At 71.4% G+C, this 56,124-nt stretch carries 53 protein-coding genes, 3 tRNA genes and 1 CRISPR repeat array (2 of these 57 cut by a window edge); of the genes, 33 read left to right on the top strand and 23 right to left on the bottom strand.

The genetic code is table 11. From position 1 onward, the window contains the following. Together ACGFRG_RS08840 and ACGFRG_RS08835 are read right to left on the bottom strand one after the other, a co-directional pair. Positions 1–225, bottom strand: the 5' portion of a protein-coding gene (locus ACGFRG_RS08840; RefSeq protein ID WP_361434087.1) for an antibiotic biosynthesis monooxygenase. It extends 147 nt beyond the left edge of the window; only the first 225 of its 372 coding nucleotides appear in the window; its start codon is at positions 223–225; its stop codon lies beyond the left edge, outside the window. 132 nt (positions 226–357) lie between these two features. Beyond that, positions 358–1,362: a DUF2797 domain-containing protein gene (locus ACGFRG_RS08835; RefSeq protein ID WP_393262626.1), complete on the bottom strand. Its 1,005-nt coding sequence runs from the start codon at positions 1,360–1,362 to the stop codon at positions 358–360. Positions 1,363–1,513: 151 nt separating this feature from the next. Here ACGFRG_RS08835 and ACGFRG_RS08830 point away from each other — a divergent pair, with 151 nt between their 5' ends. Beyond that, entirely contained in the window at positions 1,514–2,725 is a 1,212-nt protein-coding gene (locus ACGFRG_RS08830) for a right-handed parallel beta-helix repeat-containing protein (protein WP_393262623.1), read from the top strand. A gap of 25 nt (positions 2,726–2,750) precedes the next feature. Here the strand turns inward: ACGFRG_RS08830 and ACGFRG_RS08825 are convergent, their stop codons facing one another. The 3 genes from ACGFRG_RS08825 to ACGFRG_RS08815 form a co-directional block, all read right to left on the bottom strand. Beyond that, a complete protein-coding gene (locus ACGFRG_RS08825; RefSeq protein ID WP_361434083.1) occupies positions 2,751–3,476 on the bottom strand; it encodes a DUF6082 family protein in 726 nt (241 codons plus the stop codon). Between the two features lie 566 nt (positions 3,477–4,042). After that, positions 4,043–4,115 (bottom strand) — tRNA-Arg (locus ACGFRG_RS08820). 423 nt (positions 4,116–4,538) lie between these two features. Continuing rightward, a tRNA-Ser gene (locus tag ACGFRG_RS08815) sits at positions 4,539–4,632 on the bottom strand. 217 nt (positions 4,633–4,849) lie between these two features. On the opposite strand from ACGFRG_RS08815, the gene ACGFRG_RS08810 reads away from it, so the two are divergent. Together ACGFRG_RS08810 and ACGFRG_RS08805 are read left to right on the top strand one after the other, a co-directional pair. Then, positions 4,850–5,305 carry an SSI family serine proteinase inhibitor gene (locus ACGFRG_RS08810; protein ID WP_393262621.1) on the top strand — a complete coding sequence of 152 codons (456 nt, stop codon included), beginning with the start codon at positions 4,850–4,852 and terminating at the stop codon, positions 5,303–5,305. 397 nt (positions 5,306–5,702) lie between these two features. Next, positions 5,703–9,551 carry a PAS domain-containing protein gene (locus ACGFRG_RS08805; protein ID WP_393262618.1) on the top strand — a complete coding sequence of 1,283 codons (3,849 nt, stop codon included), beginning with the start codon at positions 5,703–5,705 and terminating at the stop codon, positions 9,549–9,551. A 110-nt stretch (positions 9,552–9,661) separates the two neighbouring features. On the opposite strand, the gene ACGFRG_RS08800 is transcribed toward ACGFRG_RS08805, so the two are convergent. From ACGFRG_RS08800 to ACGFRG_RS08760, 9 genes are all read right to left on the bottom strand, one after another. Further along, positions 9,662–11,317: a long-chain fatty acid--CoA ligase gene (locus ACGFRG_RS08800; protein ID WP_393262615.1), complete on the bottom strand. Its 1,656-nt coding sequence runs from the start codon at positions 11,315–11,317 to the stop codon at positions 9,662–9,664. 228 nt (positions 11,318–11,545) lie between these two features. Further along, positions 11,546–12,082, bottom strand: coding sequence for a SigE family RNA polymerase sigma factor (locus ACGFRG_RS08795; RefSeq protein ID WP_361422876.1), 537 nt, complete (start codon positions 12,080–12,082; stop codon positions 11,546–11,548). Positions 12,083–12,382: 300 nt separating this feature from the next. Further along, positions 12,383–13,426 (bottom strand): DUF1906 domain-containing protein, encoded by a 1,044-nt coding sequence (locus ACGFRG_RS08790; protein ID WP_393262612.1) that lies wholly within the window; start codon positions 13,424–13,426, stop codon positions 12,383–12,385. A 273-nt stretch (positions 13,427–13,699) separates the two neighbouring features. Further along, positions 13,700–14,866, bottom strand: a complete 1,167-nt coding sequence (locus ACGFRG_RS08785) for a lipid-transfer protein (protein ID WP_393262610.1) — start codon at positions 14,864–14,866, stop codon at positions 13,700–13,702. Next, complete coding sequence (locus tag ACGFRG_RS08780; protein WP_361422885.1) at positions 14,863–15,366, bottom strand: acyl dehydratase; 504 nt, start codon at positions 15,364–15,366, stop codon at positions 14,863–14,865. The genes ACGFRG_RS08785 and ACGFRG_RS08780 overlap by 4 nt, the downstream gene beginning before the upstream one ends. Then, complete coding sequence (locus tag ACGFRG_RS08775; protein ID WP_393262607.1) at positions 15,363–16,454, bottom strand: acyl-CoA dehydrogenase family protein; 1,092 nt, start codon at positions 16,452–16,454, stop codon at positions 15,363–15,365. The genes ACGFRG_RS08780 and ACGFRG_RS08775 overlap by 4 nt, the downstream gene beginning before the upstream one ends. Next, positions 16,454–17,410 (bottom strand): bifunctional MaoC family dehydratase N-terminal/OB-fold nucleic acid binding domain-containing protein, encoded by a 957-nt coding sequence (locus ACGFRG_RS08770; RefSeq protein ID WP_393262738.1) that lies wholly within the window; start codon positions 17,408–17,410, stop codon positions 16,454–16,456. Before ACGFRG_RS08770 ends, ACGFRG_RS08775 begins: the two co-directional genes overlap by 1 nt. 48 nt (positions 17,411–17,458) lie before the next feature. Continuing rightward, the gene (locus ACGFRG_RS08765) at positions 17,459–18,661 is read right to left on the bottom strand and encodes an acyl-CoA dehydrogenase family protein (protein ID WP_393262605.1); all 1,203 of its coding nucleotides are present in this window, start codon (positions 18,659–18,661) and stop codon (positions 17,459–17,461) included. A 360-nt stretch (positions 18,662–19,021) separates the two neighbouring features. Beyond that, a complete protein-coding gene (locus ACGFRG_RS08760) occupies positions 19,022–19,327 on the bottom strand; it encodes a hypothetical protein (RefSeq protein WP_361422894.1) in 306 nt (101 codons plus the stop codon). Positions 19,328–19,716: 389 nt separating this feature from the next. Here ACGFRG_RS08760 and ACGFRG_RS08755 point away from each other — a divergent pair, with 389 nt between their 5' ends. Beyond that, complete coding sequence (locus ACGFRG_RS08755; RefSeq protein WP_393262601.1) at positions 19,717–20,730, top strand: bifunctional DNA primase/polymerase; 1,014 nt, start codon at positions 19,717–19,719, stop codon at positions 20,728–20,730. A 248-nt stretch (positions 20,731–20,978) separates the two neighbouring features. Further along, positions 20,979–22,142 carry a hypothetical protein gene (locus tag ACGFRG_RS08750; protein ID WP_393262599.1) on the top strand — a complete coding sequence of 388 codons (1,164 nt, stop codon included), beginning with the start codon at positions 20,979–20,981 and terminating at the stop codon, positions 22,140–22,142. 775 nt (positions 22,143–22,917) lie between these two features. After that, a CRISPR array of direct repeats spans positions 22,918–24,961; the repeat unit is 29 nt; unit sequence GTGGTCCCCGCGCATGCGGGGGTGGTCCC. A 74-nt stretch (positions 24,962–25,035) separates the two neighbouring features. Here ACGFRG_RS08750 and ACGFRG_RS08745 read toward each other — a convergent pair. From ACGFRG_RS08745 to ACGFRG_RS08735, 3 genes are read right to left on the bottom strand one after another with little or no spacing between them, the layout of a single operon-like run. Continuing rightward, the gene (locus ACGFRG_RS08745; protein WP_393262596.1) at positions 25,036–25,821 is read right to left on the bottom strand and encodes an inositol monophosphatase family protein; all 786 of its coding nucleotides are present in this window, start codon (positions 25,819–25,821) and stop codon (positions 25,036–25,038) included. Beyond that, positions 25,814–26,674, bottom strand: coding sequence for a DUF5919 domain-containing protein (locus ACGFRG_RS08740; protein ID WP_393262594.1), 861 nt, complete (start codon positions 26,672–26,674; stop codon positions 25,814–25,816). Before ACGFRG_RS08740 ends, ACGFRG_RS08745 begins: the two co-directional genes overlap by 8 nt. Positions 26,675–26,694: 20 nt before the next feature. After that, positions 26,695–27,192 carry a GntR family transcriptional regulator gene (locus ACGFRG_RS08735; protein WP_393262592.1) on the bottom strand — a complete coding sequence of 166 codons (498 nt, stop codon included), beginning with the start codon at positions 27,190–27,192 and terminating at the stop codon, positions 26,695–26,697. Positions 27,193–27,467: 275 nt separating this feature from the next. Between ACGFRG_RS08735 and ACGFRG_RS08730 the strand changes: the two genes are divergently transcribed. The 17 genes from ACGFRG_RS08730 (at position 27,468) to ACGFRG_RS08650 (ending at position 39,122) form a co-directional block, all read left to right on the top strand. Then, complete coding sequence (locus tag ACGFRG_RS08730; protein WP_393262590.1) at positions 27,468–27,851, top strand: hypothetical protein; 384 nt, start codon at positions 27,468–27,470, stop codon at positions 27,849–27,851. A 169-nt stretch (positions 27,852–28,020) separates the two neighbouring features. After that, positions 28,021–28,347: a WhiB family transcriptional regulator gene (locus ACGFRG_RS08725; RefSeq protein WP_393262587.1), complete on the top strand. Its 327-nt coding sequence runs from the start codon at positions 28,021–28,023 to the stop codon at positions 28,345–28,347. Continuing rightward, complete coding sequence (locus ACGFRG_RS08720) at positions 28,344–28,703, top strand: hypothetical protein (protein ID WP_393262584.1); 360 nt, start codon at positions 28,344–28,346, stop codon at positions 28,701–28,703. The genes ACGFRG_RS08725 and ACGFRG_RS08720 overlap by 4 nt, the downstream gene beginning before the upstream one ends. Positions 28,704–28,804: 101 nt before the next feature. Beyond that, positions 28,805–29,110 carry a hypothetical protein gene (locus ACGFRG_RS08715; protein WP_393262582.1) on the top strand — a complete coding sequence of 102 codons (306 nt, stop codon included), beginning with the start codon at positions 28,805–28,807 and terminating at the stop codon, positions 29,108–29,110. Continuing rightward, the gene (locus ACGFRG_RS08710; RefSeq protein WP_393262580.1) at positions 29,107–29,238 is read left to right on the top strand and encodes a hypothetical protein; all 132 of its coding nucleotides are present in this window, start codon (positions 29,107–29,109) and stop codon (positions 29,236–29,238) included. The genes ACGFRG_RS08715 and ACGFRG_RS08710 overlap by 4 nt, the downstream gene beginning before the upstream one ends. Next, complete coding sequence (locus ACGFRG_RS08705; protein ID WP_393262578.1) at positions 29,235–29,786, top strand: hypothetical protein; 552 nt, start codon at positions 29,235–29,237, stop codon at positions 29,784–29,786. The genes ACGFRG_RS08710 and ACGFRG_RS08705 overlap by 4 nt, the downstream gene beginning before the upstream one ends. Then, entirely contained in the window at positions 29,786–30,001 is a 216-nt protein-coding gene (locus ACGFRG_RS08700; RefSeq protein WP_393262576.1) for a hypothetical protein, read from the top strand. The genes ACGFRG_RS08705 and ACGFRG_RS08700 overlap by 1 nt, the downstream gene beginning before the upstream one ends. A gap of 104 nt (positions 30,002–30,105) precedes the next feature. Beyond that, the gene (locus ACGFRG_RS08695) at positions 30,106–30,348 is read left to right on the top strand and encodes a hypothetical protein (RefSeq protein ID WP_393262573.1); all 243 of its coding nucleotides are present in this window, start codon (positions 30,106–30,108) and stop codon (positions 30,346–30,348) included. Between the two features lie 6 nt (positions 30,349–30,354). Then, entirely contained in the window at positions 30,355–31,185 is an 831-nt protein-coding gene (locus ACGFRG_RS08690; RefSeq protein ID WP_393262571.1) for a DUF2637 domain-containing protein, read from the top strand. Continuing rightward, the gene (locus ACGFRG_RS08685; protein WP_393262568.1) at positions 31,182–31,388 is read left to right on the top strand and encodes a hypothetical protein; all 207 of its coding nucleotides are present in this window, start codon (positions 31,182–31,184) and stop codon (positions 31,386–31,388) included. Before ACGFRG_RS08690 ends, ACGFRG_RS08685 begins: the two co-directional genes overlap by 4 nt. Further along, on the top strand, positions 31,385–31,921 hold the full coding sequence (locus tag ACGFRG_RS08680; protein ID WP_393262565.1) for a hypothetical protein: 537 nt from the start codon (positions 31,385–31,387) through the stop codon (positions 31,919–31,921). The genes ACGFRG_RS08685 and ACGFRG_RS08680 overlap by 4 nt, the downstream gene beginning before the upstream one ends. After that, positions 31,921–32,541 (top strand): plasmid transfer protein TraA, encoded by a 621-nt coding sequence (traA, locus tag ACGFRG_RS08675; protein ID WP_393262563.1) that lies wholly within the window; start codon positions 31,921–31,923, stop codon positions 32,539–32,541. Before ACGFRG_RS08680 ends, traA begins: the two co-directional genes overlap by 1 nt. A 24-nt stretch (positions 32,542–32,565) precedes the next feature. Then, the gene (traB, locus tag ACGFRG_RS08670) at positions 32,566–34,641 is read left to right on the top strand and encodes a plasmid transfer protein TraB (protein ID WP_393262560.1); all 2,076 of its coding nucleotides are present in this window, start codon (positions 32,566–32,568) and stop codon (positions 34,639–34,641) included. 155 nt (positions 34,642–34,796) lie between these two features. Further along, positions 34,797–35,651 carry a bifunctional DNA primase/polymerase gene (locus ACGFRG_RS08665; RefSeq protein ID WP_393262558.1) on the top strand — a complete coding sequence of 285 codons (855 nt, stop codon included), beginning with the start codon at positions 34,797–34,799 and terminating at the stop codon, positions 35,649–35,651. Beyond that, on the top strand, positions 35,648–37,522 hold the full coding sequence (locus tag ACGFRG_RS08660) for an ATP-binding protein (RefSeq protein WP_393262556.1): 1,875 nt from the start codon (positions 35,648–35,650) through the stop codon (positions 37,520–37,522). Before ACGFRG_RS08665 ends, ACGFRG_RS08660 begins: the two co-directional genes overlap by 4 nt. 5 nt (positions 37,523–37,527) lie before the next feature. After that, the gene (locus ACGFRG_RS08655) at positions 37,528–37,719 is read left to right on the top strand and encodes a helix-turn-helix transcriptional regulator (protein ID WP_393262553.1); all 192 of its coding nucleotides are present in this window, start codon (positions 37,528–37,530) and stop codon (positions 37,717–37,719) included. Next, positions 37,716–39,122: a tyrosine-type recombinase/integrase gene (locus ACGFRG_RS08650; RefSeq protein ID WP_393262550.1), complete on the top strand. Its 1,407-nt coding sequence runs from the start codon at positions 37,716–37,718 to the stop codon at positions 39,120–39,122. Before ACGFRG_RS08655 ends, ACGFRG_RS08650 begins: the two co-directional genes overlap by 4 nt. A 133-nt stretch (positions 39,123–39,255) precedes the next feature. Here ACGFRG_RS08650 and ACGFRG_RS08645 read toward each other — a convergent pair. Next, positions 39,256–39,343 (bottom strand) — tRNA-Ser (locus tag ACGFRG_RS08645). A 68-nt stretch (positions 39,344–39,411) separates the two neighbouring features. Then, on the bottom strand, positions 39,412–39,543 hold the full coding sequence (locus tag ACGFRG_RS08640) for a hypothetical protein (protein ID WP_393262547.1): 132 nt from the start codon (positions 39,541–39,543) through the stop codon (positions 39,412–39,414). 287 nt (positions 39,544–39,830) lie between these two features. Between ACGFRG_RS08640 and ACGFRG_RS08635 the strand changes: the two genes are divergently transcribed. Then, positions 39,831–40,688 carry a helix-turn-helix domain-containing protein gene (locus ACGFRG_RS08635; protein WP_361423416.1) on the top strand — a complete coding sequence of 286 codons (858 nt, stop codon included), beginning with the start codon at positions 39,831–39,833 and terminating at the stop codon, positions 40,686–40,688. A 130-nt stretch (positions 40,689–40,818) separates the two neighbouring features. Here the strand turns inward: ACGFRG_RS08635 and ACGFRG_RS08630 are convergent, their stop codons facing one another. Further along, complete coding sequence (locus tag ACGFRG_RS08630; RefSeq protein ID WP_393262545.1) at positions 40,819–42,417, bottom strand: trypsin-like peptidase domain-containing protein; 1,599 nt, start codon at positions 42,415–42,417, stop codon at positions 40,819–40,821. A 330-nt stretch (positions 42,418–42,747) separates the two neighbouring features. On the opposite strand from ACGFRG_RS08630, the gene ACGFRG_RS08625 reads away from it, so the two are divergent. From ACGFRG_RS08625 to ACGFRG_RS08615, 3 genes are all read left to right on the top strand, one after another. Next, entirely contained in the window at positions 42,748–43,560 is an 813-nt protein-coding gene (locus tag ACGFRG_RS08625) for a glycerophosphodiester phosphodiesterase (RefSeq protein ID WP_393262542.1), read from the top strand. A gap of 109 nt (positions 43,561–43,669) precedes the next feature. Then, positions 43,670–44,305: an ATP-binding protein gene (locus ACGFRG_RS08620; RefSeq protein ID WP_361422911.1), complete on the top strand. Its 636-nt coding sequence runs from the start codon at positions 43,670–43,672 to the stop codon at positions 44,303–44,305. 243 nt (positions 44,306–44,548) lie between these two features. Beyond that, on the top strand, positions 44,549–45,538 hold the full coding sequence (locus ACGFRG_RS08615) for a DUF5926 family protein (RefSeq protein ID WP_393262540.1): 990 nt from the start codon (positions 44,549–44,551) through the stop codon (positions 45,536–45,538). Between the two features lie 217 nt (positions 45,539–45,755). Here ACGFRG_RS08615 and ACGFRG_RS08610 read toward each other — a convergent pair whose 3' ends face one another. Beyond that, the gene (locus ACGFRG_RS08610; protein WP_393262537.1) at positions 45,756–46,397 is read right to left on the bottom strand and encodes a hypothetical protein; all 642 of its coding nucleotides are present in this window, start codon (positions 46,395–46,397) and stop codon (positions 45,756–45,758) included. 229 nt (positions 46,398–46,626) lie between these two features. Beyond that, entirely contained in the window at positions 46,627–47,349 is a 723-nt protein-coding gene (locus tag ACGFRG_RS08605; RefSeq protein WP_361422920.1) for a bifunctional DNA primase/polymerase, read from the bottom strand. A gap of 413 nt (positions 47,350–47,762) precedes the next feature. Here ACGFRG_RS08605 and ACGFRG_RS08600 point away from each other — a divergent pair, with 413 nt between their 5' ends. Both ACGFRG_RS08600 and ACGFRG_RS08595 read left to right on the top strand, forming a co-directional pair. Next, complete coding sequence (locus ACGFRG_RS08600; protein WP_361423419.1) at positions 47,763–49,265, top strand: PP2C family protein-serine/threonine phosphatase; 1,503 nt, start codon at positions 47,763–47,765, stop codon at positions 49,263–49,265. 124 nt (positions 49,266–49,389) lie between these two features. Then, the gene (locus ACGFRG_RS08595; RefSeq protein ID WP_361422923.1) at positions 49,390–50,856 is read left to right on the top strand and encodes an aminopeptidase P family protein; all 1,467 of its coding nucleotides are present in this window, start codon (positions 49,390–49,392) and stop codon (positions 50,854–50,856) included. Between the two features lie 41 nt (positions 50,857–50,897). On the opposite strand, the gene ACGFRG_RS08590 is transcribed toward ACGFRG_RS08595, so the two are convergent. Then, positions 50,898–51,362 carry an ATP-binding protein gene (locus ACGFRG_RS08590; RefSeq protein WP_361422926.1) on the bottom strand — a complete coding sequence of 155 codons (465 nt, stop codon included), beginning with the start codon at positions 51,360–51,362 and terminating at the stop codon, positions 50,898–50,900. A gap of 283 nt (positions 51,363–51,645) precedes the next feature. Here ACGFRG_RS08590 and ACGFRG_RS08585 point away from each other — a divergent pair, with 283 nt between their 5' ends. From ACGFRG_RS08585 to ACGFRG_RS08565, 5 genes are all read left to right on the top strand, one after another. After that, a complete protein-coding gene (locus tag ACGFRG_RS08585; RefSeq protein ID WP_393262533.1) occupies positions 51,646–52,494 on the top strand; it encodes a hypothetical protein in 849 nt (282 codons plus the stop codon). Positions 52,495–52,638: 144 nt separating this feature from the next. Beyond that, positions 52,639–53,370: a YcnI family protein gene (locus ACGFRG_RS08580; protein ID WP_361422932.1), complete on the top strand. Its 732-nt coding sequence runs from the start codon at positions 52,639–52,641 to the stop codon at positions 53,368–53,370. A gap of 39 nt (positions 53,371–53,409) precedes the next feature. Next, positions 53,410–54,066: an SCO family protein gene (locus ACGFRG_RS08575; RefSeq protein WP_393262530.1), complete on the top strand. Its 657-nt coding sequence runs from the start codon at positions 53,410–53,412 to the stop codon at positions 54,064–54,066. After that, on the top strand, positions 54,063–54,521 hold the full coding sequence (locus tag ACGFRG_RS08570) for a copper chaperone PCu(A)C (RefSeq protein ID WP_393262528.1): 459 nt from the start codon (positions 54,063–54,065) through the stop codon (positions 54,519–54,521). Before ACGFRG_RS08575 ends, ACGFRG_RS08570 begins: the two co-directional genes overlap by 4 nt. A gap of 21 nt (positions 54,522–54,542) precedes the next feature. Beyond that, positions 54,543–56,124 carry the 5' portion of a copper resistance protein CopC gene (locus ACGFRG_RS08565; protein ID WP_361422940.1) on the top strand. The gene runs 332 nt beyond the window's last position, so the window shows 1,582 of its 1,914 coding nt (coding positions 1–1,582); it begins with the start codon at positions 54,543–54,545; its stop codon lies off the right edge, out of view.

Raw genomic sequence — 56,124 nt, 5'->3', positions numbered from 1 at the left:
GATGGCGTCCTCGTCGCGGAAGTACCCGACGGTGATGCCGAGCCCGCCCGGCGTACGCGCGGACTCGTATCCGAGGTACCCGGGTATCTCCTCCACCAGCTCCTTCATGAGTGCGGCGGTCTCGCCGTATCCCCGGTCCCCTTCCGTGCGCAGGGAGGTGAAGACGACGGCGTAGTAAGGCGGTTCGATACCGGCGACAAGGCCGGCCACAAGGTGATCGCTCATGCGGCAACCTTCAGCTGTCAGTGGTCAACGTGTCCATACCCCTTACCGGAAGGGATCCAAAGGGGATCCAAGTCTTGACCGAAGGGGGACGGGAGGGTGCCCGGCCTGCGGCCCCGCCTCTTGGCGAGCGGTTCAGAAGAGCTGGTCCTGCGGGTCGACCCGCCGCCCCCGAAGCGCCCGCACGGGCACGGTCAGCCCACCGGTGCCGTGCGAGCCGTCAGCGCCGGGCGAACCACCGGCCCCGGGCGAACCGCCGACGCCGGACGAACCACCCGCACCGGAACCGGCACCGGCACCGGCCACCCCTCCCGACCCGGCCGCGGCCGCGGCCGCCCCCACCAGCCCCCACCCGCTCATGAGCCGCGTGTCCAGGACGACCACGCGCCCGTCCCCCGTCCCGAGGTGCAGATCGGGACCGGCGGCGGCGAGGACGCGCCCGGCGACGACCCCGTCGGGCACCAGCTCCGCGACGACCCCGTCGGCGGGCCGGAGCCCGGCCAGCCCGAACACCACCGCGTGGTCGACGACATCGCAGCCCAGCGCCTCCAGCGACTCCGGCCACCCGGAAAGCGCGACGGCCCGCGCGTGCAGCCCCGCCACCTCACCGGCCCGCTCACCCGGTCCGGGCAGAGCGGCCCGTATCGCCCGCTTCTGCTCGTACGAGATCCGGTCCGGCACCCCCAACGCGGCCCGCAGCAGCTCCTCGCAGCGCCGCGCGGCCATCAGCGGCCCGCGCCCGAGCCACGAGAAGGCCACGGCGCCCTGCTCCCGCAGCCGGGCACCCCCGCGCTCCTCGGCGGTGATCCCGACCTTGACGAGCCCGGGCCCGAACCAGGCCAGATAGACCCGGTAGACCCGGGGATCGTCGGGCACCCCGTCGGCGGCGACGGAATGCACCCGGTCGAGCCGCCCGCACTCCGCACACCGGGCCTGCCCACTGCCCCGCGCCACAAGCACGCGCCCCGGACACGCGTTCCCCCGCGCCCCCACACACGTACGCTCCCCCACCACCCGAAAGCCGATCTCACCCCCGTACGCGATAGCACTGATCCGCCGCTCCCCACCGGCCCGCTCCCACACGAGCCCCGGCCCGTCCTCCCCCCAGCGAACTCCACCACTGCGCCACACCCCAGCCATGTCTTCGACGGTAGCGGGGACCACTGACAACGGCGCTCCGGAGATCTCGAACGCGTCGCTACAGCCCCTTTTAATCCCATATGGATACATTCACAAAGTCCACCGGCGTTACGGGATGAGCCGGGTTGAGCTGGGATGAGAGGGGAGCGCCATGAAGGGCGCTTGGAGGAGCACCGCACGGCCGAGGGGCGGACACCGTCGGCGCCGCAGCGTGCTCGCCTGCCTGTCCGTCCTGGTGGCACTGGGCGCCATGGTGGGCATCGCGCCCGCCGCCCGCGCGGCCGCGACGCTCGTCGTGCCGCGCGACTACCCGACGATCCAGGCCGCGGTGAACGCGGCCGCTTCGGGCGACACCGTGGTGGTCCGCGGCGGCACCTATACGGAACAGGTAGTGGTCAGCGGCAAGAACCTACGCCTCAGGGGCGTCGACGAGGACTCGGTGATCATCAAGTCACCGACGGCGCTGACCCCGTACGCCGTGAACGCGCACAACAACCAGCCGGTGACGTCCATCGTCCGGATCGCGCACGGTGCCCGCGTCAGGATGTCCGGGTTCACGGTGACCGGGCCGGTCCCGTGCGGCCCGCTGGTCAGCGGCGTAGTCGCGCTACAGGCGGCAACCCTCGATCTCACCGACTCGCGCATCACCGACATGCGACCCGCCCCGTCCTGCCCGGCCGATCAGGCCGACGGCCGGGGCGTGGCCTTCGGGCTGCCGCCGTTCATCAGGGCGGACGGCGTGGCCGGCAGCACGGCCTTCGGAAGCGTCTCCGACGTCAGGGTCGTCCGCTACCAGAGCGACGGCATCAACGTGAACGGCCCGCCGAGCCCGCCCCAGGGCAAGCCGACCCGGGTGACCGTGACGGACAACGTCGTGGTCGGCGGCACACAGATCCCGGGCCAGCAGTTCGGCGTCTCCGTCGGCAGCGCGGTGGCGACGGTGACGGACAACACGATCTCCCGTTCCGTGTGCACGATCCCGGGATGCGGCCCCGACCCGATCAACGACATCCAGTCCGGCGGCATCCTGGCCGCCTTCACCCCGCCGGGCAGCACGTTCTCCGGCAACCACGTGTCGCACACCGACATCGGCATCTACCAGTTCGCCGGCCCGAACTGCTGCCGCGTCACCCGCAATGAACTGCGGAACAACCGGTTCTTCGGCATCGTCATCCAGGACGGCGACGGCCTCGCCGGCCACAACGAGATCACCGGCGGCCGAGTCGGAATCGGCGTCGTAGCGGACGCGGTCGACACGAAGGCCATCCTGCGCGACAACCGCATCACCAGGACAACCATGGCCCCCGTCCGCGAACTCCAATGCTGCGGCTTCAAGGCGACGGCCGTGGTGGAACGCGACTAGCCGATGCGCCCCGTAGTCCTGTTCATCATCCGGGCTCCGGGGCGAAATACGCGGAGGCGGCTATCGCCGGTCCCGCGGCCACGGCGTTCTTGTACGCCTCGTCCATCAGGTCGACAAAGCGAATCTGCCGCACCTCCCCCGACGCCTCCGCGAACTCGCGCCAGCCGACGGCACGGTCGATCCAGTGATCTCGCGCTCGCTCACCCCGGAAGTGCAACTCAAGCTGAACGCGGGCCGCGTCGTCGTTCATCCGCTTGAGCAGGTAGTCGGAGTAGAACTGCGTAACGATCAGGTGCGTGAAGTGCAGTTGCCTCGCCAGCGCCAGGGGGAGCGGGCTCTGTGGCGGATGCCAGCAGGCGAGGAGCTCAGGATCGTTGATCGACATGACCACCAGCTCGCGGTGCGCGGCCCGCCGCTCTTCCTCGTTGGATATGTTGGTCTGGTGGGCTTGATAGGCGAGGGATATCGCCACCCCGATCAGCGCCGCGCCCGAGAAGATCACGGAGAGAAATCCGTAGGCCTGCCCGACGTTGCTGAGCGACTGCCAGTCCTCTCCGAGAAACGACAGCCCCTTGAGGATTACGGGCGTCAGCGCGATGGCGCCGATCGTGGCGACAGTGACGCCCCATGGGAAGTGCTTGTGTCGCCAGAATTTCACGTTCAGCCCCGTTCGTCCGCTCTGCCGGAATCCGCCGCGAAGCCGCTCTTCCATGGCCCGCTTGAGGTGGATGATCCCAGCTCCGCGCAGCACAACACGAGCATTCACCGGCACCGGTGACGCCAACTGCCCCTTCCGAAGCCCTGGTTCCAGCCCGCGCCCGCCAGGCCTGCCGTCAACCACCCACCTGACGGCCCGGCTCCGGTTCCCTGCCATCTGCATCGGGGAGCTCGGCTCCAGCCCGCCAGCGCATCGGGGAGCTCGGCTCCAGGGCCTGTCCGGTGGATCCGGCCCTAGCCCGCCAGACGGTTGCGGGGCCCCTCGGGACCTGGATAGTCAGGGTCGTCCTCACCCCTGGGCAACGGGCGATGCCCCTCGGACCAGTCATTGGTCCACCCACAGACACCACACGCGTACCGGCCGTCGAGCCCCGCCACGCGGGTACCGCACTTCCGACAGTCCGCTTCCGTGATCTCCGGGGTGAACACGGGCTCGGGGTCGGGTAGCGGTTCGAGTTCCGGCGGCCATTGCCCCATGCCCCGGAGCGTACCCGCCAGGCAGCGGGCCGTCCCGCGCCCCGGAAGTCCGCCTGCCCGGCCACCGCCGCCCCCGGAAACGCCAGAGGCCCCGGACTTTCGTCCGGGGCCTCTGGCCTGCTGTGCACTCGGCAGGATTCGAACCTGCAACCTTCTGATCCGTAGTCAGATGCTCTATCCGTTAAGCTACGAGTGCTTGTTGCGTTTGCTTCCCGGTTTTTTTCTTCCCGGTCGGCGTTGCGGGAACAACATTACATGAACCGCGCCGTGACGCGAAATCCATTCCCCACACCCCATCTGACCTGCGAAAACGCCTCTGAGTGAGCCAGGGCCGGGAGAGTGCGCGCCGGGCGGGGATGTGCCCGTAACGGGGGAAATGTGACCGGGGTCACCGATCCAGGAGCCGTGTGCGGGCGTGACCGGCCTCGTCGGGGGCAGGCGTACCCCCTTCGGCGCCCCAGCGGCGGGCGGACTCGGTCCGCACCCGGAGCCTCAGCGAACCCGATCCGCGCCCGGAGCCCGCGCCCGCAGCCCCAGGCGGTGCCCCGGCCGACCCACTCGGAGCACACCCGGAAACGGCCGAAGCCCCGGCCGTGAGGGCCGGGGCTTCGGGTCTTGCTGGCGGAGGCGGAGGGATTTGAACCCTCGATGGGCTTTAAGACCCAAACCGCATTAGCAGTGCGGCGCCATAGACCGGACTAGGCGACGCCTCCAGCACACCGTCTCGCGTGCGCGAAGTGGTGCGTGCAGATGATGACACAGCCTTGCTCCGTGTCACCAATCGCACCCCACGGTACTAGGCATGCGGCCGCCAGGGCAAAGCGTTACGCGGGCGCGAAACGCGAGGGCTCGTGGCGCGTTAGTCAGGACGGAAACCAAGACCTCCCGGCCCCCTGCCGAGACCTCCCGGCCCCTTGGAGTCACGAGCCCATGTTGCGCCGCATCGTCCTCACCGCCCTCACCACCGCGTCCCTCACCGCCGCCCTGTCCGCGCCCGGCTCCGCCGTCGCTTTAGCCGCCGCGCCGCTCCCGCTGCCCACTCTCCCCCTCCTCGACGGCGGCGGCCCCGACCACCTCACGCTCACCGTCACGCACAACGGGGAGACCGACGGGACGTACGAGCTGACCTGTCACCCGGCGGGCGGGAACCATCCGCAGATCAATCAGGCGTGCGACCGGCTCGACCACATCACCACCTGGGGCCGGGACCCGTTCACGCCCGTCGCCCCGAGGGCGGAGTGCACGATGATCTACGGCGGGCGCGCCACCGCCCACATCACCGGCAGCTGGGCCGGACGGCCCGTGGACGCCACGTACCGCAGGACCGACGGATGCGAGATCGCGCGATGGGACGCGCTCGTGCCGGTGCTGCCCGGCGCCCGGTGAGCGCGGGGACCCCGACGCGTACACCGACACGTAGACCCGTGTGTAGCGAAGCGCGTACACCGGCACGTACACGGATGTGTACGGAAACGCGGACACCGACACGGACACCCGCGCGAGCGACGCGCACGGTGAACCGGACGCCGATGTGTGCCCCGACGCGTGCGGCGAACCGGTGAGCACGCCCGCGCGGTACCCGAGACACGCCGCCCCCGCCGGGGCGGCGGGCGGGCAGGTGGGGGCGGTCCGAGCCGTCGGTCCGATCTCCCGGCATACGCCATGGTCACAGAACCTTGGTGAGAGCTCCCCCGCATCCGCCGTCGCGCGGACATCCCCTGCCTTTAGACTCCCTCCCAGTGACAGGCCGCAAGGTGCAGTGGTTCAGGGAGGAAGCGTCGTCGTGAGCAGCAGGCCATCCCGAGGCGCTGCTCGCCTCGCAGCCATACTTGACGCCCTTCCGGACGGGCTCGTGCTCGTCAACTGCAACGGCACGGTCGTCAACGCCAACACCATCGCCCTGGAGATGTTCGAGTCCCCGGGCACGGGGCTGGTGGGGCGGGGCGTGCTCGACCTGCTGCCCTCCTTCGACTCCAAGCTCATCCCCGGATCGATGCGCCGCCCCGACTCCGAGGACGAGCAGGGACGCACCAAGCCCACCCGGATGGTGGCCCGGCGCACCGACGGCAGCGAGTTCCCCGTCGAGGTGACCAGCGCCAACCTGGAGGACGGGCGCGACGCGTACGCCTCGCCGGCCTCCTCGTACGCCGGCCCGAGCGGGCACTTCTCCGGCGACGAGCTCCTGATGATCGTCGTACGCGACCTCTCCGGCACCGTCGACACCGAGGCCGAACTGGCCCGTTCGCAGCGGCAGACCGAGATGATCCTGCGCGCGGCGGCGGAGGGTGTGGTCGGCACCGACACCGAGGGCCGGGTCGTTCTCGTCAACCCCGCCGCCGCCCAGATCCTCGGCTACCGCGCCAGCGACCTCGGCGGCCAGGAGCTGCACCCGCTGGTGCTGCACTCGCGCGCCGACGGCGAGCCCTTCCCGTACGAGGAGAGCCCGCTCGCCGACACGCTGAAGTCCGGCCGCAAGCACCGCGTACGCGGTCAGGTGCTGTGGGCGAAGAGCGGCGCGAGCGTGCCGGTCGACCTGACGACCGCGCCGGTACGGGACGGGGACCTGCTGGTCGGCGCGGTGATGACGTTCACCGACCGCCGTCCGTACGAGGACCAGGCCGCCAAGCACGCGGAGGTCCTGGAGCGCGAGACGGCGCGGTACGACGCGCTCTCCGCCCGGCATCAGCAGCTGCTCTCCGTGCTCGGCGGTTCGCTGCGCGGGCCGCTGGACGAGCTGCGGCGCGAACTGTCCACGCTGGCGGCCGACGACGCGGGCCAGCTGTGGCCCGAGGCCAACCAGGTCCTGCACCATCTGGCCGCCGGATACGCCCGGATGACCACGCTCGTCGACAACGTCCTGGCCTACCAGCGGCTCGACTCCGGCACGGAGCGGCTGAAGAAGGTGAAGGTGCTGGTCGGGACGGTCGTGACGGCGGGCGTCGAGGGCGCGATCGAGCTGATCGGCCCCGGGCGCGCCCAGTTCGCCGTCCACGCGCCGCCGATCGAGGCCGAGATCGACCCGGCGCGCCTCGCGACCGCGCTGGCGCACTTGGTGGCGGACGTCGCGGGCGTCGACGCCACGGGCAACGCCCCGGTCGCCGCGGGCGGCTACATGGACTCGACGGTCGTGGTCGCGGCGGCGGTACGCGGCGAGGTCGTACGGATCGAGGTGCGCGGGCCGTACGCCGGGGGCGACCCGGTGCACGAGCCCATCGTCCGGGGCATCGTGGCCGCGCACGACGGCGTGCTCCAGACGGTCGAGGTGCCGGGCATGAGCGGCAGCGCATACGTGCTCGAAGTACCGCTGGGGGAGGGCGCCGGGTCGGTGCCGGAGTCCTCGATCGGGACCGAGATCGCGCTGGTCGGCGCCCCGGAGGGCGTCCAGCCGAGCCCTCAACTCGCTGCCCCACTCCCCGCCCAACTTCCGGCTCAGCAGGGCGCCCCGGCGGGCAGCGGCCGTCGGCGCGCGCGGCGGGCCTCCACGGACGCGTTCCTGGAGAGCCCCGTCGAGGAGGAGAAGACCCCGACGGGCCGACGGCGGGCCCGCGCCCAGGCCGAGGCACAGGGCGAGGGGGAGCAGGGTGGGGGCGGCCCCGTGGCGCCTGCCGCCGGCTCCGCCCCTGCCTCCGCCGCTGAGCACATCCCCTCGCAGCAGGCGGGCGGCGGCCCGGTACCCGCCGAGGACGCCTCCGGTCCCGGCCTGCCCTCGGACGGCGGCTCCTCCGGTACCGGGCGGCGGCGCGGGCGGCCCAGCCCCGCCGAGGGCGCCTCCACGCCCGCCGAGGGCTCGGTCGTCACCGCCGCCGAGAGCGAGCGCCGACACGGCGCCGGGCGCCCGGCCGCGCTGAGCGAGACCGTTCCGCCACAGGGCATGGCGGCGGACCCGGACAACACCCCCTCCGGCCGCCGCGCCCGACGCGTCCTGCCCGCCGGACCCGGCACGGGCTCCGGACCCGGCACGGGCTCCGGCACGGGCACGAGCCACGGCTCCGGGGACCAGGAACCGGGCAGCCGCCGGGCCCGACGCGCCCTCTCCGCCGCCCCCGCCCAGCCCGAGAACGAGGGCGCGGTACGTACGGCGTTCGCCCTGCCCCCCGCCGAGGCCGACCGCACGCCCCAGCCGACGGCCCCGCTCCCGGCCGCCCCCATCGCCCCCGACGGCCGCGTCCCGGCGACCGCGCCCGCTCCTTCGGAAGCCCACCGCCCCCTGGGCACCGGCCCCGTCCCGGCCACCGGCGTCCCCGCCAGCGCCCCGGCCCACCGCCCCCTGGCGAACGGCCCCGCCGCACCCGTGACCCCTGACGCCGAGCACGCCCCGGGCGGACAGCCGCTCCCCGCGGCGGCCGCTCCCGGACGCCACGACTCCGTACGCCCCGAGCCCGACGAGCACACCCCGCCGCAGCCGCACCCCGTCGAGCAGCAGCCCATGTGGGCCGTGGGCGGCGCGGTTCCGGCCAGCGGTCCGGCGGCGCCGGGCAGCACCGGCGCCGTGACGCCGCAGCCCGCGCCCGTACGCCGTCCGCTGCCCGCCGAGGCGGCGCCCACGCCCGCCCCCGCGCCCGACGACTCGCAGGGCCGCTCCATCAGCGTGCGCACGCTCGGCCAGGGCGTGCCGTTCGCCCAGCAGGGCACCGGCTCCGGCACCAGCACCGGCTCCGGGCGGCGCCGCAAGCTCGGCACGCCCCCCGAGGGCGAGCGTGCGGCGCAGCCCGCCGACGGCGCCGAGCGCCCGCAGGCCACCGCCACGCCCCCGGCGTCGCTTCTCTCGCCCCCGTCCGAGGGCCAGGGACGCGCGTACGCCATAGGGGCGCCCGACGAGGGCGCCGAGGGGCCGGAGCCGCTGGACGGGCCCGGTGGCGCCGTCGAGGTCGCCAACCGGCCGCATCCGCAGCCCGTGGACGACGAGTTGCCGCCCGAGCCGCTCGACAACCCGCGTCGGCTGCTCGTCTGGCCCGCGCCCGACGTCTCCACCCAGCAGGCGCTCAGCGACCGCGGCTACCGGCCCGTGGTCGTGCACTCCCGCGAGGAGGTCGACGCCCAGATCGCGGCGTTCCCCGCCGCGCTCTTCGTCGACCCGCTGACCGGGCCGATCACCCGCACCGCGCTCCAGTCACTGCGCCAGGCGGCCGTCGCGGCCGAGGTGCCCGTGCTGGTGACGGCCGGGCTCGGCCAGGCGACGCGTGAGGCGGCGTACGGCGCCGACCCCGCCGTACTGCTCAAGGCCCTCGCCCCCCGCGACAGCGAACAGCACCCGCCGCGCGTGCTGTTGATCGAGGAGCACGAGGAGATCGCGGTCGCTCTGACGGCGACCCTGGAGCGGCGCGGCATGCAGGTCGCGCGCGCCGCCACCGACAGCGAGGCGGTCACGCTCGCGGGCCAGATGCGGCCGAACCTCGTCGTCATGGACCTGATGCAGGTACGCCGCCGCCGTGCCGGAATCGTCGACTGGCTGCGCGCGAACGGGCAGTTGAACCACACCCCGCTCGTCGTCTACACCTCGGCCGGCCTGCACCAGCCGGAACTCCCGAAGCTGTCGGCGGGCGAGACGGTCCTGTTCCTGGCCGAGCGCTCCACCAGCGCCGAAGTCCAGGGCCGGATCGTGGATCTGCTGGCGAAGATCGGCACCAACTAGCGGCGGGCGGTGGGTGTTTCACGTGAAACGGCGGATGTTTCACGTGAAACACCCACCGCCCGCGCTCAGTTACGCCGTGGAACGGTCACCCTGTCACTGCGGTCACCTCGTCACCGCAGCTCCGTGACGTCCAGCTCCCCGTCCGCGAACTGCTTCCGGATCACCTTCTTGTCGAACTTCCCCACACTCGTCTTCGGCACCGCCGTCACGATCGTCCACCGCTCCGGCAGCTGCCACTTCGCGATCGACTCGCCGAGGAAGGCCTTCAGCGCGGCGTAGTCCACGGTCGCGCCCGGCTTCAGTACGACGGTGGCGAGCGGCCGTTCGCCCCACTTCTCGTCGGGGACGGCGACGACCGCTGCCTCGGCGACGTCCGGGTGCGCCATCAGCGCGTTCTCCAGCTCGACCGAGGAGATCCACTCGCCGCCGGACTTGATGACGTCCTTCGCGCGGTCGGTGAGCGTCAGAAAGCCGTCGGGGCTGATGACGCCGACGTCGCCGGTCTTCAGCCAGCCGTCCGCGCTGAACTTGTCGGCCGGGCGGAAGTCCTCGCCGCCCGCACCGCCGTAGTACGCGCCCGCGATCCAGGCGCCCCGGACCTCCAGTTCACCGGCCGACTCGTTGTCCCAGGGCAGGAGTTCCCCGCCGGGACCGGTGAGCCGCGCCTCGACGCCCGCCGGGAAGCGGCCCTGGGTGATCCGGTACGGCCACTCCTGCTCGGCGGTGAGCCCGGCCGGCGGGTTGGCCATCGTGCCCAGCGGCGACGTCTCCGTCATGCCCCAGGCGTGACAGAGCCGTACCCCCAGCTTGTCGTACGCCTCCATCAGCGACGGCGGACAGGCCGCGCCGCCGATGGTGACCCGCGCCATCGACGAGAGGTCGCGCGGGCGCGCGGTGACCTCGGCGAGCAGGCCCTGCCAGATGGTGGGAACGGCGGCGGCGTGCGTGGGCCTCTCGCGCTCGATCATCTCGGCGAGCGGCGCGGGCTGCAGGAACCGGTCCGGCATCAGCAGGCTCACGCCGCTCATGAAGGTCGCGTGCGGCAGACCCCAGGCGTTCACGTGGAACTGCGGCACCACGACCAGACTGGTGTCCTTGTCCGTGAGCGCCATCGACTCGGACATGTTGACCTGCATCGAGTGCAGATAGACCGACCGGTGGGAGTAGACGACACCCTTGGGGTCGCCGGTCGTGCCGGAGGTGTAGCACATGGCGGCGGCGGTGCGTTCGTCCAGCTGCGGCCAGTCGTACGAGGTCGGCTGCCCGGCGATGAGCTCCTCGTACTCGTGCACCTGCGGACCGGCGCCGTCGATGTCGTCGAGCAGCGCGCGGTCGCCGGGCCCGGAGACCACGATGTGCTCGACGGTCGGCAGATGCGGCAGCAGCGGGGCGAGCAGCGGCAGCAGCGAGCCGTTGGCGATGATCACGCGATCCGCCGCGTGGTTGACGATCCAGATCAACTGGTCGGCGGGGAGCCGCAGATTGAGCGTGTGCAGCACGGCGCCCATGGAGGGGATCGCGAGATACGCCTCGACGTGCTCCGCGTTGTTCCACATCAAGGTAGCCGTCGCCTGGCCGTCCTCGACACCGAGTCCGCGCAGGGCGTGTGCCAGCTGCGCGGCGCGGCCACCGATCTCGGCGAAGCTGCGGCGCTGTGGCTCCGCCTCCCCGGTCCAGGTCGTGACCTGCGACTTTCCGTGGATCGTCGACCCGTGGGTCAGGATCCGCGAGATCAGCAGCGGAACGTCCTGCATGGTGCTCAGCACGGCGGCCTCCCGGTGGGCGCTACGGTGCGCCACGTGGCAGTAGGGGTCCCCCGATTCTGCTCACGTACCGTGCGGTATGTCACTACCCGGAGGTAATGAATCACCCACGAAACCAAGGTCACGCCGGGAACATGGCCGAAAGCGGAGGCTACTGGCGGTAGCCGGATCCGGGCGCGACGAGGTGCGCACGGCGCTCGTGGCGTCAGCGGGCCGGGACCACCATGGCCGTCAGCGGACCGGGGCGAGCTCCGGGTCCTCGCGGAGCTTGCCGAGCGCGCGCGAGACCGCGCTCTTGACCGTGCCGACCGAGACCCCGAGCACCTCGGCGGTCTGCGCCTCGCTCAGGTCCTCGTAGTAGCGCAGCACGACCATGGCCCGCTGCCGGTCCGGCAGCTTCATCACGGCGCGCCACATCGCGTCGTGCAGAACCTGCTGGTCGGCCGGGTCGGGCTCCGGCACCGTCTCCGGCTCGGGCAGCTCGTCGCAGGCGAACTCGTCCACCTTGCGCTTGCGCCACTGCGACGTCCTGGTGTTGAGGAGCGCGCGGCGCACATAACCGTCGAGGGCCCGGTGGTCCTCGATCCGCTCCCAGGCGACATACGTCTTGGTGAGGGCCGTCTGCAGCAGGTCCTCGGCGTCGGTCGGGTTGGCGGTCAGCGAGCGCGCGGTGCGCAGCAGCACGGGCCCTCTGGCCCGCATGTACGAGGCGAACGACGGGTACGGCGTCGCTACCCGGGAGACGCTGTTGCAGACAGGCGTGGTCATACCTCCACGCTAGGAGCGCCCACTACGCAACGGATCGGCCCCAGGTCGCGAAGCTGGGTCCGCCTCTGGTTGTACGGGTGGGGGTGCCCCCACCTCCTGAAGGTGGAGGACGCCTCCGTGCCCGTCAGGGTTCACCCGCCCGACCGGCACGTACGCCGGGCCCCGCACGGCACGACCGGCACGCCGGTCGAGGGGTGCGCCGGTCGAGGGGTGCGGCGGTCAAGGTTCGCGCCGGTCGAGGCTCGCACCCCCGGCCGACGCGCGCCCCTCAATGCCCGCATCGCACGACCGCCGCACCCGTCAGGGCTCGAACCGCGCCACCGGCGCGTCCACCGTGTTGCGGTCGACCACCATCCGACGCCCGCCGTGGGTCTCGGTCACATTGCCCGCGTACTGGTGCACGCGCCGGTGCGGCCGCCAGGCGTCCGCGTGCAGCGACGGCTCCCCGTACACGGACGACGACGATCCCCACCGCGCGAACCACATCACCGACGGCAGATCGCTCTGCCCGGCCCGCCGCGCCCGCTCCATGTGCAGTACGCCCGAGCCCGCGCTGCTGTAGAACCCGGGCAGATAGCCCTGCCCGCGCACCTCGCGGTTCCACGCGCGCACGAAGTCGAGCGTGGTGCGGGCACACCCCGCGTCGTCCGCGTCATACGCCTCCATGTCCAGGTAGAGCGCGCTGCCCGGCCGGATGCCGAGCAACTGGGCCTGACCCGCCGCCTGCTTCCCCTCCGCCCGGCCCTGCGTCGCCGAGTGGCTGCTCATCCGCACCTTCCGCTTGGCCTCGGACCAGACGCACGGCGACTGCGACCCTACGAAGATCGGCAGCACCCGCCAGCCCATCCCGTCCACGTTCGCCAGCCAGCTCCGGCTGAGGTTCTGCTGGTGGGGACAGGCCCGCCCGCGCCCCCCGAAGTACACCCCGACACCCCGGTACGACGAGGACCGCCAGGCCTTCATCGTCGCCAGTGCCGGCGCCTGGCAGGTGTCGAACGCGGCCCCCTTGAACCGCACGACCCGCGCCAGCACGTCGGGGCTGTCCAGCCCGTCGACCGGCGCGTCGACGAACCCGTCGACCGCCTCGTCTTCGACGGTACGGGCCGCGAGACGGGCCGGTGCGACGGCGGCGGCGCCGAGCGCCATGGATGCGACGGACGCCGGTGCGGCGACGGTTCCGAGTGCGGCGGCGGTTCCGAGTGCGGCGGCGGGTGCGGGCCGGGGTGGTGCGGCCGCCGAGGCGGGTGGGCCGGAGATGAGCAGGGCGGTGACGGTGGTGGCCACGGCGAGCGGTGGCGTGACGATGCCCAGATAGCGGGCCCTGATCGATGTGAGGCTGCGCATAAGGCGAGTGAAAGGCCGTCAGCTCATGTCGGCCAGCGCTCAGCCCTCCGCCTCAGCCGTTCGCGCGCAAGATCATCCGTACGCGCGCTCCGACCCGGCCACCTGCCCGGTTACACGCCCCGGGTACGAGGCCGCGATCCCCAGGCCCAGAGACAGGACCCTGACCCCCGGCACAGGAGCCCTCGGGCCCCCGCACAGGAGCCCTCGGGCCCCGGGCCCAGCCGGAACCCTGACCCCACATCAGTCACGCCCGGCCGGAACCCTGACCCCGCATCAGTCATCCGCGCCCAGGATCAGCCCGGAGGTCGGAACTCCCGTCCCCGCCGTCACCAGGACCCGTCCCGCGCCGGGTATCTGATTGACCGCCAGGCCCCGCACCTGCCGCACCCCCTCCGCGATCCCGTTCATCCCGTGGAGATACGCCTCCCCGAGCTGTCCGCCATGGGTGTTCAGCGGCAACGCGTCCGCCGCCACGAAGTCCGCCGCCTCACCCCGTCCGCAGAAGCCGAACTCCTCCAGCTGCATCAGCACGAACGGTGTGAAGTGGTCGTACAGAATCGCCACGTCCGTCTCCGCCGGTGTGAGCCCGGACGTCCGCCACAGCTGCCGCGCGACCACTCCCATCTCGGGCAGCCCGGTCAGGTCGTCCCGGTAGAAACTCGTCATCCCCTCCTGTCTGCGGCCCGCCCCCTGCGCAGCCGCCGTGATCACTGCGGGCGGCCGACGCAGATCGCGTGCCCGCTCGGTCCTAGTGACGACGATCGCCTGACCGCCGTCCGTCTCCTGGCAGCAGTCGAGCAGCCGCAGCGGCTCCACGATCCACCGCGACGCGGCATGGTCGTCGAGCGTGATCGGCCTGCCGTAGAAGTACGCCGCCGGGTTGGTCGCCGCATGGCGCCGGTCGACGACGGCCACGTGCCCGAACGCCTCGGGCGTCAGTCCGTACGCGTGGAGGTAGCGCTGAGCGGCCATGGCGACCCAGGAGGCCGGGGTGAGCAGCCCGAACGGCAGTGACCAGCCGAGCGCCGCGCCCTCCGCCGACGGCTCCCGCCGCTGCACTCCCGACCCGAACCTACGGCCCGACCGCTCGTTGAACGCCCGGTAGCAGACGACCACTTCGGCCACCCCGGACGCCACCGCGAGCGCCGCCTGCTGCACGGTGGCGCACGCCGCGCCGCCGCCGTAGTGGACCCGCGAGAAGAACGACAGCTCGCCGATCCCGACCGCCTGCGCCACCGTGATCTCAGGGCTGGTGTCCATGGTGAACGTGACCATGCCGTCGACGTCGTCGGGGGTGAGCCCGGCGTCGTCGAGCGCGGCCCGCACCGCCTCCACGGCCAGCTTGAGCTCACTGCGCCCCGAGTCCTTGGAGAACTCGGTCGCCCCGATGCCGACGATGGCCGCCCTCCCGCCGAGCGAGTCCGCCCGCCGCACGCTCATGCGTCCCCCTCTCCAGCGCCAAGGTCGGCGACGGCTCCGGCTCCGGCTCCGGCTCCGGCTCCGGCTCCGGCCAGCGTGAGGGTCACGGTCCCGGTGACGTGGTGGCCGAGGCCGTTGGCCCCGACGACCCGCACCTCCACGGTGTCCACGCCCGCTCCTGCGTCCCCGCCCATGTCCGAGTCCCCACCCGCGTCCGGGGCGGAGGTCACCGCAGTGACCGTCCCGGTCAACGTCATGGTGTCGCCGGGATAGTTGGGCGCCCCGAGCCGTATCCGTACCGTCCGCAGTCGCGCGCCGGGACCGAAGTAATCGGTGATGTAGCGACCGACCAGCCCATTGGTGGTCAGGATGTTCATGAAGATGTCCGGCGCGCCCTTCTCCCTGGCCAGCACCGCGTCGTGATGCACGTCCTGGTAGTCGCGGGAGGCCACGGCCCCGGCGACGATCAACGTCCGGGTGACCGGAATCTCCAGCGGCGGCAACTCGTCACCGACTCTCATGCCACGCCCTCCTCGTCGTACCGCTCGTCGTGCTGCTCGAAAGCGATCAACTCGCCCAGTTCCTCCAGCAGTTCGGCGCCGCATCCCAGATACGCGTCGAGCTGCCGTCCCCACAGGAAGTGCCGGTGCACCGGGTGCTCCAGGTCCGCGCCCAGCCCGCCGTGCAGATGCTGGCCCGTGTGGACGACCCGTCGGCCCGCCTCGGACGCCCACCACGCCGCCGTCAGCGCGTGCGTGCGAAAGGCCAGACCCTCGTCCCGCCGCCAGGCCGCCTCGTACGAGGTGACCCGTATCGCCTCGATGTCCATGTACGCGTCGGCCGCCCGCAGCAGTACGCCCTGGTTGGTGGAGAGCGGCCGCCCGAACTGCTCCCGGGTCGTCGTGTGCTCCACCGCGCGCGCCAGCGACCCCGCGCACACGCCCGTCTGCAACCCGGCGAACGCGGTACGGGCGGTGGCCAGCACGTCCTCGTACGCATCAGCGTCAGCGTCGGTACCGGGCCCCGACCCGTCCCCGCCGACCCGTTCGCCCCGCGCCCCCGCGAGCGTGAGCCGCCCGGCCGACCAGGGTGCGGTGGTCTCGACCGGCGCCACCTCGGCCCCGGGCGCTCCGAGCCGTATCAGCCAGAGCGCGCGGTCCACGTCCGGGACCAGGACATGGGTGGCGTCGCGCAGCCAGGGCACCACGGGGACGACGCCGCTCAACTGACCGTCCGCCGTGGCCCGTACGCCGCCCCGGTCGGGGAACGCGCCGGCCACGACCGCCGTGCCGTCCCGCAGGGCGGGGAGCAGCCGCTCGCGCTGTTCGGCCGAGCCATGGGCCGAGAGCGCCAGCACCCCGTAGACACAGCTCACCGCGAACGGCACCTGGGCTGTCGTCCGGCCCTGCTCCTCCAGGGCGAGCACGAGACCGAGCAGACCGGTCTCCTCGACGGCCGCAGGCAGCCCGGCCGCGCAGATCGCCTTCCACAGGCCGGGGTCCGTGCGCGTCCCGGCGGCGCTCAGCCGTTCATGGGTCGACAGGTCCCCGAAGATCTCCCCGGCCAGCTCACGGAGGGCCGACTGCTCCTCGGTGGGGGTGAAGTCCATCAGTCACCGTCACCTCCCCGGAACACGGGCAGCTCCAACTCGTCGTCCACCCGCAGGAATTCGAGCCGGACCGGCATCCCGATCCGCACCTTGTCGTACGGCACGCCCACCACGTTGCTGATCATCCGCACGCCCTCGGTCAGCTCGATCAGCCCCACCGCGTACGGCCCCGGTCCGAAGGCGGGGAAGGGCGGGTGATGCATCACGACGTACGAGAAGACGGTCCCCGCGCCGCTCGCCTCGACGGGGTGCCACTCGGGCGCGCCGCACCCGTTGCACCCCGGCAGCCAGGGGAAGCGCAGCTCCCCGCAGCCGTCGCACTTCTGGATCAGCAGCTTGTGCTCGGCGACCCCGTCCCAGAACCCCGCGTTGTCCCGGTTGACGACGGGTCTGGGCCGTTCGATGCGCGTGTCGCGCCCCGGGCTCCGTTCCTCCGAAGTCCGTTTCGCCGGTGCGTACTTGAGCATCCGGAAGCGGTGAGTGCCCGCGAGCCGTCCGTTCGCGTGGATGTCCATCCGGGTGGTGACGAAGTGCCCGGTGCCCAGCTTTGTCGTCTTGCGGTCGGAGACCGTCTCGATCACCGCGTCGTAGGTGATCCGGTCGCCCGGGCGCAGCTCACGTACGTACTCCTGCTCGCAGTCGGTCGCGACCACGGAGGTGAACCCGGCCCCGTCGAGCAGCGCGAACAGCTCGTCGAACGCCCCCGAGCGGTCCACGCGGTCCGACTGCCCGGACAGGCCGCCCATCGTCCAGGCCTGGAGCATGGTGGGGGGCGCGATCGCGTCCGGCCCCCGGTACGCCGGGTTGGTGTCGCCCATCGCCTCGCACCAGTGCCTGATCATCGGCTCGTTGACCAGGTCCTTGCCGATGCCGACGCTCCCGGTCGCCTTGCCCTCGTACGCCTTCAGCCGCCCGTACAGCCCCTCGCCCGGCCGTCCGCCCAGCCCCGCACCCAGCCCCTCGCCCGGCCGTCCGCCCAGCCCCGCACCCAGTCCCTCGTCCACCTACCTCCGCCCCCTCTTCATCCCGAGCCGCATCGTCGCGACGATCTCCCGCTGCACCTCGCTCACCCCGCCCCCGAACGTGTTGATCTGCGCCGCCCTGTTCATCCGCTCCAGCTCGCCGTCCCCGAACGCCCCCGGCGAACCCCCGCGCACCAGCGCCTCGTCCCCCGCGATCTCCTGGCACATGCGATACGACTCGACCGCGGATTCCGTTCCCATGAACTTCACCCCGCTGGCGTCTCCCGGGGCCAGCGAACCGGCTCCCACATCCCCCACCAAACGCCAGTTGAGCAGGCGATTCGCCGCCAGCCGGGCATGCGTTTCGGCGATCCGGAAACGGACCCAAGTCGAGTCAACGCGGCGCCGTCCGGTCACTGGATCGGGTGTACGGGCCCGGGTCAGCGCGGCCGCGAAGAAATCCTCGGCCTGCATGCCGATCGCGGCGAGCGCGACCCGTTCGTGGTTCAGCTGGTTGGTGATGAGCCCCCAGCCGGCGTTCTCCTCGCCGACCAGGTTCCTGGCCGGGACACGGATCCCGTCGTAGTACGTGGCGGTCGTGGTCAGCCCACCCACCGTGCGGATCGGCGTCCACGAGAAGCCGGGCGCGTCCGTCGGGACCAGGATGATCGAGATGCCCCGGTGCTTGGGCGCCGCCGGATCAGTACGGCAGGCGAGCCAGATCCAGTCGGCGTTCTGGGCGTTGGAGGTGAAGATCTTCTGCCCGTCGATCAGCCAGTCGTCGCCGTCCCGCACGGCTCTCGTACGCAGCGAGGCGAGGTCGGTTCCGGCCTCCGGCTCGCTGTAGCCGATCGCGAAGACGAGCTCGCCGCCGAGGATCCGGGGCAGGAAGTACGCCTTCTGCTTCTCGGTCCCGTACTTCATCAGGGTCGGACCGACCGTGTTCAGCGTGACCATCGAGACGGGCGCGCCCGCGCGGTACGCCTCGTCGAAGAAGACGAACTGCTCGTCGGGACCGCGCCCCTGACCGCCGTACTCGACGGGCCAGCCGAGGCCGAGCATGCCGTCTGCGCCGATACGACGAAGGAGGGCGCGCTGGGCGGCGGGGTCGGCCGGGGCGGCGCCACTGCCGAAGTCGCCGTCGGAGACTTCGGGCTTGTTCCCCCCGTCCGACATCAGCGCGCGGAAGTACGCGCGCAGTTCGGCGCGCAGGCGCTGTTGGCGTTCGGTGGGGGCGAGGTGCACGGCGACGGCCTCCGAGGTCCGGGGTCGGGGTCGGGGTCGGGGTCGGGGTCGGATCAGAGTCGGGCGGCGAATTCGAGATTTCTGACTGTCCGTCAGATTTGCTGCCCATGTCAATGCCCCCGGCATCCGAACCGGCCCTCACACGCGCGTGCCGCCCGTCCGAGCCGTATCCCCGAGCCGCCTTCCCGCTACGCGCGCGTAGCGGTCGGCAGGGGCGCGATGACCGACGCCCTTCCTCACGCCCCCGCCACGCGCGCGTACGCGGTCGCATCGCACACGAAACCGCCCGGGCAGCGGCGCCGAAGCGCTGCCACCCGGGCGGATTTCACCCCACTGACCCCGGCCCCGACGGGCCCCGGCTCACCAGAGGTTCGTGAAGGTCACCGACACATTGTCCTGGCGGATCGCCGTGAAGCCGGAGCCGTTCACCTGAGCGGTGTTCGCCTGGTTCGAAGCACCGGAGCCGACCGCCTGCTGCTGGGTGGTCGACGAGTTCCCGTTGTTGTCGTGCCCGACACCACTTCCACTGACGGTCGCCACCGCAGCGTTCGATCCATGGTCCGCGAAGGAACCGTTGTCCGCTGCTGCCACCCCCGAGAAGAGCGCCGCCGCGATGGGCAGGGCGGCGACGGCGGCGATGACGCGGGCGGTACGGATACGTGCCATGTCTATTCCTCCAGGAACCAGAAGTACGGCTTGTTCCAAGGCAGTTGGCCGACCGCCCCGGACGCTGTGACGACGTCGCGAGATCAGAATTGCCCACCGAACGCCCGACGAACCAGTCAATGCGGAGCGTTTCGCTCGCAAGCGTGATGACATGTCGATAAACCCGCCACACGTCCCCAAAACCCCAGGCGACTCCCACTCACCCACGAGCATGCGGGCGCACCCTGAGCCCCATAAGGGGAGAAACGTTTCAGCGCATTTTCGGCCAATCTTTCACGCCTCCTCCCCGTCCACCCCCGGCCATCGGGCCGCCCGCCTGCGACCACCTCCGCGCTCGTACCCCCGCGCCCCGACTTCCCTTTTTCGAACACTCGTACGAACATGGATCCATGGCCACCATCGACCGGCATGCCTCCACGCTGGCCCTCGCGCACGCTCTCTCCGTCGCCGAGCGGGGGCTCCCCGTCATTCCGCTGTCCCGCTCGAAGCTCCCCGCGCTGCGTTCGCCGCACCGGGACGAGCCGCAGCCGGCCCTGTGCCGGGGCGAGTGCGGGCTGCCCGGGCACGGGGTGCACGACGCGACCACGGACCCCAGGGCCGTACGCGCGCTGTTCGCGGCCGCGCCGTGGGCCACCGGGTACGGCATCGCCTGTGGTCGGCCGCCGCATCATCTGATCGGGATCGACCTGGACACGATGAAGCCGGGAGCGGCGGGGGAGCCGGGGGCTTCGGCGGAGCCGAGGTCTTCGGGGGAGCCGAGGTCTTCGGGGGAGCCGGACCTGCCGCCACCGACTTCCGTACGGCCGCCGTCCCCGTCCCCGTCCTCATCCAGCGTGCCGCTCGCCGCCGACCCGCCGCCGGAGTCCGTGGCGGCCCTGCAACACCTGGCGCTGCGGCACCTGTTCACGATCCCCGAGACCGTCGTCGTGATCACGCCCAGCGGGGGCCGCCACATCTGGCTGACCGGGCCGCCCGACCGGGTCGTACCCAACTCCGCGAGCCGACTCGCGCCCGGGATCGACGTCCGGGGCGCGGGCGGCTATCTGGTCGGTCCCGGCTCGCTGACCAGCAACGGCGTCTACCGGCTCGCCCCCGGCACCGCCCATCTGGCCCCGGCGCCGTGCCCCCGCGCGCTCCTCGATCTGCTCACGCCCCCGGCGCGCGCCCAGCATCCCCACGCGTACGGCACCGACCGGGGAAACGGGCTCGTGCAGTTCGTGCTCGCCGCCCACGAAGGGCAGCGCAACACCCGCCTGTTCTGGGCCGCGTGCCGTGCGTACGAGAACGGTATCGGCGACGTCCTGGCCGACCGGCTCACCGCGGCCGCCGTCCGCACCGGACTCACCGAACGGGAGGCGCGCGCCACGATCGCCTCGGCTGCGCGGTTGACGACGGCGCATTGAGGGAAGGGGGCGTCCTGCTGGCGCGCCCGGCGACATCGGCGCTGGTCAGCGGCTTGAGCGACCTTGATCGCCTGTCACACGCTCGTGACATGGAGCGGACGCTTCGCGTACAGCCACTCCATAGATTTCTTTCTGCAGCCACCGCCCAGCCTCAGCGGCCCCACCCGACAGAGGAGGCGGCATTGCGACTCTCCACCTCCTCACTCATCGCCGGCCCAGATGGCCGCCCCAGCTTCACGGAGTCGTTCATGTCGACCTACACCGCCCGCCGCCGCGTCGCCGTCCGTGCCGCGATCGCCACCGCCGCCCTCGCCGGTACGTTCCTCACCCCGTCGGCCGCCCTGGCCGCCACCCAGGCGGGCGCCTCCTCCGCCACCACTCCCGACAAGTGCACGGCCGTCGCGACCGTCCCGTCCGTCCACGCGGGCATGACCGTCACGCTGACGAACAGCCTCAAGCAGGGCCCGAAGGCGGCGCTGAAGGACGGCAAGGGCAAGGTCGTCGCGACCGTCGACAAGGTGCACCCGAAGGACATGGAGGCCGGTATCGCGATCACCGGCACGGGCCTCGCGGTGCCGACGTTCAACCAGTGGCTCAAGGGCGGCGAGCACGCGACCAAGAACACCCCGTTCCCCAAGATGTCGGACGACTGCGGCAAGGACCTGGGCGGCGACACCACGTACAAGCTGGTCAACGGCGAGACCGTCACCGTGCACAAGTCCTCGCGCGGGCACTACCGCGCCGAGTTCCTGACCAACGGGCACGTGGTCCTGATCCTCTCGACGGAGGGCGAGGGCGAGGAGGGGGTCGACGGTTACGTACACGGGATGCACGTGGCCCTCAGCGCCACCACCGGCAAGCTCCGTTCGGAGTTCATCCACACCCGCTCCGGCTGCGACGTGACCGAGGTCGCCCACAGCGTGTTCGGCTGGGGCTTCTCGGTGAAGCTGACCAACGGCCCGGCCGGTTGGAAGGCCGAGCAGCGGGACAGCAACTTCAAGGTGCTGGCCTCCGCCGACCGCGCCCACCCGAACGCCGGCCTCGGCATGGGCCTCAAGATCACGGGCGGCGACACCGCGACGCCGAAGCTCGGCCAGCGCACGCAGGGCGGCGACACCCCGTACCAGTGGAGCTCGTTCCCGGCCATGCCGAAGGGCTGCACCACCACCGCGAAGCCGACCACCTCGACGGACAAGACCACCACGACCGCCAAGACCCCCACCTCGGCCCTCTCCGCCGACAGCGCGGGTCAGACCACGATCGTCCCCAAGGGCGCGGTGGCGGCGGGCGCCGAGATCAAGGACCAGGGCGGCGACGACAAGACCGCCCCGTACGCGGGCGGCACAGCCGCAACCGCCCTCGGCGCCGCGGGCTTCACCCTGCTGCGCCGCCGCCGGATGAACCGCGTCTGATCGGGCGGGAGACACGCGAGAGCGCGTGACACACGAAGAGAGGCGCCCCGGATTCCGGGGCGCCTGTCTTCGTTCAAGGTGCTCGTCCGGCCTCACAGGCCGCACAACGCGGTGGGTGTGGGATTTGAACCCACGGTGACTCGCGCCACGACGGTTTTCAAGAGGGTCACGCGAGCAGCAGCGGCAACGGGCTGACCTGGCACTATGTCCTTATTGATTGCGCTCAGAGCCAGGCTGGCCCGTCCATGGCCCACAGCTACCCGGCGGGGCCATGGGACTCCCCGCTGCGCATGGCAATCACGGCTGGGCACGTTCCCAAGAGAGCGGGTTCGCGACGTGATATCGCTCGTGCTCCCTCGACTGCGGCTGCTAGCCCGGACCCTCCCCATGACAGCCGCCGTCTCGTTGACCGCCACCAGCCGCTCCGGGGGCAGGCGCCTCCCCGCATGTCGCCGAGCCGCTTTGCAGCATTGATCCACCGGTTGAGCGACAGCCCCGCCAACGTCACGTAACGGGCGACCTGTCCACTCCCCACCGCTCGTCAGCGGGTGCCTCTCGTCCCGGATCCACCCCGCACCGCTTGGTCGAAATGCCACCCTGGACTCGCATGCAGCTGCAAGGCTTGTCCTGTAAGACCAGGGCAGGCACCCACTAGGGCCAAACACCCGAATAATTATCTGGTTCCCGGAGATATGGGGAAATGCGTTGAATGCCTGTTTCTCAAGAAGTGAGTAAAAAACGGGGCTGCCACGCCTAACGCGCCTGGTCAACTCCGGTGGTCCCCGCGCATGCGGGGGTGGTCCCCGGCTCCCCGAGGCGGTGGCCCGGTGAACACGGTGGTCCCCGCGCATGCGGGGGTGGTCCCGAGCCGGCGGCCGCGTCGGGCTCGGCGTCCAGGTGGTCCCCGCGCATGCGGGGGTGGTCCCGCCTTCGTCGCGCACGGCCGCGATTCAGAACCGTGGTCCCCGCGCATGCGGGGGTGGTCCCGCCTTCGTCGCGCACGGCCGCGATTCAGAACCGTGGTCCCCGCGCATGCGGGGGTGGTCCCACGTCCGTGACATCGCACTGATCACGCTGGAGGTGGTCCCCGCGCATGCGGGGGTGGTCCCCGGCTCCAGCTCGGCACCATGTACGTCAAAGAGTGGTCCCCGCGCATGCGGGGGTGGTCCTCGTTCGACTGTTCAGGGCTGACCCAGTGGGCGGTGGTCCCCGCGCATGCGGGGGTGGTCCCAGGCCGATGGTCTTGGCGCGTTCGAGGACGGTGTGGTCCCCGCGCATGCGGGGGTGGTCCCCGGGCCGTCGGCTTCAAGGTCGATGACGGACAGTGGTCCCCGCGCATGCGGGGGTGGTCCCCAGGTGCTGGTCCCGGAAATCGTGGAGACATTGTGGTCCCCGCGCATGCGGGGGTGGTCCCCTCACGGCCTGGACCCGCCAGGCACTCGGCCAGTGGTCCCCGCGCATGCGGGGGTGGTCCCATGGCCGTCAAGCAGCCCAACGGCCAGACCATGTGGTCCCCGCGCATGCGGGGGTGGTCCCTGGGCCGATCCCGTACAGATCGTGCTGGACGAGTGGTCCCCGCGCATGCGGGGGTGGTCCCGCACAGGTGTCGCGATGCAGGTCGTGGACCTCGTGGTCCCCGCGCATGCGGGGGTGGTCCCGACGCCCGGTCCGGCCCGCGTTCCCGCCCCAGGTGGTCCCCGCGCATGCGGGGGTGGTCCCGCTGCGCCGCTCGATCACCCACAGCCCGATCGGTGGTCCCCGCGCATGCGGGGGTGGTCCCTACCCCATTGAGCCACTGACGAGATGCACCAGGTGGTCCCCGCGCATGCGGGGGTGGTCCCGTCCATTTTCGGAGAGGGCGTGGCCGCCTTCTGTGGTCCCCGCGCATGCGGGGGTGGTCCCTCGCCGTGCCACCCGGCCCGTCGCGCACTCAGGTGGTCCCCGCGCATGCGGGGGTGGTCCCGCCTCGGCCCGCGCCAAGCTCCTGGACATCCAGTGGTCCCCGCGCATGCGGGGGTGGTCCCATCTTCACCACCATGGCCGTCAAGCAACCCAAGTGGTCCCCGCGCATGCGGGGGTGGTCCCTGGCAGAAACGCCTCACCGACGACCAGCTCGCCGTGGTCCCCGCGCATGCGGGGGTGGTCCCGGCACGTTGGTGGCGACCTTGTACTCCGTGACGTGGTCCCCGCGCATGCGGGGGTGGTCCCGCGCCTGCTGAAGAAAAATCCGGGCTTCTTTTGTGGTCCCCGCGCATGCGGGGGTGGTCCCTCTGACCCGGTGCGGCTGTGCGGACGCGACCTGTGGTCCCCGCGCATGCGGGGGTGGTCCTTTACCGATGGCCGTCCCGAGCGTGCTCTTTCCGTGGTCCCCGCGCATGCGGGGGTGGTCCCGAGCAGGTGCCGCCGGGTGTTGCGCTCCAGGTGTGGTCCCCGCGCATGCGGGGGTGGTCCCGGGGAGGGGTTTGTCGATGATGACCGAGGTTGTGTGGTCCCCGCGCATGCGGGGGTGGTCCCGGAGTAGTCCGCAGATGCAATGGTCTCGGTGGGTGGTCCCCGCGCATGCGGGGGTGGTCCCGTCGGCACGATCAATCCGGCCACCGGCTACGTGTGGTCCCCGCGCATGCGGGGGTGGTCCCATCAGCAGCTGGTACTGGCCGCCCTGTCGGCGGTGGTCCCCGCGCATGCGGGGGTGGTCCCTGCTGCCAGGTCATGGAGTAGCCGAGCGCCTGGTGGTCCCCGCGCATGCGGGGGTGGTCCCTTCCGCTTCGTCACCTTGATCAGCCTGTTCACGTGGTCCCCGCGCATGCGGGGGTGGTCCCACGTGGGCCGTGGCAGCCGTCAACCCGGCTGCGCTGACTGGCAGATATCTGAGCGCGGCCGACATTCACACTGATCAGAGCCTCGCGAGGAGCCCAAGAATCGAGTCCCTCAGCGCCGGCACTACAGCGACCGTGGCGGCCGACCGCAGATCGTGCGGAGTCCCATCGCTGTCCATCACGATGGCTCCCGCCTCCCGCGCAATCGCGACCCCGGCAGCCATGTCCCAGGGGTGGTTGCTGAGCGCGATACTCACGTCGAGCTTTCCGGAAGCCACCCAGACCAGATCAAGCGCAGCAGAGCCGAGCATGCGCACGCGCAGCACGCTCTCAGCAAGCCGGCCCGTCAGCGCAAGTCGGCGCACGTTCCGCTCGCGGGAACGCTCGCCGACCGCGTAGTCACCCACGCCGACGATGGCGTCGCTCAGAACCTTCGTCCGGCTCACACCGATTCGACTTCCATCGGCGTACGCGCCATGCCCTTCGGCAGCCTTGAAGCGCTGGCCGAGGAACGGCAGGTCGATGACCCCCAGCACCGCTCGGTCGTTCTCGATCAGCCCCAGGGACACCCCGCAGAGCGGGATCCCGTTGACCAGGTTCGCCGTGCCGTCGACCGGGTCGAGCGCCCACGTCAGCGATCCACCGAGCCCCGTGGCGCCGTGCTCCTCCCCCAAGAACCCGATCTCCGGGGTCTCCTTCCGAAGGAACTCGCGCACGCGCTCCTCGACCGCGAAGTCGATCTCGGAGACCATGTCGCGGTCTCCCTTGGCCTGCACCGCCCCGACTGCCATCTCGGTCACCAGCCCAGACGTCTGGTCCAGCGCCGCACAGGCAATGTCGAGCAGCGGCCGCAGGTCAGTCATTTACTTCCCGCCTCTCCCACAGCGTGGTGAAGATCTGGTCGAAGGTCGGATAGAGCCCGCCGGCGACCCTGCGCTTGCGTACGAGGAAGGTCGGCGAGTCCACACCACGAGTCTGGGGCAGATACGGCTGCGCCACGCACAACTGACCGTCGATCAAGGTGATGTTGAACCGTATCGGCTCGTCGTACACCCCGAACGCGATCCTCTGCGCCGCCTCCGGACTCAAGCGCTCCACGACACGCTCTTGCAGGATGGTCAAGTTCATCGCCGTCAGCGCGGAGAGACGCCCTTCCGGGTACCCCTCTTCGTGTTCACGCTCCGCGATGAAGTGGCCGTAGGGCTTGAGGAAGAGCGCCTGCAACGTCGCTCCGTCCTCGACGATCTGGCGTAACCGTGCCTCGGAGTACGACTGGCACAGCAGGTTGAGCGACAGCCCGGCCATCCTGATGTCCTTGGCGTCGTCCAGGAGGTCGGCTGCGGAGACCTTGGCCTGGAACTCGGAACGGCTCGCGTAGACACCAGCGAGGTCGGCGAACTGATCTCCGACGATCTGAGTCAGGGCATCCCGCGGCTCCCCCTCGGTGAGGCCGGGCGCGGACTGCCGCACCATCAGCTCTGCGGCGACCAGGACGTCGCCGGGCGGGGTCGCCGTCGTCTCCCACGACTCCAGAGCCTCCGGGCTCACATTCCAGTCGAGCATCGTCGACAGGAGTTCCGCGAATTCCGCGTGGGACAGGCCCTTGGTGGTCCGGGCGGCGGTCAGCTGGTTCCGTGCCAACTCTGCGAGATCGGGGCGGTAGGACGCCCTGCCGTGCAGCGATACGACTGTGCCGGACTTCCTCGGGCTCTCCATGTCCCCCTCCGAATTGCGGCTCAGCCGCTGACAGCCCTTCGTGACCCCTCTGGCCCCTCGGTCTTCATGGGGGCCTTGTCGCGCGGGTACGGCTGCCCCACGCGCCCGTACAGCTCGATCAACTGTGCCTGAAGGACGGCGACCGAGCGGCGAAGTTCACCCATCTCCTCGCGCAGTTCCTCGACGGCAGAAGCATCCGTCGGCACCACCAACTCGCCGACTCGCTCCTGGAGTTGCAGGAACCCGTCACTCAGCTCATCCAGCGAGTGCCGCTTCGCCTTCGACTCGTCCGGCGTCGCGAGCACATAGACCGCTTTGCCAGGCTGCCCGTAGATCAGCCCTTCGTCACGAAGGATCTTGAGTGCGTCCCGCACCACGGTGGTGGACACCTCGTGCGTCTTCATCAAGTTCGATGCAGACGGAATCGGCTCACCGACCGGCAGGACGCCGCGTGCGATTTCTGATCGCAGCTCATCCGCCAGCCGCTTGTAAGCGGGCCCTTCCTGCGCCTTGGCCACTCCGTCTTCCTTCCACCCGCACCTGCTGCACCAGCCACAGATAGTGCAACACATGGCGAAAGCTGCGAGCCAGACGGCAGGACCGAGCGCGAGACCCCTTGACAACCTCATGCACTAGGTGGAACCTACTGCATGAGGTTGAACCCGGGTGAGACATCCCGAGCCACCTCGCGCATGGAAACGGCCCCGGCAGATCTGGGCTACGGAGGCGCGCCAACGCCTACCGAGCTCCTGCCGAGGCCAACGCATCGCTCTCTGTCTGAAGGAGCTTCACGATGCTCAACCAGCGTACTTCCGCAGCCTTATCGGCTGCGGCCACTTCCCCCGAGCCCAGCGAGAGGGCCGCCTTCGTGGCCGGCCTTCGCCGACTGGCGGACCGGCTGGAGCGGACGGACCTTCCGGTCCCGCACGACCAGCGGTTCCTGCTCCCGCTGCACACCAACCTCGCCGTCGAGACGTTCGCCCAGGCGCACGGCCTGGACGTCGGGTACGACCGCGAGGGCAACGCCAGCGCGGACCTGGACTTCGGGCCGATCGTCTTCCGCGCCTACGGCTACGTCGACTTCACGCGGCACTGCGCCCGCGAGGACGAGCGGCGGGCCCGGAGGTGGGCGGCGGAGAACGGCATGGAGATTCGCCTGTCGGGCCGGGAGGCGTGATGGGCGCGGCTCCCTTCTATGACCGGCGGCCGGTCGCGCGGTGCGTGTCCTGCCCGCGCTGTCACGGGCGGGTACAGGTCTCGCGCTGCGGCACCGCTCGTGCGGTCTGCGGCCGCTGTGGCCACGAGTGGACGCCCATCGCGCGTATCGAGCGGGCGGAGGTGCGCTGATGGGCACCATCTACCGCTGCGGCTCGCGCGGCGCCCTCGGTGGCGTTCGTCGCCCGCACCTGCACCCCGTTCCCTCCGTGGCCGACCGGCTCAACGCCGAGCGGCACGAGCTGGCAGGCGCGGCCTGCACGCAAGCGGACCCCGAGATGTTCTTCGACGGGACGCCGGGTGCGGTCGACATGGCCAAGCAGATCTGCGGGAGCTGCCCGGTCCGGGCACGGTGCCTGCGGCTGGCTCTGGAGCGCGGCGAAGCGTTCGGCATCTTCGGCGGACTTACCGCCGAGGAGCGCCGCGACGTACAGCGCAAGGGGGTGCCGGCGGCATGAACGAGCCGAACTTCCCCCAGGTGCAAGCCGGTACACGGTACGTCCTGACGGATGCGGCGGGCCGGACCTTCAGCTCCTCCGCGCCCATTCAGGCGGAGACGCCGACGCACCCGTGCAGCTGTGGCCACGCCCCCGTACCCTCGACGCGATCGCACAGCCCCTCGCCCGCGACGCTGGTCGTCGCCGGGGCGGGCGGCGCGCTGGTCGTCGGCACGGTGCTGGTGGCCCTGCTGCTCTCCATCGCCGTGGTCGCCGCTTCCATCGCGGTCTGCGCGCTGGCCATCACCGTCTGCGCTGTGGTGCTGCGCTCGCTGGTCAACCAGCAGGTCCCACGCGGCCGTTACCGGCGCCGCTGAGCCTCCCTCGTCTTCTTATGTCTCGGCTGCCGGCCTGTGCGCGGCCGTGGGTCGCCCTGTTCGCGCGCACCCGGCAGCCCTCCCTTCGGAGGTTTCACCTCATGTCCACCCGGACTCTTCCGGCCGCCCCTCGGCCGACGCTCGCCTCGATGAACCGGCTGAACAACCAGTTGCGGCGGCAGTTGGCGGCTCTGCGCCACGACCACGCCGAGCTCCTGGTCGCCGCCCGGGCCGCCGTCGTCGCCCACTTCGACGGTGACGCGCTCCCGGTCACGGTCCTGATCGACACGCTCGATCAGCTGAACGCGCTCCCGGAGTACGCCCCGCAGGTCACCGACGACGGCCTGGCCGCGCTCGCCACGTCCGCCGACACGGGACCGCCGCTGGTCGGGAGGCGAGTCGCGTGAGCGCAACCCGCCCCCGCTGCCGCGTCTGCCGCTGGCACCCCACCCACCGCAGCCAGCGTGCCGCCCGCCGCGCGGCCCTCGCCCACAGCTGCCACCCCACCCGGCTCGGGAAGGAGGCCCTGCGATGACCTCCGCGTTCACCGCCCGGTCCGACACCCCCGAGCCCTTCGGAGGTCTCGTCGTGACCGACCAGAACACCACCACGTCCGTGCTGTCCGAGCTGCGCCGCCTCGCCGCCGCCTACCGTTCCGAGATCGAACGGGACTGGGAGGCGCAGCGCCAGGCGCGGGAGCGCAACCAGTGCCGGGGCGCGGTCGACTTCGCCATCGAGTACATGCAGCAGGCGTTCCCGCAGACCCTCGACCGGGCGCTGCCCGCCGAGGCGTGGCAGGGCTACCCGGTCGTCGAGGACGGACGCCCCGAGCTGCTGCGGCCCATGGCGGTCACGTACCTCGGCGAGGGGCTGTTCGTTCACTGCGTCCGCGAGCCCCTGGACGCCGACGAGTGGCAGGGCGTGCTGACGCTGCTGTCGCCCTGCTTGTGCGGCTGCGGCGCATACCGCGAGGTCTACGTCGGCGACGACTACGCCCTGGCCTGGGAGTTGGACCACGCCCCCGGCCAGCAGGCCGTCTGTGGCGTCACCTGCATCTCCGACGTGCGCTTCGAGGAGTGGTGATGGCCACGCCCCCGCCGCTCCCCGAGTCCGTGAGCCTGCCGGACCTGCCGGTGATCCGCCGCCGCGCCTACCTCGCTGTCGCCACGCAGGAGCCGGGCCTGTACTCCGCTCGCTGGCACATCTGGCACGCCGGCGGCACGTACGTCGGCTACTGCACGACCGCCGAGCTGATCGACCTGACCATCGCGCAGGACGAACGTCGCCGCGGCCAGTAGCCCCCGCGCCTGTCCCGCCCCGCGCGCTGGCCTCGTACCCGCGCCGGGCGGGACCCCAGGCCCCGCCCCTTCCCGCTTCCGTCTCCTCGAAGGAGTCGCACGCCGTGAACACCGCCCTGGCCGCCGCTGCGGCCGGCCCCTCGCTCGCCGTCACGGTCCCGATCCTGCTGATGCTCCTCACCGCCGGGATCGTGATGTGCACCTACATCGGACACCGCTGGTCCACGCTGATTGTCGGCGTCCTGATCGGCGTTTACCTCTCCGGCAGCTTCGCCGAATCCACCAAGTCCGTGGTCTCCCAGGTCGTCACCGCAGCCGTCTCCGGCCTCTCGAACGCGGTCGGGTGAGCGTCGATGACCACTGAATCCCTCACTTCCGCGACAGCCACAGAACTCCGGCCCGCGCCGCGTCGTGACTGGCTGCTGTTCGCCGGGATGGGCGCCGTGGGCATCGCCGCCGCCGCTTCCTCGTACGCCGCGCTGCAAGACCTCGCGGTACGGACCGGTTGGTGGGCATGGCTGTCATGGCTGCTGCCGCTGACCATCGACGCGTACGCGATGACCGCGGTACGGGTCTGGCTCGGCAACTCCACCCGCAACCCCGTGGCCCGCGCCTGGGCCAAGGCGAACGCCATCGGCGCGATCATCCTGTCCGTGGCCGGCAACGCCGTCGACCACACGGTCGCGGCGGGGGTGGTCCCGGTCGGCTGGCCGCTCATCGTGTCCGTATCGGCGGTCCCGCCGGTCGTGCTCGGTCTGCTGGTCCACATGGCGCACCTGCGCACCCTGCCGTCCGCCACCGGCAGCCCCGCCGAAGCCGGGCAGGAGCAGCCCCCGCCGTCCGTTCCGTCGACACCCCCTGCCGCGCCCAAGCCCCGGCAGTCCCGCCGCCCGGCGAACGGCGGGAGCACTCGGCGGGAGCTGCCGCCCGGCCACTCCGACGCCGAACTCGTCGCCGCCGCGCGCGAACGTGCCGCCACCGGGCAGGAGCCGTCGGCGACCTGGCTGATCAAGGCGTACGGCATCGGCACCCGCCGTGCCGCCCGCATCCGCGACCTCGCGATGCAGTCCGCCGATCCTGCCCCGCAGCCGGAAGCGCTCGCACCGGTCGGCCAAGCCGAGGAGCGCGTTCTCGACGAGGCGTTCGGGGAGCTCCCCAGGACTCTTGCGGAGGCGAGCCGATGACGATCCTCGCCGCCATCTGCGTACGGCTCACATGGGATGACCTGGACGCCCCCGCCCACCTGCCCCGGCAGTTGACCCACCGCTCGATCATCACCACCGAGCAGCTGGCCGAACTCCGCGCGGTTCTGGAGCAGGTGTACGCGGACCCGACCCTGCACATCGCCGCTCGGCACATCGGTACCGACAAGGAGTGCGCGCCGTGACCAACCGGACCCGCTCGCGTACGGCCAAGGTGCCGCCCGGCGCCACCGCCATACGCATCCCCCGTCAGCACCGCCGCGGCTTCGGCCGGCGCTCCGCTCAGCCCATCGTGCTGGTCGTCCCCGAGCAGCCCTCCTTCGCCTCCCGCATCGCGTGGGCGTTGGGGAGTGCGCTGTGGGAGCACCGCAAGAGCTGGGTACCGACCGGCATCGCTGTGCTGGCGCTCCCGGTCACCGCCATCGGCCACGCGGCGTTCTGGTGGGCCGGCCTCGCCCTGGCCCCGCTCGCGGCCGTCCCGCCGGGCTGGCTGGTGTGGGCTCGGCTGCACCGCCCCGATGTCGACCACCGGGTTCGCCGCTGGCGCCGGGGCCTGGCCATGCTCGCCACGGCCGCGGCCACCTGGACGGCCCTGGCCCTCCTGTTCGGCCCCGTGTCCGGCCCGCTCGGTCTGCTGTGGCTGCTGACCACCGCCGCAGGACAAGCCCTGTGGCTGCGCAGCCGCCGCACCTCCGCCGACCCCATTGAGGAGATCTGATGGCCTTCAGCAACAGCCCGAACGGCAACGGACGCACGTCCAACTTCACCAAGCGCAACGGCTCCGGAGGGGGGCAGCAAGGCCGCTCCCAGTCGGCCAACGGCTCCGGGCAGGCCGGCACCGGCGGCAAGAGCCAGACCCGGACCACGAACCGCACGCGCACCCGCGAGTACCACTTCCACGTCAACGAGCCCGGCGGCAACCGCACGAGCGCCGGGCCCGGCGGAGGCTTCTTCTCCCGTGGCGCGGCCGGCGGGAACAAGCCCGGCCACAGTCCGCTCGGTGACCCGGAGTTCTTCAACAGCAGCGACGTGCGCACCTACTGCGACCAGGCCCGCTACGTCTTCCTTCAGCTGTCCTTCGAGCTCGCCGGTGCCGCCGAAGTCCTCAACGGCGCGCTGAAGGAGATCCCCGACCCTGATGGCCGGGCGTTCGGCTCCCGCGCGAGGGCTCGCCGCGTCTCCCGGCGGCTGAAGAAGGTCGCCGACGACGCCCGCGACGCCGCGAAGAACGCCGCCGCCACCTATGCCGCGTTCCAGCGGGAGTTCGAGCCCGAGCTCGCGAATTACCGCGCCCGGCAAATGCGGCAGCCACGCCGCCGATTCGACTTCAACCAGTAAACGACCAGGCAAGGAGTCCAGGCCGTGTACGAGATCCTGCCCGAGCAGGTCTACGAGGAGCAGCTGCGGGCCGCGACCGGCGGCGGGGGCGTCATCGAGTACCTGCTGCACCGCGCAAAGCCGCATCTGCCCCCGTGGCTGGCCGGGATCGGGACCGGCCTGGCCTCCCTGCCCGCCCACCTGTTCTGGGCCGACAACGCTGCCGCCACCGCCGGGCTCACCCTCGCGTCCGTCGCGCTCACGTCGGCGACCTGGTGGGCGGGCAAGGCCACCACCCAGCAGCGCCGTCTGCACTCCGCGATCACGGTTGCCGCGTCGTCCGGTTGGTTCACCGCGGCCGCCATCGCGGGCCCGGGGACCGGTCCCCTGCCCGGCTTGTACTTCATCGGCGCCCCCACCCTGGCGCTGACGTGGAACATCCGGCAGATCCTGCGCCGCAACCCCGACCAGACCGGCAGCAGCGCGGACGGCGGGCTGCTCGAAAAGGTCGGCCTCGCCAAGACCCAGGTCACCGGGTCCTCAGTGGCTCCGAACAAGGCCACCTTCGACCTTCAGCTCCCGCGCGGCGAACTCACCCACGACGACGTCGCCAAGGCACTGCCCAAACTCGCGTCCGCGCTCGATGTCCCGCCCAACGCGGTCCGAGTCGTCAACGACCCCGACTCCGCCTCCCGGGTCCAACTCACCGTCGTGCCTCGCGACCTGCTGAAGAACACCGTCCCCTGCCCCGGCCCGTCGCACCCCGGCGGCTCGATCGCCGACCCGGTGCACGTCGGGATCTACGAAGACGGCACCGAGCCCGTCATGTACTTCCCTGGCGATGCTGCGGCCGCGCGCAACGCCATGCACCTCCTGGTCATGGGGATGACCGGCTCCGGGAAGTCCGAGGGCGCCGTCACCGCGCTCGCGGAAATCCTCACCCGCCGCGACGTGATCGTGTGGGCTTCCGACCCGGCGAAAGCCGAGCAGACCCTCGGCCCGCTGCTGCCCGCGATCGAGTGGGCAGCGCTCGACATGAAGTCGACCAAGGCGATGCTCGCGGCGCTTCAAGCGGCCATCCCCGCTCGGACCAAGTGGCTGGCCAAGTACGGCTACAAGCAGTGGGAACCGGCGTGCGCCGAAGTCCAGGCCGATGGCTCCCCGGGCATGCCGTACCTGATCGGCTGGTTCGAGGAAGCCGCCAAGACGATCCGCGAGACCGACGACGACGTCTTCACCGGCATCGGCCAGGAAGCCCGCTCCGCGGGCATGTCGCTGGTGGTCTCCATGCAGCGCGCTTCCGGCAACCAGGTCTCCACCGACACCCGCGCCTCCCTCGGCTCCACCTGGTGCTTCGGCGTACGCAACGACCGCGACGCCACCTTCGCCCTGGACGACGACGTCCTGGACGCCGGCGCCGCGCCGCACGTCTGGAAGGACAAGAAGCCGGGCTACTCCTACCTGGTCGCCAACGGCGTCCCCGAGGCTCTGTGGGCCACTCCCGCGCGCAGCTACCTGACTGCGCGCGAATACCTCGACTGGGTCGTCCTCGCCTTCGCCTCTGTGCGCGCCGCCGCCGATCCGGTCACCGAGGTTGCCGCGGCCAAGGCCGCCGGCCGCCAGTACACCCGGCGCACCCGCTATCCCCTGCCCGGCACCACACAGCCCGAGGAGGACACCGCCATGCCTGAGACCACGTACGACCAGAGCCTGGACGACGACTACGACGCGGACGAGGCCTTCGCCGGTGAGCCGACCTCGTACGACGCTGAGGAAGACGACGCGTACGACGAGGACCTGGACGACATCGACCCCGAGCAGCCGCTACCCGAACCCACCACGGTCGTCCAGTTCGCCGAACGTCCGCCCGCCCAACCGAAGATCCAGCTCTCCCCCGCACAGGCCCGGCGAGCCATGGACGAACTCCTGGACGAGTTCGAGGCGGAGGGCCGCACAGTGGTCCGCCCGGCCGACTTCATGGCGCACTGCGACCGCCACGGCCGATCCCGCTCCTGGGTCTCCGGGCAGGTTGCGGCGTTCGTCATGGCGGGCCGCCTCGAAGAGACCGACGAGACGGGCTCGTACCGCATCGTGCGCGATGAGGACGACGAAGCGGCCTGACGGCCCTGACGCGACAGACGCGTCAAACACCCCTGACGCCGGACCGCCCCGAACGCACAGGTCATACGTGCGCGCGACCCACGTCGGACGCGTCAGACACCGCCGCCTGACGCGTCCGACGCCCCTGGTCGCTGCCCCGCGAGAAGGAGAAGAGCATGCCCCGCCCCGCCCCCTGCACCATCGTCGACCGGGCGCTGGAAGCAGCCGAACACGGCCTCGCGGTCATCCCGCTAAGCCGTACCAAGCTGCCCGCGGTGCGCTCCCCACACCGCGCAGAGCGCCGCCCCGCGCGCTGCCGGGGCGAGTGCGGGCAGATCGGCCACGGCATCCACGACGCCACCACCGATCCCGACGCCATCCGGACCCTGTTCGCCGCCGCCCCCTGGGCCACCGGCTACGGCATCGCCTGCGGCGCACCGCCGCATCACCTCGTCGGCGTGGACCTGGATGTGAAGAACGACGTCGACGGGATCGCCAACTTCGAGCGTCTGGCGCACGACCACGGCTTCACGGTTCCCGAAACGGTCAGCGTGACGACCCCGAGCGGCGGCCTACACCTGTGGCTTCGTGGTCCGGCGGACCGCACCGTGCCGAACTCCGCCGGCCGTCTGGCGCCAGGCATCGACGTACGCGGCTCGGGCGGTTACCTGGTCGGGCCAGGGTCAATCACCGTGCGCGGGCAGTACGTACGCACCCCCGGGACCGAGGGACACCCGATCGTCGCGGCCCCGGCCGAAGTCCTGCAGCTGCTCGCCCTGGCAGTCTCCTCGCGAACACTTTCTCCCGCCCTGCCGGTCTCCGGTCGCCAGGCCATCGCCTTGGTGCAGTTCGTTCTCGATGCTCCGGATGGTCAGCGCAACGACCGCCTGTACTGGGCAGCGTGCCGAGCTCACGAGACCGACCAGGGCCCGAACATGGCACAGGCCCTCGGGGACGCTGCCGTGCACATCGGCCTCCCGGAGAACGAGGCTCGCGCCACCATCGCGTCCGCTGCCCGAGGCCGCCAGTGACCCTGCGCGCCAACGGCAATGCCTCCCCGACCCCCACTGCTCTCGCGCGAAGCATCGTCGAGGCCAACGGCATCGACCCCGACAAGAAGGGCCCCTCGCAGGCATCGCAGCTCGCCGCGCTCGCCCGCGAACGCTACGAGCTGTTCATGTCGGACGACGGACGCCCGTACGGCGTGACGATCGACGGTCCCAACCTCGCTCTCCCGCTGCGAGGCAAGGCCGGCCTGCGCTCCCAGCTCGCCCGCCAGTTCGCTGACAGCAACAACGGATCGGTCCCGTCCCAGTCCGCTCTCGCCGATGCCATGACCGTCCTGGAAGGAATCGCCGCAGTAGCGGACCCGCGTACGCCCCACTTACGTGTAGCCAGGCACCACGAGCGCATCATCATCGACCTCGGCACCTCCGACGGCCGCTGCGTCGCCGTGGACGCCGACGGCTGGCAGCGCCTGTCGGCCTCTCCCGTGGTGTTCCGCCGTTCGGGCGCCATGAAGCCCCTCCCGGAACCGGTCAGTGACGGCGACGGCCTGGCCAAGCTGCGCACGCTCCTCAACACGACCGACGACGGCTTCGAGCTCTTGGCCGCGTGGCTGGTCGCAGCCTTCATCCCGGACCTGCCGCACCCGATCCTCGCGTTCCGCGGGGAACAGGGCACCGGCAAGTCCAAGGGCGCGGCCATGGTCATCGGCATCATCGACCCGTCCGGCGCCCCGAAGCGCACGGCACCCCGCGACCTGAAGTCCTGGGCTGTACAGGCTTTCAACTCGTGGGCCATCTGCCTCGACAACGTCTCCACTGTCCCGGACTGGCTGTCGGACGCCCTGTGCCGAGCGGTCACCGGCGACGGCATCGTCGACCGAGCGCTCTACACGGACGACGACGTGGTCGTCCTCGAATTCCGGCGCGTCCTGGCGATGACCACCATCGACGCCGGCGCGCTCGCGGGCGACCTCGCCGAACGCCTCCTCACGATCGAGCTCCAGCTCATCCCCGACCACAAGCGCCGCGAGGAAGCCGAGCTGGACCAGGCGTACGCCGACGCCCACCCCGCGATCCTCGCCTCCCTGTTCGACCTCCTGGCCAAGGTCCTCAAGGCCTTGCCAGACGTCGAGCTGTGCGAACGCCCGCGCATGGCGGACTTCGCCCGCGTCCTGGCCGCCGTGGACCACGTGACCGGCTGGCACACGCTGGACTCGTACAGGTCCGCCACGGCCGACGCCGTGGCGGATGTCCTGGACGGGGAGCCGTTCGCCCAAGCCGTGGTCGACCTGGTCGACAAGGCAGGCGCCGGGGGTATCACCGTCACCGCCTCGCAGTTGCTCGAACAGGTTGTGACCCCCGACAAGCTGCCGAAGAAGTGGCCCAAGGACCCCACCCGCGCGGGCGGACAGCTGAAGCGCCTCGCGCCGGCGTTGCGCACGATCGGCATCGAGGTCGACGACTCCCAGCGCGGACCGAAGCCGAAGAAGCAGCGCCTGTACAAGCTCACACCATCCCCAGAGAGAAGGTGCGAAACAGCGTCCCCAGCGTCCCCCACCGCCCCTGAAACGCCCGTGACCTGCACAAACAGGGGGGACGCTAGCGCGACCCCTTCAGCGTCCCCCCTCCGGGCCCGGGGGGACGCTGGGACCGCTGAGGGGGACGCTGTCCTCTTCCCAGCGTCCCCCCACGACACCACCTCTGACCTGCATGAATACGAGCAGGGGGACGCTGGGACCGCTGGGGACGCTGAGATGCAACCTCTCTCTGCTCCCGCCACCTCGTGCACCGCCTGCGGCTACCCGCTCGACAGCGCTCTGGCCGCGTACGGCGAGACCGCCCACCCCGGATGCGACCCCACACCGCCCACCGAGCCGATCACCAAGGGGGTTTGATCACCTTGCGCCGAGAGCCACACCTGAAACTCGCCGACGTCCTGCACGAGCTCGATATGTCCCGCGCTGCCTTCTACCGCATGCGCGCCCGGGGCAAGTCCCCCAAGTGCATAAAGCTCCCCAACGGCCAGCTGCGCTTCCGCCGGGCCGACTTCGACAAGTGGCTCGACAACCTGGAGGAGGACCGCACTTGTTGACGTACGACGTCGACATCTGGGCCTTTCGGAAACGCGCTCGCCGGAGAAAGCCGTGGGAGCTGCGTTGGCGGGTAGGGACGCAGACACATTCCAAGAGCTACCTGACCAGTGCACAGGCAGACGGGCGCCGCTCCGAGCTAATGTCCGCGCTCCGAGACGGGCAGCGGTTCGATGTGGAGACCGGGCTTCCCGAGAGGGAGCTGGCCGCTCTCGCCATGCCCACGTGGTTCCAACACGCCAAGGACTACGCCCTGATGAAGTGGCCCGGGGCTGCCGGAAAGCACCGGGCGAACATCGCCGAGTCGCTGGCCGTCGTCACCCCGGTCTTCGTGACCACGCACGATGGCCAGCCGGACTCCAGGATCCTGCGCACTGCCTTGTACCAATGGGTGTTCAGAGCCACGAAAGCCGAGGGCGGCGACTACATATCGCGCTCCGACGCAGAAGGCGTCCCCGAGGAGATCAGAGAGGCTGTCGGCTGGATCGCGGCCAACTCGCTCAAGGTCGACGAGGCTGCGCGACCCGAATACGTCCGTGCAGCCTTCATTGCGATCTCCAAGTTACTGAACGGGGAGCAAGCGGCCGAGAACACGGCCAACCGCAAGCGCATGGTCCTCAGCAACGCGTTCCGGTACGCGGTCGAAGAACGTGCGCTGTTGACCCGTCACCCGTTCTTTGCGGTCGACTGGTCAGCGCCCACCAGGTCGGACGAGGTCGACTTCCGTTACGTCCCGGGTCCTCGGCTTGCCCGTGATCTGATCGGAGCGGTCGCCAAGCAAGGGCCGCGGGGCGAGCACCTGGAGGCGTTCTTCGGCGCGATCTACTACGTCGCCACCCGGCCCGGTGAGGCCGTCGCTCTCCGCGAGGAGGACTTTGTTCTCCCGCCCGAGAGCGAGCCGGATGCATGGGGCGAGGTGCTGGTCTCGGAGAGCCATCCCGAGGTCGGTTCGGGGTGGACGGACAGCGGAAAATCCCACGACGAACGCGGACTCAAGCACCGTGCGAGCAACGCCGTCCGCGCTGTGCCGATCCCTCCGGTGTACGTGCGGATGGTCCGCTCGCATATCGCCCGCTTCGGCGTCGCCTCCGATGGACGGATCTTCCGGGCAGCACTCGGCGGCCGGCTCACGTCGAACGAATACTGCGCAGTCTGGGACACGGCACGAGAAGCCGTCCTCAGCTCGAAGGAAGCCAAGACGAAGATGGCTGACGTGCCGTACTCCCTGCGTCATGCCGCGATCTCGCTCTGGATCAAGCAGCGTGTGGACCCGGTAGAGGTCGCGTACCGGGCCGGCCACAGCGTCGCGGTGCTCTACCGTTTCTACGCCAAGATCCTCAAGGGTGGTTCGGCGCGGGCCAACGCGCTCATCCAGGCGGGTCTTGAGATCGGGGACGACGCCTGAACCTGGCCCGCGGCTGGCCCAGACGCCCTGATCGGGACCGGGTCACAGGCGAGAAACCGTGAGACAGTTCGAATAAGTCAGGGGTGCCGCCGTATCGGTGGCACCCCTTCTGACCTGGGCCTTGTGGCCCCTGTGGCGGTGGGTGTGGGATTTGAACCCACGGTGACTCGCGCCACGACGGTTTTCAAGACCGTTCCCTTAGGCCGCTCGGGCAACCCACCCTCGCCCCGGCCGAGCAGCGGCGGAGCGACTACAGACTAGCGGAGGGCGGGCCGACGGCGGGGAGGGGTCAGTTCGAGGGGCCCCGGTTCCCGTGGCCGGTCACGGACGAGTACGCGCCGACCATGAGACTCATGCCCGGGCCGTCCCAGTACCAGCCGAAGTAGCCACCGCTCGACGTGGGTCCGTACGCCCATCTCACGGGAAGGCTCCTGTTCGAAGGGCGTGGAACGAGGGGGCCGGGCGGCGCGCGCTTCGGGTGTTTGCGCCGCCCCGGCCGAGGTGGAAGCCCCAGCGTCGCCCCGCGCCGTACCGCCCATATTGTTCGAACGCGACATGATCCGGACGGGTGCCGTCCGGCTTCTGAAAATGTCGTGCCGGTCGCCCATCCGCCGCCCCACGGCGCAGATTTGACCCGCCGGCGCATTGTCCCCGTACGCGCGCCGGTGCAGCATTTCCCTGTCTCGGACAGGGGGTACGAGCGTGTCCATGCCACCGGGCTCGGCGCACGGCCGACCCGTACTCACCCGCGCACTCGCCTCTCCCGGCCTGCGGGACATCGTCCGGTCGTACGCCGGATACGCCTACGACCGGGACTCCCCGCAGCGGCGGATGGTCCTGCCGGACACCCTCGCCACCATCAGCCTCGGCCTCGGCGGCGGATCCGTGCGGACGGACAGCATGGTGGATCCGGCCGACTCCGTCAGCGCGCCGTCCCGGGCCGCCCTGCCGGTCATGCACGCGATGATCGGCCACCACGAGGGCGGGGTCCGGGGTGTCGTGGTGCGGATGACGCCGATGGGCGCGTACCGGCTCTTCGGCGTGCCGATGTCCGAATGGGACCTTCCGCATCTCGATCCGGTCCATGTGCTGCCGCGTGTTCTGCGCCATCTGCCGGAGCAGTTGGAGGCGGAGGCGGACTGGACGGAGCGGTTCCGGACGCTGGACCGGGTCCTGCTGCCGCTGCTCGAACGCGGCCCGGCGATCGCTCCCGAAGTGGACTGGTCCTGGCGGGAGTTGAACCGTACGCACGGGCGCGTACGCGTGGCCGAACTGTCCGCCCGTACGCACTGGAGCATCCGCCATCTGGAGCGCCGCTTCCGGGAACAGGTCGGGCGCTCACCGGGGGCCATCGCCCGCATCCTGCGCTTCAGCCGGGCGATGCGATTACGGGACGACGGGCTGCCCCTGGCCAGCGTCGCCCACCTCGCCGGGTTCCATGACCAGGCCCACTACAACCATGTGTTCAAGGCCATGACCGGGCTCACCCCGACCCAGGTGCCCGGCAGCCTCGCCGACTGGTCCCCTGTGGACAACCTGCTCCCGGCGCCCGCCACGCGCGCGTAGCGCCTCGCAGAGCTCTACGTAGCGGCAGAGCTCTACGCAGAGTCCGCCGACGGGCTCCACGAAGCGGTTCGTGGAGCCCGTCGGTCGAGGTCGGCTCGACGCCGTCGACCGGCGTCGTCGGCCGGCGCCGTCAGCTGTCGCCCTTGCGCTCCCCCAGCGTGACCGTGACCGTCGTCTCCTTGCCGTCCCGCTGGAACGTCAACGGCACCTGGTCGCCGGGCTTGTGCGTCCAGATCTCGCTGATCAGGGTCGGGCCGCCGTCGATCACCGTGTCGCCGAACTTGGTGATGACGTCGCCGGGCTTGAGGCCCGCCTTGTCGGCCGGGCCGCCGGCCACGACCGCCGCCGAGCCGCCGGCCGCCTGCGGGGAGATCTTGGCGCCCTGGCCCTTCGCGTCCATGGCGACCGTCGCGCCGATCACCGGGTAGACCGGCTGACCGGTCTTGATCAGCTGCTCGGCGACGTTCTTCGCCTCATTGACCGGGATCGCGAAGCCGAGGCCGATCGAGCCCGCCTGCGACTGGCCGAAGCCGCCGCCGCTGCCGGCCGACTGGATCGCCGAGTTGATGCCGATGACGGCGCCGCGCGAGTCGAGCAGCGGGCCGCCCGAGTTGCCCGGGTTGATGGAGGCGTCGGTCTGCAGGGCGCTCATGTACGAGGACTTCGAGTTGCCCCCGTCGCTGGACGACACCGGGCGGTTCTTGGCGCTGATGATGCCCGTGGTGACCGTGTTGGAGAGGCCGAACGGCGCGCCGATCGCGATCGCGGAGTCGCCCACGGCGACCTGGTCGGAGTTGCCCAGGGAGAGCGGCACCAGGTTGGCCGGGGCGTTCTTGAGCTTGATGACGGCCACGTCGTAGCCCTGCGCCCGGCCGACCACCTCGGCGTCGTACTTCTTGCCGTTGGAGAACGTCGCCGTCAGCTTGCCGCTGGTGGCGGCGGACGCCACCACGTGGTTGTTGGTGAGGATGTGGCCCTGCTTGTCGTAGACGAAGCCCGTGCCGGTGCCACCCTCGCCGTCGCCGCCCTGCGCCTCGATCGTCACGACGCTCGGCAGCGACTTGGCGGCGACCGCCGCGACCGTGCCGGGGTCGCGCTTGAAGTCCTTCGGGGTGTCGGAGGCCGAGACGGTGGTCGAGCCCGTCGAGTTGTCCTCGCGGTCCGCCGCCCAGTAGCCGATGGCTCCGCCGACACCGCCCGCGACCAGCGCGGCCACCAGGACGGCCGCGACCAGACCGCCGCCGCGCCTGCGCGGCGCCTGCGGCTCCGGCACGGGCGCGCCCCAGACGGGTCCGCCGCCCTGGGCGCCACCGGCTCCGCCGCCGTACGCGGGCAGCGCGGGCGGGGGCGGCGGCCAGCCACCGGCCGCCTGGGCGTGCGCGGCGGGTGCCCCGCCATGCTCCTCGCCCGGCACCGGTCCGGGAAGCTGCGCGGTGACGGGCTCCTGCGCGTGCGTGGCGGCTGCCTGCGGCACCGCGTGCGTGGCGGCCGTCTCCGGCGCCGCCCCCTGCGCGGGCTGCACCGCGGTCTGCTCCGGGCCCACCGCGGCCTGGACCGCGGTCTCGGCCTCGGCCGCGCCGGCAGCCTGGGCGGCAAGCTGCGCGGCGGACCGCTCCTCGGCCCGTACGGACTCCTCGGACGTCACGGCGGGGGCGGGAGGCGCGGGCGGTGCTGACGACGGGGCAGGCGGGACGGCCGGGGCCGCGGTGCCCTCGTTCTCGGTGCTCACAGCTCTCTCTCCTCGGTTCCACTCGGTCTCGGGGTCGGCACGATCGGTACGGTCGCCCCGTTGCCCGTACGGTCGCTGCCTGCTCGGTACGGTCGCTGCATCGCGGCGTGGGGACGGCGCCACCGACCATGGTGCGCCAGGGGTCCGACAATCGCGTAGTGCGACCGGCGGACATGTGCACATGTCAGGGCTCAGCTTTTCCCACAACCTGTCAGGCCACTGTAAGCAGGACCTGTGTATCCCTGCCCGCCACTGCGCCCGCGCCCCCGGCTGTGTCCGCGCCCCGGCCCAAGCCGCCCGTACGCAGCCGGGCAGTGGCACGATGACGCGGTGACCCAAGCACGGCAGCACGACAGGCATTCCTCCCACCGGGCCTCCATCCAGGTGGTCGCCCACCGGGGCGCGTCCGAGGACGCGCCCGAGCACACCCTGGCCGCGTACATGAAGGCCATCGAGGACGGTGCCGACGCCCTCGAATGCGACGTACGGCTCACCGCCGACGGCCATCTCGTCTGCGTCCACGACCGGCGCGTCAACCGCACCTCCAACGGCCGCGGCGCCGTCTCCGCCCTGGAACTCTCCGCGCTCTCGGCCCTGGACTTCGGCTCCTGGAAGGACAGCGAGGAGAGCCCGGACTGGGGCGACCCGTCCTTCACCTCGGTCCTCACCCTGGAGCGGCTCCTCGAACTCGTCGCCGACGCGGGCCGCCGCATCGAGCTGGCCATCGAGACCAAGCACCCCACCCGCTGGGCCGGCCAGGTCGAGGAGCGGCTGCTGCATCTGCTGAAGCGGTTCGGCCTCACCGATCCGCCGCCCGCCGACGAGAGCTCGCCGGTGCGCATCATGAGCTTCTCGGCGCGCTCCCTGCACCGCGTCGCGGCGGCGGCGCCGGACATTCCGACCGTCTATCTGATGCAGTTCCTCTCGCCCCGGCTGCCCGCGGGCGCCGGGATCGCGGGTCCGGGGATGCGGATCGTGCGCAATCACCCCGGCTACATCGCACGGCTGCACGCGGCGGGCCACAAGGTGCACGTCTGGACGGTGAACGAGCCGGAGGACGTCGAGCTGTGCGTACGCCTGGGGGTGGAGGCGATCATCACCAACCGCCCCAAGCAGGTACTCCAGCAGCTCGGACGCCTCTGACACACACCTCGCAGCGCCTCTCCGGGCGCCCGCTTCCCCAGCCGCGTCACCAGTAATACTGGTGACAGGGAGTGCACCGGCGCGTTCGGTCCGTATTCGATCGTTACGAGTGCGTCACCAGACGTCGGTTGGCCGGTTTCCGGTCCAGTCCATTGGGGCATCCACACCGTGGCGTGGGGTGAAGGAGGTCTCGGGGGTGGCGTTGGTGGTGGCACAGGAGGTGCCCACGTCGTCGAGCATGGCCGTGCCCCACGGCCCTGCGGGCGTGGGCAAGGCGAGACACCGGATGCGTGAGCAACTGCTCGGCAGCGGCGTGTCGGAGCCCGTCGTGGACGATGCCGTACTGGTCCTTTCCGAACTGCTCAGCAACGCCTGCCGGCACGGCAGGCCGCTGGGCCGAGCAGACGTCGGCGACGGCGACGTCCGGGCGGCCTGGCGCATCGACAAGGCGGGGCGCCTCACCGTCGAAGTGACGGACGGCGGCGGCCCGACCCGACCGATTCCGGCCACGCCGTCGGTGACCGCACGTGGCGGCCGCGGTCTGAACATCATCAGCGCGCTCGCCCAGGACTGGGGCGTACGGGACAGCGCGTCCGGGGAGGTCACGGTCTGGGTGATCATCACCACCGGGCCGGGACACGGCCACGGCCGTGAGAACGGGCACGCACCGGCCCCCGACGACCTCGTCGCGCGCGTGGCGCCGCTCGGCTTCGACTTCGCGGACGCGTTCGACGACCGAGACTGATCCAGGCCCCGCCCCGGGGCACGCGCGCCGGACCGGGCTCACACCGGGCGACCGGGACCGACCCGCACACCGCGCGCCGGGCAGCGAGCCGGACCGACCCCCGCGGCGAACAGCGCGGGCACCCGCGGCCGAGCCCCGCGCACCCGTCTCCGACTGTGCCGTACGCCGTGGGCCACCCCGTACGACTAGGCTCGCGCCCGACACAGCGACACCGCACCACCGCAGTCGGGAGAGAGCCACACCATGGCCAAGAAGCGCCCCCAGACCAAGGCCGCTCAGCGTCAGTCAGCCCCTCCGGGGCGGGCTCAGCTCAGCGATGGTGAGATTCCGGTCGTCGGGGCCCGGGAGCCCTGCCCCTGCGGCTCCGGCCGCCGTTACAAGGCCTGCCACGGCCGTGCGGCCGCGCACGCCGTGACCGAGCTGGTCCAGCGCCCGTTCGAGGGCCTGGCGGGCGAGTGCGACTGGGTCGCGCTGCGCGAGCTCGTGCCGGCCGCGACCGTCGAGCTCACCCTCAAGGACGGGCTGCCCGAGGGCGTGCCGTCGGTGGCGCTGGCGACCGTCCTGCCGATGGCGTGGCCCGCGCTGCGCCGCGACGACGGCTCGGTGCTGCTCGGGCTGCAGAACGACACGCCCTCCGGCGACATCAGCCGCGACCTCGCGGACACGCTCACGCGCGCGTTGGCGGCGGAGCCGGGTACGCCGGTGGCCGCCCAGCGCGTCGACCCGCAGGGCCCCCGCCTCCAGGACCTGCTGGACCCGGCCGCCCCGTTCGAGCCGGCCGTGCACAGCGGCTTCGAGTTCTGGGTGCCGGACTCCGAGAACGCCACCCCGGAGGTGACCGCGTCCCTGGAGCGCGCCAACGCCGCCGCGATCCCGACCGTACGGCTCACGTCGGTCGACTCGTCCTACTGGTGCGAGACGCCGGACAAGAACCACCTGCGGTGGGTCATGCCGCACGCCGAGGAGCGGCTTCTGGACGCGCTCGCCCGGCTGCACGCGGCGGGCACCTCCTCGCTGGGCGAGGGCACCCGTCTCGTCGGCTCCTTCCGGGCGCACGGGCTGACCGTGCCCGTCTGGGACCTGCCGAGCGCGATGACCGCCGAGGACTGCGAGAAGCCGGCCGCCGCGTTCGCGGAGCGTCTGGCGGGTGCGCTGGCGGTCGACGCGCCGCTGACGCCCGAGGAGCGCAGGGCACGCGGCGGTCTCACCAACCGCCAAGTGACCCTCAGCTGAGAGTGACCAGCCCTGTCACGGGACGGGTGACCCGCGTCACAACTCCCGGTAGTCGCAGATAAATCGGTGTCCGAATAACCGAGATCGAATTTGCGAATGGCAGATCTCTTGTTACCGTTCTAAGAGCCCGGTCGCTGGTGCATCCCCCGTCGCCAGCGATCGGGCCCTTCCATTTCTTCTGGCCCTTCCCCGCCGCGTCCCCGTGCGGGCCGCCCGCTCAACGAGCCGTGGCCGCCGCCGAGTTGGCCGCCCCGTCGGGTGCGTTGGAGCCGGACCGCAGCAGCAGAGGCGAGTCGTCGCCCTCTTCGGCGAACTCCGCGACCGCCGAGTACGCGCCAGGTTTTCCGCGCGCCGGTTCCCTCGGCGTCTCGCACGTCCCCGGCTGGTCCCCCGCCGACACGGCACAGTTCGTCTGCACGGTGTGGCCGCGCGGCCCCATCAGCGTGAGCACCGAGCGCAACCGCCCGCCCGTGGCGTTGCGGTAGTACGTGCGCGCCCAGGCGTCCCGGCCCTCGGTCAGCACACAGGTCTGCGCCTCGACGCCCTCGGGCGAGACGAGTTCGGGCCCGCACCGGGCGGCGGCCTCGCGCACGGTCGGCGCCGCCGCGCGCACCGCGGGCCCGCCCGTTCGTACGACCGGCCCCGACAGCGCGCCCCCACGCGCGCGTGGCGACGGCTTCGCGTCATCCCGTACGGCCCCGCCATTTCGAGAGCCACCGGGCGCGGCTTCCGGGTCGCCGGGCCCCTTGGTCCGCGCGGGCTCGGGCTCGGGCCCGTCGGCCGGTCCGGCCGAGGCCACCAGTGGCAGCAGCACCGAACACACCACCACGGCGCCGATACCGATCATGCGGAGGTTCATGCGGCCCGGCCCCTCACGTGGAATTCCTGCGGTCGGCCGAAGATATCGACGGGAACCGGGCGCCCGGTTCTCCGCGCGCCCATTTCCGCTGCGAGTCGGGCGCTCTCACACCCGAACGAGTGACACCGGGCTCCTTCGGGAACCCGGCGCCCGCCCCGTTCGCTGACCCAGTACGCGAGCAGGGCCTCCGCCTCCCCGCTCGCCACGCACCGACCGATCCACCAGCGGCTCAGTACGCGAGCCGCGACCCACCGTCGGGCGCGCTGGTCGACGCCGCGACCAGCGCGTCCACCACCGCCTCCACGTCCGGCAGCCAGGGCGCGGCGGACCCGGGCCGGGGTTCCGTCCCGCTCGCACGAGGCCGGGGGCTCGGCTGCGGAGCCCGCTCCCAGCGCACCTGCCCCTTGCCCGTCTCGGACGGGGGCAGCACAAGATATCCGCCCTCTCCGTGGAAGCGGAGTGAACTGGGCACCCAGTCCTTGGAGTACAGGAGGTCACCCAGACGTTCCATCGAGTACGGAGCGACCAGCAGCGACCACCGGGTGGGGGTCGCCACCACCGGGCCGAGCCTGACGCCCATCTCGTCGAGCGCGACCAGCGCCCGCGCTCCGGCGACGGCCGGGAGGCTCAGCGCGCACGGCGCCCTGCCGCCGGTCGCGAGGAGTACCGGCGCGCCGGGGCGATTGGTCCACCACCAGCGCACCAGGCGCTCGTCGGTCGACGCCGCGAGCAGTCCCGGGTCGAAGGGGTGCGCCCCCGGAACGGCGCACTCGGGGTCGGGACAGGCACAGCCACGGCCCCGGTCACCGCGGCCGCCGGCCGCTTTCAGTCCCACACCTGGGAGTACGGGCCATTTCCACTCGGTCGCGCAGGTCAGCGCGGCGCCAAGCTGAGCAGCCCTTTCACTGCGCCGGAACCGGAGCCTGCGTCGCCTTCCGAGGATCTCGCGCATGAGCGCTCGTTCCTTTCCGTTGAACGCCGAGGTCCACATCACACCATGTGTGCATCACTTCACTGCGCGTACATGCTCTGCGAGCCTGCGGTACGGGTAACCCGTCAGGATCGAGCGTGGGCTGTGACCATTAAACGCATGGCGAGGGGTGGCGTGCGCCTGGCGCTTGCCGGCCCTTGTGCAAAAACCCCGCCACTCGGGGATGGGGCGCGACCGTCGACTGCTGAGACGCCCTGGCCCGCCGCCGGGTTCCGGGACACCGTCAACTGCCCCTGGCCATCACCGAGTACGTACCCCGCACGCTCGATATGACGCGCTCTTGAACGCCCTCAGTCGACCCCAGAGATGGGCCATAGGGGGCAATTTTCCGCCAAGTTGAACACCCCATGGACACCAACAATCCCGCTATGACAATGCTGGACATCCCCTTACTTGTGCGTGTACATCTGGATGCATTGATGGCGGCGCAGATTGACATGGGGGTTTGCGATGCTATTGAGCGAAATCGACCGGTCGGAAAGCCGACTGCCATGAGCGCCCCGCACCTGCCGAAAGTGGCTGGAATCGATCCAGCCGTTCCGCCCCCCGCGCACACTGCCGCGCCTCTGCCCTCATCCGCCTCCGTCGCCCCCGCCGCCCCGGGCGCCGTGATCCAGGACCGGCTCGCCGCCTGGGTCTCCGACCTCACCACGCTGCACGAACTCACCGAACGCCTCTCCCGCACCAACGTTCTCAACGAGGCCCTCGACGAGCTCCTGCGGGCCGGTGCCGCGCTGGTCGGCGCCCGCCGCGGCCTGGTCGCGCTGGAGCCCGCCGACGGCCTCGGCCCCGCCGTCACCACCGGCCTCGGCCTCGCCCACGCGGACCTCGGCCACATCGAGACCGTCCCGCGCAGCGCCACCCCGTACGGCAGGATCCTCGACGGGCTTCCGGACGCCGACGGCGGCTGCGACCTGGTCGGCGACGCGGCGGCGGACGCCGGGCCCGACCCGCGCCACCGCGAGGTCGCCGCCCGGCTCGGCTACGCCGCCAGCTACGCGTTGCCGCTCGCCACCGACACGGCGGGCCGGCTCGGCGCCGCGGTCTGGCTCTACGACGAGCCCGCCGAGCCCGACGAGCGCCGCCGCCACCTCGTCGGCCTGTATCTGCGCCAGGCCTCCGAGCATCTGGCCCGGCTCGTGGAGCTGGAGCGCGCGCACACCCGCCTGGCGACCGTCGCCGAGGAACTGCTGCCGAGCAGGCTGCCGCGCGTGTCCCGGGTGCAGCTGGCCGCGCGCCATCGCACCGGCCCGCGCGGCGGCGGCGACTGGTACGACGCGCTGCCGCTGCCCGAGGGCGCGCTCGGCCTCGCGGTCGGGTCCGTCACCGGGTCGGGGCCGAGCGCCGTCGCCGCCATGGGCCGGCTGCGGGCCAGCCTGCGGGCGTACGCGGTGATGGAGGGCGAGGACCCGGTCGCGGTCCTGTCCGACCTCGAACTGCTGCTGCGGCTGACCGAACCGGCCCGCTCGGCGACCGCGCTCTTCGCCTACTGCGAGCCCGCGCGCGGCAAGATCGTGCTGGCCGGGGCCGGGCACGCGCCGCCGCTGATCGTCGGCGAGCGCCGCACCGAGTACGTGGAGACCTCGCTCTCCGCGCCACTGGGCATGCTGGCGTGCTGGGAGGCGCCCAGCGTGGAGCTCCGGCCCGCGGCTGGAGAAACGGTGCTGCTGTACACCGACGGGCTGCTCCACCGCACCGGCGAGCCCATGGACCGCGCCTTCGCCCGCCTGCACGCGGCCGCCGCGAGCGTTCCGCGGGCGGCCCGCGAGGACCCGGGCGCGATCGCCGACCACGTACTGCGGACCGTGCTCCCGGACGGCCTGGATGCGGCCGACGGCGACCACGACGTGGTCCTCCTGGCGGCCCGGTTCGAGTGACGCGCGCGTACGCCCTGTGAGAGGCGCGCGTACGCCGTGTAACAGGCCCTAGGGCCCTGGACCCTTTTCCAGCCGCCCGTACGATGGACGGAGGTCCAATGTCGTACTAAGTGGAGGCAGACCCGTGGCCGAGCAGCTCACGCCGGAGACCCCGGAAGAGTCGGAAGAGCAGCCGATCCAGCAGCGCAAGAACGGCCTGTACCCGGGCGTGTCCGACGAGCTGGCCGAGAACATGAAGTCCGGCTGGGCCGACACCGAGCTGCGCGGGCTCGCGCCGATCGCCCAGGCCGCGCACACCGCCGACCGGCGTGCCGCGCTCTCCGCGCGCTTCCCCGGCGAGCGTCTGGTGATCCCTGCGGGCAACCTGAAGACCCGCTCGAACGACACCGAGTACCACTTCCGCGCCTCGACCGAGTACGCGTACCTCACCGGCGACCAGTCCGAGGACGGCGTGCTCGTCCTTGAGCCCAAGGGCGACGGCCACGAGGCGACGATCTACCTGCTGCCGCGCTCCAACCGCGAGAACGGCGAGTTCTGGCTGTCCGGCACGGGCGAGCTGTGGGTCGGCCGGCGCCACTCCCTCGCCGAGGCCGAGCAGCTGCTCGGGCTGCCCGCCAAGGACGTCCGCGAGCTGGCCGCCGCGCTCACCGAGGCCACCGGCCCGGTGCGCGCAGTGCGCGGCCACGACGCGTCGATCGAGGCGGCGCTGGCCGACAAGGTCACCGCCGAGCGCGACGAGGAGCTGCGGGTCTTCCTCTCCGAGGCGCGCCTGGTGAAGGACGCCTTCGAGGTCGCCGAGCTGCGCAAGGCGTGCGACTCGACCGCGCGCGGCTTCGAGGACGTCGTCAAGGTCCTGGACCGGGCCGAGGCGACGAGCGAGCGCTACATCGAAGGAACGTTCTTCCTGCGCGCCCGCGTCGAGGGCAACGACATCGGCTACGGCTCGATCTGCGCCGCAGGCCCGCACGCCACCACCCTGCACTGGGTGCGCAACGACGGCGCCGTGCGCCCCGGCGAGCTGCTGCTGCTCGACGCGGGCGTCGAGACCAACGAGCTGTACACCGCCGACGTCACGCGCACGCTGCCGATCAACGGCACGTTCTCGCCGCTCCAGCGCAAGATCTACGACGCGGTGTACGAGGCCCAGGAGGCGGGCATCGCGGCGGTCAAGCCGGGCGCCCCGTACCGCGCCTTCCACGACGCCGCCCAGCGCGTGCTCGCCGAGAAGCTCGTCGAGTGGGGCCTGTGCGGCGACCTGGACGTCGAGAAGGTCCTGGAGCTCGGCCTGCAGCGCCGCTGGACCCTGCACGGCACCGGCCACATGCTCGGCATGGACGTCCACGACTGCGCCGCCGCGCGCACCGAGACGTACGTCGCGGGCGACCTGGAGCCGGGCATGTGCCTGACCGTCGAGCCCGGTCTGTACTTCCAGGCCGACGACCTCACCGTGCCCGAGGAGTACCGGGGCATCGGCGTGCGCATCGAGGACGACATCCTCGTCACCGAGGACGGCAACGAGAACCTGTCGGCCTCGCTGCCGCGTCAGGCCGACGAGGTCGAGGCGTGGATGGCCCGGGTCAAGCAGGGCTGACCAGCCTGATCCACCCGTGATCCCACCGGAGGGGGCGCCGCTCAGGACACCTTGAGCAGCGCCCCTTCCCGCCATTTCAGGATCTTGTCGAAGCTCACCACCGCGCCTCTGCCCGGGCGGTTGCCGAAGTGGACGTGGTCGGCGAGCTGTTCGATCAGACAGAGCCCTCGGCCGTTCTCGGCCATGCTGCTGCCCAGTGTGCTGTTCATCCGCGTTGCGGTGCGACGGCCTCGTCGTGCGGGAAAGCCCGGCCCCGAGTCGGCGACCTCGATACGGCATTTCTCGCCGTCCAGATACGCGGTCACCCGGTACGCCGCCGAGGTGCCGGATCCGTCGTCCCCGCCGTGCTCGACCGCGTTGGCGCACGCTTCGCCGAGCGCGACCGACAGGTCGTAGGAGATGTCCGGATCGACCCCAGCGGTCTCCATGGTGCCAAGCAGAAGGCGACGTGCGAGCGGAACGCTCGCGGCCTCGCGCCGCAAATGGAGTGACCACCAGATGCTCATGCTCCAGCCTCCTGGCTGCGGCTCGACATACCCCTACGTATTGCCGCAACCCGTGGGTCGTAAGCGCGAACTTGACGTGATAGCGCTCATTCGGCGGATGCGAACACCCAATGCGCCGGTGTATGGGCGCCGCGCGAGGGGCAGTAGCGGCCGCCCGGCCAGGGCCTCGTCGCACGGCCGCCGAGACCGGGACACTCGACACAGATGTGATCATCACAGGAATACGGAACCTTGTGGACCTGCCGTATGGAGCCGGTAAGGCCAGTGCGATGATGGCCCCGCCATGTCTGCCCGACACGCCCGACACACCCACGCAGGCGCCGGTCTCCGGCTGCTGAGGGCCGCGCTCTTCGCCGCGGTCTGCGTCGTGCTGTCCGCGCTCGGGCACGTCCTGGCCGCCTGCGCGACCGTCCCGTGGTGGACGCTGCTCGCCGGGTTCCTCGGGGTGTTCGCGGTCGCCGCACCGCTCGCCGGGCGGGAGCGCTCGCTCGCGTCCATCGCGGGCGCGCTGGCCGCCGGACAGCTCGCTCTGCACAGCCTGTTCGGCATCGGCCAGCACACCGCGGCCGTCTCCGGCGACGGATCGACCGGCGACATGTCGCTGCTGCGGCTCGCCGCCAAGCTCGTCTGCGGCCCCACGGCCGCCGCCGGGCTGACGGCGTCCGACGCCCGGCGGATCATCACCGACGCGGGCCTGCGCCCGCCGCCCGGTGCCGCCGCGCCCGCGCACGAGTCGATGCCGGGCATGGCCTCGATGCCGGGGATGACCGGTCAGGCCTCGGCGCACAGCGTCGTCGCCGGACTGCTGCCGTCGCTGCCCATGCTGCTCGGCCATCTGCTGGCCGCGCTGCTCACGGGCTGGCTGATGCGGCGCGGCGAGGCCGCGCTCTTCCGCCTGGCGCGGCTGTCCACCGAAGCGGCCACCGCCGCCGCGCACGGCGCGTGCGTACGTTCCCTGCGCGCCGCTCTCGCGCTCGTAAGGGCACTGCGCGCCGGTCTGCCGGGGGCGCCCGGGCACGGCCCGCGCGTCCGTCTGGACCGGCTCGCCACCCCCCTGCCGCCGGACGGGGACGCACTCCAGCACTCGGTGATCAGGCGCGGGCCGCCCTCGGCGTACGCCCTCGCAGCCTGACGCGGCCCACTCCCCGTACGACCGGACGACACACGTCCCGTACATCCGGCGACACCTGTCGCAGGAGTGGTGCCGTGGAGCCCCGCGCATCGCGCGCGTGGGCCGTCCCCACACACCTTCCTGCTCACTGGAGTGTCTTCCGACATGAACGTTTCCCGTCGCCTCGCCGTCGCCGGTGCCGTCGCCGCCTCGTCCGTCCTGGTCCTGGCCGGCCCGGCCTTCGCGCACGTCAGCGTCCAGCCCGAGGGCAAGGCCGCGAAGGGCGGCTACGCCGTCGTCGACTTCAAGGTCCCCAACGAGCGCGACAACGCCCAGACCGTGAAGCTCGAAGTCAGCTTCCCGGCCGACCACCCGCTGGCGTCCGTCCAGCCCGAGGCGCTGCCCGGCTGGACCGTCGAGGTCACCAAGTCCAAGCTCGACAAGCCGCTGACCATGCACGGCAAGCAGATCAACGAGGCCGTCACCAAGGTGACCTGGAGCGGCGGCAAGATCGAGTCCGGCTACTTCCAGAAGTTCCCGCTCTCCATCGGCGCGCTGCCCACCGACACCGACAAGCTGGTCTTCAAGGCTGTCCAGACGTACAGCAACGGCGAGACCGTCCGCTGGATCGAGGAGCAGAAGGGCTCCGAGGAGCCGCAGAACCCGGCCCCGGTGCTCGCGCTCTCCGCCGCGACCGCCGACCACCACGGCGGCGCGGCCGCCGCGTCCGACGACAAGAAGTCGGACGACATGGACGGCCACGGCAAGCGGGCCGAGGCGTCGTCCGACTCCAAGAGCAGCGACAACACGGCCCGGGTGCTCGGCATCGTGGGCATCGTCGTGGGTGTCGCCGGTGTGGCCTTCGGTGTCCTCGCCGGACGCCGCCGGGCCGCGTAATCCCGCCCCACCCCCGTCCTCGAACGGAAAAATTCCCCCATGCGCACCAAGTACGCGCCGGCTGCCATCGCTTTCGCGGTGGCGGCGGCGCTCACCCTGACCGCGTGCGGCGGAGGCGACGACAAGGCCAAGAGCCCCGTCACCGACGTCTCCACCGACGCCAACACCAAGGCCGGCACCGTGCTCGACCGGCCGTTCACCAAGCCGGACTTCGTCCTGACCGACACCCAGGGCAAGAAGTTCGACTTCCGTGAGCGGACCAAGGGCAAGCCGACGCTGATCTACTTCGGCTACACCAACTGCCCCGACGTGTGCCCGCTGACGATGAGCAACATCGCCATCGCCAAGAAGCGGCTGCCCAAGGCCGACCAGGACAAGCTCCAGGTCGTCTTCGTCACCACCGACCCCGAGCGGGACACCCCCGACTCGCTCGGCAAGTGGCTCAAGGCGCAGGACCCGTCGTTCATCGGTCTGACCGGCGACTTCCCGACCATCCAGGCCGGGGCCCGCTCGATCGGCATCGGGATCGACCCGGCGGCGAAGGACAAGGACGGCAAGGTCGTGTCGATGCACGGCGCCCAGGTCATCGCCTTCTCGCCCAGGACCGACCAGGGATACGTCCTCTACGGCGACACCGCCACCGCCGAGGACTACACCAAAGACCTGCCGAAGATCATTCTTGGAGAAAACCCGTGAACCGCCGCACCACCCTCGCCGCCGCGATAGCCCTGACCGCGGGTCTCACGCTGGCGGGCTGCTCGTCCGACAGCTCCGACGGCAAGCCGAGCCTGAAGGTCAGCCAGGCCTTCATGCCGGAGCCGGTCGGCGCCGACATGGCCGGCGGCTTCCTGGTCGTGAAGAACGACAGCAAGACCGCCGACAAGCTCACCAAGGTCACCAGTGACATCTCCGACGACGTCACGATCCACGAGACCAAGGACCAGAAGATGCAGGAGGTGAAGTCCTTCGACATCCCGGCCAACGGCGAGCTGAACCTCGAACGCGGTGGCAGCCACATCATGTTCATGGGTCTCAAGAAGAAGCCGAAGCAGGGCGAGAAGGTCTCCATCGAGCTGCACTTCGAGAAGGCCGACCCGGTCAAGGTCGAACTCCCGGTCAAGGACCGCACCTACAACCCGAAGCACCACTGAGGCATGAGGGACTGACAGACGATGACGGCCACCGCCCCACGCTTCGGAACCGCGCCGACCCGGCTGCTGCTGATCGCGGCCGCCCTGTTCGGCGCGCTGTTCGCGACCGCGGCCCCCGCCTCCGCGCATGCCGCGGTCACCGCGACCAATCCGAAGGACGGGGCGGTGGTCGCCACCGCCCCCAAGGACGTCGACCTCACCTTCTCCGAGCAGGTCGCGATGGACAACAAGTCCATCCGCGTCCTGGACCCGACCGGCAAGCGCGCCGACACCGGTGAACTGCTCAACCTGTGCAGCGGCTCCATCGTGAAGTACGGCGTCAGCCTGCGCGACGGGCTGCCCAAGGGCACCTACACCGTGGCCTGGCAGGCCGTCTCGGCGGACAGCCACCCGGTCGCGGGCGCCTTCACCTTCTCGATCGGCGCCCCCTCCAAGACCACCGTCTCGCTGTCCTCCCCGGACGTCGGCGGCGGTCTCGTCGGGACCCTGTACGACACCATGCGCTACGCCTCGTACGCCGGTTTCATCCTGTTCACCGGCGGCGGCGTCTTCATCCTCGGCTGCTGGCAGCGCGGCGCCACGGTCCGTCCGGTGCAGCGGCTGATCGTCGGCGGCTGGCTCGCGATGACCGCGGCCACCATCGCGCTGCTGCTCCTGCGCACCCCCTACACCGGCTCGGGGCAGCTCTCCGACGCCTTCGACCTGGACGGGCTGAAGGCGGTCCTGCAGACCAAGTCGGGCGCCGCGCTGAGCTCCCGGCTGCTGCTGCTCAGCGCCGCCGCCCTGTTCATCTCGGTCCTGTTCGGCGCGTACGCCAGGCGCGAGGACGAGGAGAAGAAGGACCTCAACTACGGGCTCGCCATAGGCGGATTCGTGGTGGCGGCCGGAATCGCCGCGACCTGGGCACTCGCCGAGCACGCCTCGACCGGTATCCAGACCGCGATCGCGATGCCCGTCGCGGTGGTGCACCTGCTGTCCATGGCGACCTGGCTGGGCGGCCTCGCGACCCTGCTCATGGCGCTGCACCTCACCCCCGCCGTCGAACGGACGGCGGTGCGGCGGTTCTCGCGGATCGCGTTCTGGTGCGTGGTCGTCCTGGTGTCGACCGGCGTCTACCAGGCATGGCGCCAGCTCGGCTCCTGGTCCGCGCTCACCGACACCGGTTACGGGCAGTTGCTGCTCGTCAAGGCCGGCCTGATCTCGGTGCTGCTCTCGGCCGCGTACATCTCGCGCCGCTGGACCGGCCGCCTCGCCGAGCACGCGGCGCCCGAGGCCGAGGCCGCCTCCGTCGTCGAGGAGCTCGCGGCCGAGCCGGAGGAGGAGCCCGAGCCGGTCACCGTGCCGGACGACTCCGCCGACCCCAAGCGGGCCCGTCAGCTGGCCCGGCAGCGGGCCGCGATGACGGTCGCCCGCGAGAAGCGCATCCGTGACGCCGACCCGGAGCGCTCCGGGCTGCGGCGCTCGGTGCTCACCGAGGCCGGGGTCGCGGTGGCGGTGCTGGCCGTGGCGACGATCCTGTCGTCGACCGAGCCGGGGCGCACCCAGGAAGCGGCGGCCGCCGCGCAGTCGACCACCCAGGTCGCCGTGCCGGACCGGCCGATCA

This window comes from Streptomyces sp. NPDC048696 (assembly GCF_043198895.1).
Classification (GTDB): domain Bacteria; phylum Actinomycetota; class Actinomycetes; order Streptomycetales; family Streptomycetaceae; genus Streptomyces.
The sequence above is the reverse complement of the archived record's forward strand: the minus strand, read 5'-3'. Positions and strand labels throughout refer to the sequence as shown.

What these genes read in the sequence shown, in the direction of transcription:
- ACGFRG_RS08835 (WP_393262626.1), bottom strand. Translation starts at nt 1,362, where the DNA reads ATGGCTGGGGTGTGGCGCAGTGGTGGAGTTCGCTGGGGGGAGGACGGG.
- ACGFRG_RS08830 (WP_393262623.1), top strand. Translation starts at nt 1,514, where the DNA reads ATGAAGGGCGCTTGGAGGAGCACCGCACGGCCGAGGGGCGGACACCGT.
- ACGFRG_RS08810 (WP_393262621.1), top strand. Translation starts at nt 4,850, where the DNA reads ATGTTGCGCCGCATCGTCCTCACCGCCCTCACCACCGCGTCCCTCACC.
- ACGFRG_RS08795 (WP_361422876.1), bottom strand. Translation starts at nt 12,082, where the DNA reads ATGACCACGCCTGTCTGCAACAGCGTCTCCCGGGTAGCGACGCCGTAC.
- ACGFRG_RS08790 (WP_393262612.1), bottom strand. Translation starts at nt 13,426, where the DNA reads ATGCGCAGCCTCACATCGATCAGGGCCCGCTATCTGGGCATCGTCACG.
- ACGFRG_RS08785 (WP_393262610.1), bottom strand. Translation starts at nt 14,866, where the DNA reads ATGAGCGTGCGGCGGGCGGACTCGCTCGGCGGGAGGGCGGCCATCGTC.
- ACGFRG_RS08780 (WP_361422885.1), bottom strand. Translation starts at nt 15,366, where the DNA reads ATGAGAGTCGGTGACGAGTTGCCGCCGCTGGAGATTCCGGTCACCCGG.
- ACGFRG_RS08775 (WP_393262607.1), bottom strand. Translation starts at nt 16,454, where the DNA reads ATGGACTTCACCCCCACCGAGGAGCAGTCGGCCCTCCGTGAGCTGGCC.
- ACGFRG_RS08760 (WP_361422894.1), bottom strand. Translation starts at nt 19,327, where the DNA reads ATGGCACGTATCCGTACCGCCCGCGTCATCGCCGCCGTCGCCGCCCTG.
- ACGFRG_RS08755 (WP_393262601.1), top strand. Translation starts at nt 19,717, where the DNA reads ATGGCCACCATCGACCGGCATGCCTCCACGCTGGCCCTCGCGCACGCT.
- ACGFRG_RS08750 (WP_393262599.1), top strand. Translation starts at nt 20,979, where the DNA reads ATGTCGACCTACACCGCCCGCCGCCGCGTCGCCGTCCGTGCCGCGATC.
- ACGFRG_RS08745 (WP_393262596.1), bottom strand. Translation starts at nt 25,821, where the DNA reads ATGACTGACCTGCGGCCGCTGCTCGACATTGCCTGTGCGGCGCTGGAC.
- ACGFRG_RS08740 (WP_393262594.1), bottom strand. Translation starts at nt 26,674, where the DNA reads ATGGAGAGCCCGAGGAAGTCCGGCACAGTCGTATCGCTGCACGGCAGG.
- ACGFRG_RS08730 (WP_393262590.1), top strand. Translation starts at nt 27,468, where the DNA reads ATGCTCAACCAGCGTACTTCCGCAGCCTTATCGGCTGCGGCCACTTCC.
- ACGFRG_RS08725 (WP_393262587.1), top strand. Translation starts at nt 28,021, where the DNA reads ATGGGCACCATCTACCGCTGCGGCTCGCGCGGCGCCCTCGGTGGCGTT.
- ACGFRG_RS08720 (WP_393262584.1), top strand. Translation starts at nt 28,344, where the DNA reads ATGAACGAGCCGAACTTCCCCCAGGTGCAAGCCGGTACACGGTACGTC.
- ACGFRG_RS08715 (WP_393262582.1), top strand. Translation starts at nt 28,805, where the DNA reads ATGTCCACCCGGACTCTTCCGGCCGCCCCTCGGCCGACGCTCGCCTCG.
- ACGFRG_RS08705 (WP_393262578.1), top strand. Translation starts at nt 29,235, where the DNA reads ATGACCTCCGCGTTCACCGCCCGGTCCGACACCCCCGAGCCCTTCGGA.
- ACGFRG_RS08700 (WP_393262576.1), top strand. Translation starts at nt 29,786, where the DNA reads ATGGCCACGCCCCCGCCGCTCCCCGAGTCCGTGAGCCTGCCGGACCTG.
- ACGFRG_RS08690 (WP_393262571.1), top strand. Translation starts at nt 30,355, where the DNA reads ATGACCACTGAATCCCTCACTTCCGCGACAGCCACAGAACTCCGGCCC.
- ACGFRG_RS08685 (WP_393262568.1), top strand. Translation starts at nt 31,182, where the DNA reads ATGACGATCCTCGCCGCCATCTGCGTACGGCTCACATGGGATGACCTG.
- traA (WP_393262563.1), top strand. Translation starts at nt 31,921, where the DNA reads ATGGCCTTCAGCAACAGCCCGAACGGCAACGGACGCACGTCCAACTTC.
- ACGFRG_RS08665 (WP_393262558.1), top strand. Translation starts at nt 34,797, where the DNA reads ATGCCCCGCCCCGCCCCCTGCACCATCGTCGACCGGGCGCTGGAAGCA.
- ACGFRG_RS08635 (WP_361423416.1), top strand. Translation starts at nt 39,831, where the DNA reads ATGCCACCGGGCTCGGCGCACGGCCGACCCGTACTCACCCGCGCACTC.
- ACGFRG_RS08615 (WP_393262540.1), top strand. Translation starts at nt 44,549, where the DNA reads ATGGCCAAGAAGCGCCCCCAGACCAAGGCCGCTCAGCGTCAGTCAGCC.
- ACGFRG_RS08610 (WP_393262537.1), bottom strand. Translation starts at nt 46,397, where the DNA reads ATGAACCTCCGCATGATCGGTATCGGCGCCGTGGTGGTGTGTTCGGTG.
- ACGFRG_RS08605 (WP_361422920.1), bottom strand. Translation starts at nt 47,349, where the DNA reads ATGCGCGAGATCCTCGGAAGGCGACGCAGGCTCCGGTTCCGGCGCAGT.
- ACGFRG_RS08600 (WP_361423419.1), top strand. Translation starts at nt 47,763, where the DNA reads ATGCTGGACATCCCCTTACTTGTGCGTGTACATCTGGATGCATTGATG.
- ACGFRG_RS08590 (WP_361422926.1), bottom strand. Translation starts at nt 51,362, where the DNA reads ATGAGCATCTGGTGGTCACTCCATTTGCGGCGCGAGGCCGCGAGCGTT.
- ACGFRG_RS08585 (WP_393262533.1), top strand. Translation starts at nt 51,646, where the DNA reads ATGTCTGCCCGACACGCCCGACACACCCACGCAGGCGCCGGTCTCCGG.
- ACGFRG_RS08580 (WP_361422932.1), top strand. Translation starts at nt 52,639, where the DNA reads ATGAACGTTTCCCGTCGCCTCGCCGTCGCCGGTGCCGTCGCCGCCTCG.
- ACGFRG_RS08575 (WP_393262530.1), top strand. Translation starts at nt 53,410, where the DNA reads ATGCGCACCAAGTACGCGCCGGCTGCCATCGCTTTCGCGGTGGCGGCG.